The 57052-nt window shown below is 71.4% G+C and carries 47 protein-coding genes and 1 pseudogene (1 of these 48 running past the window's edge); 17 read left to right on the forward strand and 31 right to left on the reverse strand.

The window, feature by feature from the left end:
- Positions 1–550, reverse strand: a pseudogene (locus ABD366_RS09130) (succinate dehydrogenase); the annotation flags it as partial.
- A gap of 133 nt (positions 551–683) precedes the next feature.
- Here ABD366_RS09130 and ABD366_RS09135 point away from each other — a divergent pair.
- Positions 684–1574: a LysR family transcriptional regulator gene (locus ABD366_RS09135; RefSeq protein ID WP_324775061.1), complete on the forward strand. Its 891-nt coding sequence runs from the start codon at positions 684–686 to the stop codon at positions 1572–1574.
- A 376-nt stretch (positions 1575–1950) separates the two neighbouring features.
- Here ABD366_RS09135 and ABD366_RS09140 read toward each other — a convergent pair whose 3' ends face one another.
- From ABD366_RS09140 to ABD366_RS09150, 3 genes are all read right to left on the reverse strand, one after another.
- The gene (locus ABD366_RS09140) at positions 1951–4098 is read right to left on the reverse strand and encodes a putative bifunctional diguanylate cyclase/phosphodiesterase (RefSeq protein WP_324775063.1); all 2148 of its coding nucleotides are present in this window, start codon (positions 4096–4098) and stop codon (positions 1951–1953) included.
- Positions 4095–4910: an SAM-dependent methyltransferase gene (locus tag ABD366_RS09145; protein ID WP_324775065.1), complete on the reverse strand. Its 816-nt coding sequence runs from the start codon at positions 4908–4910 to the stop codon at positions 4095–4097. The genes ABD366_RS09140 and ABD366_RS09145 overlap by 4 nt, the downstream gene beginning before the upstream one ends.
- Positions 4911–5207: 297 nt before the next feature.
- Positions 5208–6167: an SCO0930 family lipoprotein gene (locus ABD366_RS09150; RefSeq protein WP_324775067.1), complete on the reverse strand. Its 960-nt coding sequence runs from the start codon at positions 6165–6167 to the stop codon at positions 5208–5210.
- An 838-nt stretch (positions 6168–7005) separates the two neighbouring features.
- Here ABD366_RS09150 and ABD366_RS09155 point away from each other — a divergent pair.
- Positions 7006–7767 carry a bestrophin-like domain gene (locus ABD366_RS09155; protein ID WP_324770218.1) on the forward strand — a complete coding sequence of 254 codons (762 nt, stop codon included), beginning with the start codon at positions 7006–7008 and terminating at the stop codon, positions 7765–7767.
- A gap of 145 nt (positions 7768–7912) precedes the next feature.
- The gene (locus ABD366_RS09160; protein WP_324770217.1) at positions 7913–8422 is read left to right on the forward strand and encodes a hypothetical protein; all 510 of its coding nucleotides are present in this window, start codon (positions 7913–7915) and stop codon (positions 8420–8422) included.
- Positions 8423–8432: 10 nt separating this feature from the next.
- On the opposite strand, the gene ABD366_RS09165 is transcribed toward ABD366_RS09160, so the two are convergent.
- Positions 8433–8924: a hypothetical protein gene (locus tag ABD366_RS09165; RefSeq protein ID WP_324770216.1), complete on the reverse strand. Its 492-nt coding sequence runs from the start codon at positions 8922–8924 to the stop codon at positions 8433–8435.
- Between the two features lie 346 nt (positions 8925–9270).
- Between ABD366_RS09165 and ABD366_RS09170 the strand changes: the two genes are divergently transcribed.
- From ABD366_RS09170 to ABD366_RS09180, 3 genes are all read left to right on the forward strand, one after another.
- Positions 9271–9930, forward strand: a complete 660-nt coding sequence (locus ABD366_RS09170) for a class F sortase (protein WP_324770215.1) — start codon at positions 9271–9273, stop codon at positions 9928–9930.
- 85 nt (positions 9931–10015) lie between these two features.
- A complete protein-coding gene (locus ABD366_RS09175) occupies positions 10016–10477 on the forward strand; it encodes a universal stress protein (protein WP_324770213.1) in 462 nt (153 codons plus the stop codon).
- 101 nt (positions 10478–10578) lie between these two features.
- Entirely contained in the window at positions 10579–12033 is a 1455-nt protein-coding gene (locus tag ABD366_RS09180; protein ID WP_324770211.1) for an amino acid permease, read from the forward strand.
- A gap of 16 nt (positions 12034–12049) precedes the next feature.
- Here ABD366_RS09180 and ABD366_RS09185 read toward each other — a convergent pair whose 3' ends face one another.
- Positions 12050–13201 (reverse strand): CapA family protein, encoded by a 1152-nt coding sequence (locus tag ABD366_RS09185; RefSeq protein ID WP_344441443.1) that lies wholly within the window; start codon positions 13199–13201, stop codon positions 12050–12052.
- Between the two features lie 247 nt (positions 13202–13448).
- Between ABD366_RS09185 and ABD366_RS09190 the strand changes: the two genes are divergently transcribed.
- Both ABD366_RS09190 and ABD366_RS09195 read left to right on the forward strand, forming a co-directional pair.
- A complete protein-coding gene (locus ABD366_RS09190; protein WP_324770224.1) occupies positions 13449–13985 on the forward strand; it encodes a sigma-70 family RNA polymerase sigma factor in 537 nt (178 codons plus the stop codon).
- Between the two features lie 146 nt (positions 13986–14131).
- On the forward strand, positions 14132–14641 hold the full coding sequence (locus ABD366_RS09195) for a hypothetical protein (RefSeq protein ID WP_324770225.1): 510 nt from the start codon (positions 14132–14134) through the stop codon (positions 14639–14641).
- 14 nt (positions 14642–14655) lie between these two features.
- Here ABD366_RS09195 and ABD366_RS09200 read toward each other — a convergent pair whose 3' ends face one another.
- From ABD366_RS09200 to ABD366_RS09215, 4 genes are all read right to left on the reverse strand, one after another.
- A complete protein-coding gene (locus ABD366_RS09200; protein ID WP_324770226.1) occupies positions 14656–15849 on the reverse strand; it encodes a sensor histidine kinase in 1194 nt (397 codons plus the stop codon).
- Positions 15846–17528 (reverse strand): sodium/solute symporter, encoded by a 1683-nt coding sequence (locus tag ABD366_RS09205; protein WP_324770227.1) that lies wholly within the window; start codon positions 17526–17528, stop codon positions 15846–15848. The genes ABD366_RS09200 and ABD366_RS09205 overlap by 4 nt, the downstream gene beginning before the upstream one ends.
- A complete protein-coding gene (locus ABD366_RS09210) occupies positions 17525–17869 on the reverse strand; it encodes a hypothetical protein (protein ID WP_324770230.1) in 345 nt (114 codons plus the stop codon). The genes ABD366_RS09205 and ABD366_RS09210 overlap by 4 nt, the downstream gene beginning before the upstream one ends.
- Positions 17870–17941: 72 nt before the next feature.
- Positions 17942–18691 (reverse strand): LytR/AlgR family response regulator transcription factor, encoded by a 750-nt coding sequence (locus ABD366_RS09215; protein WP_324770228.1) that lies wholly within the window; start codon positions 18689–18691, stop codon positions 17942–17944.
- 79 nt (positions 18692–18770) lie between these two features.
- On the opposite strand from ABD366_RS09215, the gene ABD366_RS09220 reads away from it, so the two are divergent.
- Positions 18771–19457, forward strand: coding sequence for a zf-HC2 domain-containing protein (locus ABD366_RS09220; protein ID WP_344441447.1), 687 nt, complete (start codon positions 18771–18773; stop codon positions 19455–19457).
- A gap of 47 nt (positions 19458–19504) precedes the next feature.
- On the opposite strand, the gene ABD366_RS09225 is transcribed toward ABD366_RS09220, so the two are convergent.
- Together ABD366_RS09225 and ABD366_RS09230 are read right to left on the reverse strand one after the other, a co-directional pair.
- Positions 19505–20368 (reverse strand): Fpg/Nei family DNA glycosylase, encoded by an 864-nt coding sequence (locus tag ABD366_RS09225; protein ID WP_324770352.1) that lies wholly within the window; start codon positions 20366–20368, stop codon positions 19505–19507.
- Positions 20369–20532: 164 nt separating this feature from the next.
- Positions 20533–21459: a PRC and DUF2382 domain-containing protein gene (locus tag ABD366_RS09230; protein ID WP_324770351.1), complete on the reverse strand. Its 927-nt coding sequence runs from the start codon at positions 21457–21459 to the stop codon at positions 20533–20535.
- A 274-nt stretch (positions 21460–21733) separates the two neighbouring features.
- On the opposite strand from ABD366_RS09230, the gene ABD366_RS09235 reads away from it, so the two are divergent.
- Positions 21734–21979, forward strand: coding sequence for a hypothetical protein (locus ABD366_RS09235; protein WP_324770350.1), 246 nt, complete (start codon positions 21734–21736; stop codon positions 21977–21979).
- A 56-nt stretch (positions 21980–22035) separates the two neighbouring features.
- Here ABD366_RS09235 and ABD366_RS09240 read toward each other — a convergent pair whose 3' ends face one another.
- Positions 22036–24150: a SpoIIE family protein phosphatase gene (locus ABD366_RS09240; RefSeq protein WP_324770348.1), complete on the reverse strand. Its 2115-nt coding sequence runs from the start codon at positions 24148–24150 to the stop codon at positions 22036–22038.
- A gap of 209 nt (positions 24151–24359) precedes the next feature.
- Here ABD366_RS09240 and ABD366_RS09245 point away from each other — a divergent pair, with 209 nt between their 5' ends.
- The gene (locus ABD366_RS09245; RefSeq protein WP_324766804.1) at positions 24360–25766 is read left to right on the forward strand and encodes a lipase maturation factor family protein; all 1407 of its coding nucleotides are present in this window, start codon (positions 24360–24362) and stop codon (positions 25764–25766) included.
- On the opposite strand, the gene ABD366_RS09250 is transcribed toward ABD366_RS09245, so the two are convergent.
- From ABD366_RS09250 to ABD366_RS09285, 8 genes are all read right to left on the reverse strand, one after another.
- On the reverse strand, positions 25727–26596 hold the full coding sequence (locus ABD366_RS09250) for an amidohydrolase family protein (protein ID WP_324766803.1): 870 nt from the start codon (positions 26594–26596) through the stop codon (positions 25727–25729). The two genes, ABD366_RS09245 and ABD366_RS09250, sit on opposite strands and share 40 nt — an antisense overlap.
- Positions 26593–26907, reverse strand: a complete 315-nt coding sequence (locus tag ABD366_RS09255; RefSeq protein WP_324766802.1) for an L-rhamnose mutarotase — start codon at positions 26905–26907, stop codon at positions 26593–26595. Before ABD366_RS09255 ends, ABD366_RS09250 begins: the two co-directional genes overlap by 4 nt.
- Positions 26904–27899, reverse strand: a complete 996-nt coding sequence (locus tag ABD366_RS09260; RefSeq protein ID WP_324766801.1) for an aldo/keto reductase — start codon at positions 27897–27899, stop codon at positions 26904–26906. The genes ABD366_RS09255 and ABD366_RS09260 overlap by 4 nt, the downstream gene beginning before the upstream one ends.
- Positions 27900–27904: 5 nt before the next feature.
- Complete coding sequence (locus ABD366_RS09265) at positions 27905–28675, reverse strand: SDR family NAD(P)-dependent oxidoreductase (protein ID WP_324766800.1); 771 nt, start codon at positions 28673–28675, stop codon at positions 27905–27907.
- Positions 28672–30027: an L-fuconate dehydratase gene (locus tag ABD366_RS09270; RefSeq protein WP_324766799.1), complete on the reverse strand. Its 1356-nt coding sequence runs from the start codon at positions 30025–30027 to the stop codon at positions 28672–28674. Before ABD366_RS09270 ends, ABD366_RS09265 begins: the two co-directional genes overlap by 4 nt.
- A 47-nt stretch (positions 30028–30074) precedes the next feature.
- Entirely contained in the window at positions 30075–31109 is a 1035-nt protein-coding gene (locus tag ABD366_RS09275; RefSeq protein ID WP_324766798.1) for an ABC transporter permease, read from the reverse strand.
- Between the two features lie 74 nt (positions 31110–31183).
- Positions 31184–32722 carry a sugar ABC transporter ATP-binding protein gene (locus ABD366_RS09280; protein ID WP_324766797.1) on the reverse strand — a complete coding sequence of 513 codons (1539 nt, stop codon included), beginning with the start codon at positions 32720–32722 and terminating at the stop codon, positions 31184–31186.
- Positions 32719–33798 (reverse strand): sugar ABC transporter substrate-binding protein, encoded by a 1080-nt coding sequence (locus ABD366_RS09285; protein ID WP_324766796.1) that lies wholly within the window; start codon positions 33796–33798, stop codon positions 32719–32721. The genes ABD366_RS09280 and ABD366_RS09285 overlap by 4 nt, the downstream gene beginning before the upstream one ends.
- Positions 33799–34042: 244 nt before the next feature.
- On the opposite strand from ABD366_RS09285, the gene ABD366_RS09290 reads away from it, so the two are divergent.
- Complete coding sequence (locus tag ABD366_RS09290) at positions 34043–34741, forward strand: FadR/GntR family transcriptional regulator (protein WP_324766795.1); 699 nt, start codon at positions 34043–34045, stop codon at positions 34739–34741.
- Positions 34742–35054: 313 nt separating this feature from the next.
- Here ABD366_RS09290 and ABD366_RS09295 read toward each other — a convergent pair whose 3' ends face one another.
- The 5 genes from ABD366_RS09295 to ABD366_RS09315 form a co-directional block, all read right to left on the reverse strand.
- Positions 35055–36005: a formylglycine-generating enzyme family protein gene (locus ABD366_RS09295; RefSeq protein ID WP_411293638.1), complete on the reverse strand. Its 951-nt coding sequence runs from the start codon at positions 36003–36005 to the stop codon at positions 35055–35057.
- Between the two features lie 98 nt (positions 36006–36103).
- On the reverse strand, positions 36104–37669 hold the full coding sequence (locus tag ABD366_RS09300; protein WP_324766794.1) for an alpha-L-fucosidase: 1566 nt from the start codon (positions 37667–37669) through the stop codon (positions 36104–36106).
- A 31-nt stretch (positions 37670–37700) separates the two neighbouring features.
- On the reverse strand, positions 37701–39602 hold the full coding sequence (locus ABD366_RS09305; protein ID WP_324766793.1) for a family 20 glycosylhydrolase: 1902 nt from the start codon (positions 39600–39602) through the stop codon (positions 37701–37703).
- A 186-nt stretch (positions 39603–39788) separates the two neighbouring features.
- The gene (locus ABD366_RS09310; RefSeq protein WP_324766792.1) at positions 39789–39962 is read right to left on the reverse strand and encodes a hypothetical protein; all 174 of its coding nucleotides are present in this window, start codon (positions 39960–39962) and stop codon (positions 39789–39791) included.
- A gap of 387 nt (positions 39963–40349) precedes the next feature.
- Positions 40350–41129, reverse strand: coding sequence for a DUF4142 domain-containing protein (locus tag ABD366_RS09315; protein WP_324766791.1), 780 nt, complete (start codon positions 41127–41129; stop codon positions 40350–40352).
- A gap of 215 nt (positions 41130–41344) precedes the next feature.
- Here ABD366_RS09315 and ABD366_RS09320 point away from each other — a divergent pair, with 215 nt between their 5' ends.
- A complete protein-coding gene (locus ABD366_RS09320) occupies positions 41345–41917 on the forward strand; it encodes an inositol oxygenase family protein (RefSeq protein WP_324766790.1) in 573 nt (190 codons plus the stop codon).
- A 52-nt stretch (positions 41918–41969) separates the two neighbouring features.
- On the opposite strand, the gene ABD366_RS09325 is transcribed toward ABD366_RS09320, so the two are convergent.
- From ABD366_RS09325 to ABD366_RS09345, 5 genes are all read right to left on the reverse strand, one after another.
- Complete coding sequence (locus ABD366_RS09325; RefSeq protein ID WP_324766789.1) at positions 41970–43475, reverse strand: SDR family NAD(P)-dependent oxidoreductase; 1506 nt, start codon at positions 43473–43475, stop codon at positions 41970–41972.
- A 113-nt stretch (positions 43476–43588) separates the two neighbouring features.
- Complete coding sequence (locus tag ABD366_RS09330; protein WP_324766788.1) at positions 43589–44956, reverse strand: wax ester/triacylglycerol synthase family O-acyltransferase; 1368 nt, start codon at positions 44954–44956, stop codon at positions 43589–43591.
- A gap of 156 nt (positions 44957–45112) precedes the next feature.
- Positions 45113–47377, reverse strand: coding sequence for a GH92 family glycosyl hydrolase (locus ABD366_RS09335; RefSeq protein WP_324766805.1), 2265 nt, complete (start codon positions 47375–47377; stop codon positions 45113–45115).
- Positions 47378–47544: 167 nt separating this feature from the next.
- On the reverse strand, positions 47545–49956 hold the full coding sequence (locus ABD366_RS09340; protein WP_344441456.1) for a beta-L-arabinofuranosidase domain-containing protein: 2412 nt from the start codon (positions 49954–49956) through the stop codon (positions 47545–47547).
- Positions 49957–50042: 86 nt separating this feature from the next.
- Positions 50043–52655 (reverse strand): PA14 domain-containing protein, encoded by a 2613-nt coding sequence (locus ABD366_RS09345; RefSeq protein WP_324766294.1) that lies wholly within the window; start codon positions 52653–52655, stop codon positions 50043–50045.
- Between the two features lie 195 nt (positions 52656–52850).
- On the opposite strand from ABD366_RS09345, the gene ABD366_RS09350 reads away from it, so the two are divergent.
- From ABD366_RS09350 to ABD366_RS09365, 4 genes are all read left to right on the forward strand, one after another.
- Entirely contained in the window at positions 52851–53864 is a 1014-nt protein-coding gene (locus ABD366_RS09350) for a LacI family DNA-binding transcriptional regulator (RefSeq protein ID WP_324766293.1), read from the forward strand.
- A 171-nt stretch (positions 53865–54035) separates the two neighbouring features.
- Entirely contained in the window at positions 54036–55136 is a 1101-nt protein-coding gene (locus tag ABD366_RS09355; RefSeq protein WP_324766292.1) for an ABC transporter substrate-binding protein, read from the forward strand.
- Position 55137: 1 nt separating this feature from the next.
- Positions 55138–56676, forward strand: coding sequence for a sugar ABC transporter ATP-binding protein (locus ABD366_RS09360; RefSeq protein WP_324766291.1), 1539 nt, complete (start codon positions 55138–55140; stop codon positions 56674–56676).
- Positions 56669–57052 carry the start of an ABC transporter permease gene (locus ABD366_RS09365; RefSeq protein ID WP_324766290.1) on the forward strand. The gene runs 579 nt beyond the window's last position, so the window shows 384 of its 963 coding nt (coding positions 1–384); it begins with the start codon at positions 56669–56671; the stop codon falls past the right edge of the window. Before ABD366_RS09360 ends, ABD366_RS09365 begins: the two co-directional genes overlap by 8 nt.

Consider the following 57052-nt stretch of genomic DNA (forward strand, 5'->3'; position numbering starts at 1 on the left):
GGGTCTGCGCGGCGCTCCAGAACCCGTGCTGGATGTGGAAGCCGAGGGCGAGCATCGCGACGATGTAGACGACGTTGCTGTACCAGGTCGAGAACGTGTCGATGATGTTCTGGTACGGGTGCAGGTGCTCGTAGCCGCCCGGGTGCACGGTGCCCGTGGTCAGGTCGAGGATGTGCCAGACGATGAACAGGCCGAGGATGATGCCGCCCCAGCGCATGGTGCGGGTGGCATAGCTCGCGCCCGGCTTCTTGTGCACGTACTTGCTGGGGCGCGCCTTGATGTCGCGGCGGCTGAGCTGGTACGCGGACGTCGCGTGGGCCACGACGGCGACGACGAGCACGATGCGCACCAGCCACAGCGCCCACTCGTAGTGGAGCACCGGCTCGCCCATGGTGCGCAGCCAGTGGGCGTAGTGGTTGATCTCGGCGGGACCGAAGAAGATCTTGAGATTCCCGATCATGTGCGCGACCAGGTAGAGCAGCATCACGATGCCGCTGACAGCCATCACGGTCTTCTTGCCGAGGGAGCTGTCCCAGATCGTGCGTGTCATGGACGGTCGTCGGTCCGTCCGCGTTGCCAGAGCCATGGAATGAGACGGTAGGGCCGAAGCACCCGATCGGTCCAAGACATGGAGCAGCTCATTTCCATAGGCATTGCCTATGCTGGGAACTATTCTGCTCTTCATGCAGTTCCAACAGCTCCAGTATTTCGTCGCGGTCGCGGAGACCCGGCACTTCACGCGCGCCGCCGAACTGGTGCACGTCGCCCAGCCCTCGCTGTCCCAGCAGATCCGCGCGCTGGAGCGGGAGCTGGGGGTGGACCTCTTCCAGCGGGCCCGCGGGAACATCACGCTCACCGACGCGGGCGAGGCGCTGCTGCCGCTGGCCCGCCGGATCCTCGCCGACGCGGACACCGCCCGGCACGAGGTGCAGGAGCTGGCGCAGCTCAGGCGCGGGCGGGTGCGGCTCGGGGCGACGCCCTCGCTCTGCACGGGCCTGCTGCCGGACGTGCTGCGCGCCTTCCACGACCGCTATCCCGGCATCCAGCTGCTCATCGAGGAGGGCGGCTCGCACGATCTCGTACGCGAACTTGCGCGCGGGGCACTGGATCTGGCGCTGGTCGTCCTCCCCCTGCCGGCGCCGGCGCCCGCGCTGACGACGGTGGAGCTGCTGCGGGAGGAGCTGGTCGTGGTCTCCTCACCGAGCGCGCCCCGGCCCGGGCGCGGGCGGCAGTCGGTACGGATCTCCGACCTGGAGGGCGAGCGGCTCGTGATGTTCCGGCACGGCTACGACCTGCGGGAACTCACCGTCGCGGCGTGCCGGGCCGAGGGGTTCGACCCGGACTTCGCGGTGGAGGGCGGGGAGATGGACGCGGTCCTCGGTTTCGTGCGGGCGGGGCTCGGGGTGGCCGTGGTGCCCCACATGGTCGCGCTGCGGGCGGGGGCGGATCTGCGCGTCACGCCGTTGGCCCGGCCGGGGCTGCACCGCACGATCGCGCTGGCCCACCGCAGCGACGTGGCTCCGCCGCGGGCTGCGCGCGAGCTTCAGCGGATGCTTGTGGAGCGGGATGAGTGAGTACTCGGGGTGCGGGGGTGCTTGTTCGCCGACCGCGCCCCAGCGGGGGTTGGCCGCGAAGTTCGCCGACCGCGCCCCGGTGGGGGTTGTCCGCGAAGTTCGCCGACCGCGCCCCGGTGGGGCTTCTCGCGCAGTTCCCCGCGCCCCTGAGGCGTGCGGCTTCGCCGCAGCCCCATGAGCGTATCCCGCCGCGCACCAAGCGCGCCCTCCGAGATGGCGCACGCAGTGCGCATCTCAGGGGCGCGGGGAACTGCGCGACCAGCCCCCACCGGGCCGCAGACACACAACCCCAGGGGCGCGGGGAACTGCGCGAGTGGCCACGGCGAGGCGCATCCGGCGACGACCACCCGGTTCCGCGGAGATCAAACCGCCCCGTTCACCCCGTCGCGTCGGCCAACGCCAACTCGTGCAACCGGTCCGGAGGACCCGGCCGCGCGTAGTACCAGCCCTGAGCCGTGTCACAGCCCAGCTCCCGCAACTGCTCGGCCTGAGCCCCCGTCTCCACGCCCTCGACCGTGACGGCCAGGTCCAGGCTGTGGGCCAGTGACACGATGCCCTCGACGATCTTCAGGTCGACCGGATCGGCGGGGAACTGCTGCATGCCCTGCGTGAAGGAACGGTCCAGCTTGAGTACGTTCACCGGCAGCCGCCGCAGATTCGCCAGGTTCGAGTACCCCGTACCGAAATCGTCGAGCGCTATGTCGACCCCCATCTCCGAGAGGCGCCGCAGCGGCTTCAGCAGATCGTCGTCGGCACCGATCAGCGCCGACTCCGTCACCTCCAGGCACAGCGCCCCCGGCGCGAGACCGCAGCGCTCCAGAATCTCGACCGTGTCGGAGACGAGGCCGGGGTGGGTGAGCTGCATCGGCGACAGGTTCACGTTGATGCGCAGCGGTCCGGCCTGCTCGTGGCGGTCCTGCCATTCGCGGGCCTGGCGCACCGACTCCTCCAGGACCCAGCGGCCGAGCGGCACGATGAGCCCCGTGTGCTCGGCGAGCGGGATGAAGCGGTCGGGCCCGAGGACCCCGTGCTGCGGATGGCGCCAGCGCACGAGCGCCTCGGCGCCGCGCACACTGCCGTCACCGAGGTGGACGAGCGGCTGGTACTCGATGAAGAACTCGTTCCGGTCCAGGGCCGCGGGCAGCGCCGTCGTCAGCCCGTGCCGGGTGATGGCGCGGGCGTCGGCCTCGGGGTCGGCCAGCTCGTAGCGGTTGCCGCCCGCGGACTTGGCCCGGTACATCGTGATGTCGGCGCTGCGCAGCACCTCGGCGGGGCTGCGGTCGCCGACGGGGCCCTCGACGATGCCGATGGAACCGCGCACCGTGAGTTCGCGGCCGTCGATCCGGATCGGGCTGGCAAGCGCTCCCATGATGCGTCCCGCGAGCTCGTCGACCTCCGCCTCGGTGTCCCGGCCGGTGGTCAGCGCCACGAACTCGTCGCCGCCGAGCCGGGCGACCATCTCGCCGGGCGCGGTCGCGCAGGCCTGCAGCCGGTCGGCGACCTCGACGAGGAGCCGGTCGCCCACCGCGTGGCCGAGGCTGTCGTTGATGGTCTTGAAGCCGTCGAGGTCGAGGTAGCAGAGCCCGAACCGCATGCCCTCGCCCGCGCCGAGCACCTTCTCCAGGCGCTCGAAGAACAGGGTGCGGTTGGGCAGCCCGGTCAGGGCGTCGTGCGTGGCCTCGTACCGGAGCCGCAGGTTCAGCAGGCGGCGCTCGGTCGTGTCCTCCATCAGTGCCAGCTGGTACTGCGGTACGCCGTCGGCGTCGCGCAGCAGCGAGACCGTCAGGTTCGTCCACAGCGCGGTGCCGTCGGGCCGGTGGAACGCCTTCTCGACGCGGTAGTGCTCGCGCTCGCCGCGCACCAGCTCGTGGTAGAGGTGCCACACCTGCGGGGCGTCGTCGGGGTGGGTCCACTCCGCGACGTTGCGCCCGCGCAGCAGCCCCTCGGCGCCGCCGAACATCCGCACGAGCGCGTCGTTGACCTCGAGGACAGTGCCGTCGAGGGAGGCGATGCTGATGCCGATCGCGGCTCCGTGGAACACCGCGCGGAACCGGGCCTCGCTCGCGTGCAGCGCCTCGGCGACCGCGCTGCGGGCGTTGAGCGCGGCCCGCGAGATGGCCTCCTGCTCGGCGAGCGTACGTTCGCGCAGCGCGGCCGCGAAGCCGGCGGCGACGGTGTGCTGGAGGCGGGCACAGCGGGCGCGCAGATCGTCCTCGCGCTCCGGGGTGCGCGCTTCCTCGCCGCAGTACAGGACGAGGTAGGCCTCGACCACGTCGAGGGTGCGGCTGAGCGCCTCGGGGTCGGTGCAGTGGACGTCGATCAGGGCGGCCCCGACGGCCTGTCCCTGTGCGGCGTCCAGGGCCCGGGCGGCCAGCGCGGAGCGCAGCCGGCGGGCGAGTGGCACGAGTTCCTGTTCGAACTCGGGCCGGGTCAGGGACGTCGCCGTCACCGGAAAGATCGCCCGGCTCCAGATCGTGGCGAACCTGCGCAGTCTGTCCTCCGGTCCGCCCGGCTCATCGCTCACGCCTTGCGCCCCACTCCCACATAGCCCGCGAAAGTGAACGGGTCCTCGTCCTCGGGCGCGGTCTGTGGCCGCCACACCGGCATCTGCACGATGCCCGGCTCGACCACCTCGTACCCCTGGAAGAACCGTCCGATCTCCTCGCGGCTCCGCATGATCAGCGGATTGCGGACATCGTTCCGGTAGACGTCGACCGCGCCGCCGGCCTGCTCGGTCGATATGGGCATGCCCTCGTACGTGGCGTGCGTCACGATCAACAGGCTGCCGGGCGCGAGCGCCTCGCTGAGTTCGGCCACCGCCCCGTAGGGGTCGTCGGCGTCCTCGATGAAGTGCAGTACGGCGACCAGGAGGAGCGCCACCGGCCGCTCCAGGTCCAGGAGTTCACCGATCTCGGGGCTGCGCAGCAGCTCCCTCGGCTTGCGCAGGTCGGCCGCCACGACCGCGGTGTCCGGGTTGCCCTCGAGGACGGCCCGGCTGTGCGCGACGGCGACCGGGTCGTGGTCGACGTAGACCACCCGGGCGCCGGGGCTCGCCTGCTGCGCCACCTCGTGGACGTTGCCGAAGGTCGGGATGCCCGAGCCGATGTCGAGGAACTGGGTCAGCCCCTCGTCGACGGCGTAGCGCACCGCCCGCCGCATGAACGCCCGGTTCGCTTGCATGATCTTGGGCAGGCCCGGCAGGAACTCCATGGCCTTGCGGGCGGCTTCCCTGTCGACCTCGAAGTTGTGCGAACCGCCCAGGTAATAGTCGTAGATCCGGGACACACTGGGCACCGAGATGTCGATGCCCTGCGGGGCCCAGGCAGGACGCTCCATCAATCTCTCCAAGGCGTAGGCGAGCCGGTGTTCGAGCAGAGGCTACTGATCAGCCGCCAAAGGAGCGAGTCAAAACGGAAATTGACCATCCGTTCTCGGTCACTGCCTGCGGCACCTGCCATTTGGCAAAGATCCGAAACCATCCCGAAACCGTCTCTGTCCCTACCGAAAAGAACCGGTCCGTTCCCGACGCATGACCATCACTCGGCCATACAGGGAACGGACCGGCCATTCGCCCAATCCTTCAACGACTCTACTGCCCGCCGCGTGCCGGGCACCCCGGCGTCACCGCGGTTGTTACTTGGGGGCGCCCACCGGTTTCCCCTCGGGCGAGGCCGCGTACCAAGTGCCGCCGACACCCTGCCCGTTGGTGTCGCCGGGCTTCTTGTCGCCGGAGAACGTATAGACCGGCCAGCAGTTCAGGGTCTGCTGCTTGGTCCCGTCGGGCCGGTCGAACGTCATGTATCCCTTCAGTGGAATGTTCTCGGTGTCGTTCTTGGCGACCGGCGCCACCGCGGGCCACTTCTGCGCACAGGCGCCGACACAGTTGGACTTGATGGGCCAGGCAGAATCCTTCAGGAAGCGGTAGACGGTCATCCCGTTCTTGTCGACGACGATCTCGCCGAGTTCGGGATCCTTGCGCGTGGAGAGTCCGGCGAGGTCGGCGGGCTGTTCGGCGGGTTCCTCGGCCGCCGCCGGGCTCGCCTTCTTGCCGTCGGGGGCCGCCGCGTACCACGTGCCGCCCACGCCCTGCCCCTTGGCGTCGCCGGGGTTGGTGTCCATGGCGTAGCGGTACATCGGCCAGCCGTCGATGGTCAGCTGTTTGGTGCCGTCGGCGGCGGTGACCTCGTCGATCAGCGACGGGTCGACGCCGGGCGCGACCTTTGCGCCGCTCGCGGGGACGGCCGGCCAGGCCTTCAGGCAGGCCGCGTCGCAGTTCGACTTGGGCGGCTGCGCCGTGTCCTTGTCGAACCGGTAGAGCGTGAACCCGGCGCTGTCCGTGACGACCTTGCCGAGCTTCTTGCTGTCCCACACGGCCAGCTGCCCCGCGGCCTTGGCCTTCGGCGCCGCGTCCGCCTTGTCCTGCGCGGACGAGCCGTAACCGTCGGATCCGTAACCGCCCTGCGCCGGGGCGGCATTGCCCACGTTCTGGCCGTTCGTGGACGTGCCGCCGTCTTCCTGACCGCACGCCGTCGTCAGCGCAAGCAGGGCCGCAGCTGTCGCTACGAGCGAGGCGCTCCGCCAGGAGGTCTTCATCGTCAACTCCCGCATAGTGCTTGGGTGTTGTGCGAAGCCGGTCGGGTCCGCACATGGCCCTAGGTACGGGTGGGGGCAGCGGGTGCGTTCAACGCGGTCCAAGATTTATTGACGCGGAGCGACCCTCCGAGCGACTCGCACGGGGGACGGGGCGGGTCCCAAACACGCGTACTAGCGATCCCCACCTTCGGGGTATTCCGCTCGATCGACGGCGTGCCCGGCCGCCGCAGCGCTCATGATCTCGGTCGTGCACCGAACCATGCGGGCCAGGTCGGCCCTGGTCACCCGAGTCGTCGCGGCGGTGGCCGTCGCCTGGCTGTGCGGTACGCCCGTCGCCGCCGCCGCGCCCCTCGCGCCGTCCGACAGCTGCGCCTACGCCTCGGTCGACGGGGGCCCGAGCGGCGGCGCCGTGGCGGTCGCCGGCGACGGCGGCATGTGCAGTGCGGGGCCGAGCACGCGCCCGCCGAAGCCGACGCCGCCGCCCAGACCGACTCCGCCCGAACCCGCCCCGCCGCCTCCCGCGCGCCCGCCCGCTCCGGCGCCCCCGTCGCCGGCACCGCCGGCGCCCCCTTCTCCCCCGTCTCCGTCACCGTCACCACCGGCGCCCTCGCCCCCACCGCCTCCGTCACCGCCACCGCCACCGAGCGCCGCCCCCGCCCGCCCGGGGCCCCCGAAACCGGCCCCCGCGGCCGTGCACTACCCCGTGTACCGCCCCACGGTGCATCGCGCACCGCCGCGCGGCGGACCGTCCCTCGTCACGCTCACCCTGCTCATCACCGCGCCCGCGGTGCTCGCGGTCGCCGCACTGCGCCCCCGCTGAACCTGTGTGGAGGTTCCGATGTCGGAATGGCTTGTTCTCGCCCTCGCGATGGTCGCCGTCTGTGCGGTCGTGCTCATCGTCCAGGTCCTGCAGCAACGGAGAATCGGTGAGGACGACGACCCGTCCGAGACCCCGGACGTCATCGAGTACATGACGATGATGATCGGGGTGGTCTACGCGATCGTCCTCGGCCTGGCCATCGCGGGCGCCTGGGAGGCACGCAGCGCCGCCCAGGACCACGTACGCAACGAGGCGCAGGCGCTGCACGAGATCCACGAGCGCGTCCGCGTCTACCCCGCCGACGTCCGTGCCACGATCCGGGCGGATGTCGACACCTATGTCAGCCATGTCGTGACCACGGAGTGGCACGCGATGCGCACGAAGGGCGAGCTGACGGACAGGGGTACACAACTGCTCGACAAAGTCCGCCACGACGTCACCGATTTTGAGCCGCGGGACGACTTCCAGGCCCAGGCCTATCAGCCACTCCTGGACCAGGTGGCGGCGGCCGACGACGCGCGCAACGCCCGCGCGGACTCGACCGGGGCCACGATGCCGGGCGTCGTCTGGTTCGGGCTGATCGTCGGCGGTCTGGTGACCATCGGCATGATCTTCGCGCTGCAGATCCGGCGTACGCGCCGCGAGCTGCTCCTGGCGGGCCTCTTCTCGTCGCTGATCGCCTTCCTGCTCTTCCTGATCTGGGACTTCGACGCGCCCTACAGCCGCGGCGTCGCGGCGAGCGCGGAGCCGTTCCTGATGCTCTTCCCGGGGGCCCAGTGACCCCGTCGGCCCAGCCGGGTGACCCGTTCGCACGACACGGATAGCGCCCATACGGGTCTTTATTTAGCGTTTCGGGCATCGAGGTGCTTGTCCCGAGCGTGCGGAACCGGTCCGCAGCTGCCCCTCGTGACCCGGAGGAACCCCCATGCACGCGATACGCGCCGCTTCCGCCGCCGTGCTGTCCCTCACCGCGCTCTCCCTCGCCGCGCCCTTCGCCGCGGCGGGGGACGAGCACGCGTTCGAGGCCGACGTCTCGCCCACCACGGTCGCCGCGGGCGGCCGGGTGATGCTGTCCCAGAGCGGCTGCAAGGGCAGGACCGAGGTGAGCGCCGGGATCTTCGATGCCGTGTCGCTCGGCAAGGACAACAGCTCCAAGTCCGTCACCGTCGACTGGGACGCCAAGCAGGGCGCGATGTACTCCGTGCAGTTCGCCTGCGAGGGCCACCGGACCCGGTCCGTCGACCTGACCATCGCGGGCGGCAGGCCGGACGACTCCGCTTCCCCGCCCGCCGACCACGGGGTCGACGCCGGTGTCGGCGGCAGCATCGGCGGCTTCGACCTGCACGAGATCGGCCTCGGCGCGGCACTGATCACGGGCGCGGTCGGCACCGCGTACTACTTCTCGCGGCGCCGCACCGGCGACGGCAAGGGCTGACGTCCCCGGGTCAGGCCTTGTTCTCCGCGCGGCGGCGCAGCCAGAACACGCCGCCGCCGATGAGCGAGGAGGCGACCAGCACCCCGCCGATCACCGTGTCGGTGCTGCTCGCCCTGGGTTCCCGTGTGCCGCCGAGGCCACCGCGTACCCCGCCGTGGACGACCGTGAACGCGGCCGGCCGGGTCACCGTCGCCCCCTGGCAGTGCACGCTGATGTCGTGCGCCCCCGGCCCCGCGGCGCCGTGCACCGTGGCGGTCGCCTTCGCTGCGCCACCTCCGGGGACCGCGCGGAAGTCGGCCGTGCCGAAGGCGTCGGACGTGGCGGTGCCGCCGGACCGGCACGTGGCGCCGTCGACGGTGACGGTGAGCTGTCCGCCGCGCGGGACGGCGCCCGGCCCGGCCGTGATGGTGGACGGTCCCGTCCACGCGGACGCGGCGGGGGCGGCCAGGCCGACAGCGGCGGCCACGACGGCGGACACCGTCAGGGCGCGGGTGGTACGCATGGGACTCCTCCGCGGAAGGCGCTCCCGGGAGTCGTCCCGGGAAGGTCGGCGTGAGCACCTCCCGGACGAACCCTCAGATGCCGTGGGCGCAGCCGCATTTCGGGGATCGGCCGTCCTGGTGAGCCGACACACCGAAGGATCTCCGCGCGGGCCGACATCGCCGCAGGTCACGGCCGGACGGACAGACGCGGGCGCCGTCGACCCGGATGGCGCACCGGCCGCCCGCACAGCCGCGGGCGCCGCCACCCGTTCGCCCCCGACCCGTCGCCGCCCGCACCGGCCCGCCTTAGCGTTTCCGTACGCGCCACGGTCGCGGTCCCGCCGCCGCGCCAGAGGGGATGAGCACATGTCCGACGCACGGCTCACCGACGAGGAGCAGCCGAGGAAGCGCGCCCCGTGGGGCGTCCTGGCGCTGGTGCTGCTGACCGGCCTCGCGCTGATCCGCAACGGCTCGGGAGAATTCGACCTGGGCCCGCCCCAGCCCGCGTCGGCCGCCGCCGCGGACGGCCGCTCCCCCACGTGGGCCGCGTCGAGGACGCCCGGGCCGCTGCCGTTCTCGACGGTGGAGCGCGTACGGATCCCGGCGATCCAGGTCGACGCACCGGTGACGCAGGTCGGTCTCGACGCGCAGGGCTGGGTGGACGCGCCCCCGCCCGAGGACCCGAACCTGGCGGGCTGGTTCACGGGGGCCGTCTCCCCCGGCGAGAAGGGCACGGCCGTCGTCGTCGGCCACGTGGACAACCTGCGGGGGCCGGCCGTCTTCTACGGTCTGGGCTCCCTGAAGAAGGGCCGGCACGTCGAGGTCCGCCGCGAGGACGGCAGGACGGCCGTCTTCGAGGTCTACGGGATCGAGGTCTTCGCGAAGTCGCACTTCCCCGGCACGAAGGTCTACGGCTCCACCGGCGTACCGGAGTTGCGCGTCATCACCTGCGGCGGCGGTTACTCCGCGAAGAGCGGCTACGACGGCAACGTGGTGGTCTTCGCCCGTCTGGTGTCCGTGCGCTGAGCGGTCCCCGCGACCGCCGCGGAACCGGAGAATCCGTTCTCCCCCCGCCCCTTCCCCCACCTGGGGGTTCCGCTAGCCTCTGCGCGTGACCGATCAGCAGCCACACCAGTTCGAACGCGGCACCGACGGGCCCAAGGTGATCGTGGTCGGAGTCGACGGCTCCGAATCCTCGTTCCGGGCCGCGGCCTACGCCGGGGGCCTGGCCCGGCGCCAGCACGCGCTGCTGGCCGTCGTCTATGTGCAGCCCGTGATGTCGGCCGGCGCCGCGCTCGGCGTACCCGTCGCGGAGACGACCGACGAGATCGCCGAGAGCCTCATCGCGGAGATCCGGGAGGCCACGGAGCGGGTGAAGGACATATACGCCGTGCGCTGGGAGTTCCACACGTTCCGCGGCGACCCGTTCAACGGGCTGGTCACCGCCGCCGACGACCTCAAGGCCGACGCCGTCGTGGTCGGTGCCTCCGAGCAGGCCGGGCACCGCATCGTCGGCTCGGTCGCCGTCCGCCTGGTGAAGGCCGGACGCTGGCCGGTCACGGTCGTGCCGTAACCGTCGAAGCCGGACCGCGAAGGCGCGTCGTCTTCCGCCGCCGCCGTCTCGGGTGCATCATGATCGGCCGTCAGCCGTCACGTCTGCGAAGAGGTGAGCTCATGGCCGTTCCCCCACGCCCGCGCCTGGGACAAGGCGTGCTGCGCCGCAAACCCATCGAACAGATCGAGGACACCGGGGGCGGGCCGGGCGGCGGCCCCTCGCAGCTCACCCGCTCGCTCGGCCTCTGGCAGCTCACCGCGATCGGCGTCGGCGGCATCATCGGCGCGGGCATCTTCACCCTCGCGGGCACGGTCGCCAACGGCACGGCGGGCCCCGCCGTCCTCATCTCCTTCCTCATCGCGGGCATCGCCAGCGCGGCGGCGGCCCTGTCCTACGCGGAGTTCGCCGGGCTCATCCCGAAGGCCGGGTCGGCGTACACGTACGGCTACGCGGTGCTCGGCGAGCTCGCCGGCTGGTTCATCGGCTGGGACCTGCTCCTGGAGTACACGGCGATCGTCGCGGTCGTGGCGATCGGCATCTCGGGGTACTTCAGTTTCCTGCTCGGCGAGATGGGCCTGGACCTGCCGAAGTGGATGCTGGGCGCGCCCGGCACGGGCAGCGGGCACAAGGTCGACCTGTTCGCCGCGGCGCTGTGCCTGCTCATCGCGTACCTGCTCACCCTCGGCATCAGGAATGCGGCCCGCTTCGAGACGGTCGTCGTCGTCCTCAAGGTGCTGGTGGTGCTGCTCGTCATCGGGGTGGGCTTCTTCCACATCAACACCGGCAACTACACGCCGTTCTTCCCGTTCGGGGTGAGCGGCGCGTTCACGGGCGCGGCGACCGTCTTCTTCGCCGTCTTCGGGTACGACGCCATGTCGACGGCGGCGGAGGAGTCGAAGGACGCGCAGCGCCACATGCCGAAGGCGATCCTCTACTCGCTCGCCATCTCGATGGTGTTGTACGTGCTCGCCTGCCTGGTGCTGACCGGTATGCAGAACTACAAGGACATCGACCCGGAGAGCGGGTTCTCGACCGCGTTCAAGGCGGCCGGTCTGAGCGGTCTCGCGGACGTGATCGCGGTGGGCGCCATCATCGGCATCATGACCGTCATGTTCACGTTCATGCTGGGCGTGACCCGGGTCTGGTTCAGCATGTCCCGCGACGGTCTGCTGCCGAAGTGGTTCGCGAAGACGCACCCGACGCGGCACGTGCCGACGCGCGTGACGTGGATCGTCGGCTTCGCGTCCGCCGCCATCGCCGGGTTCCTGCCGATCGGCGAGGCGGCCGAACTGACCAACATCGGCATCCTGTTGGCGTTCGTCGTGGTGTGCGTCGCGGTGATCGTGCTGCGCTACCGGCAGCCGGACCTGCCGCGCACGTTCCGCACACCCGGGATGCCCTTCGTGCCCGCGCTGGGGGTCGTCTTCTCGATCTGGCTGATCACGTTCCTGCAGTGGCAGACCTGGGTGCGGTTCGCCGTGTGGTTCCTGATCGGGCTCGTCGTCTACTTCGGATACTCGTACAGGAAGTCAGAACTGGCCCGGCCCGGCCGCACGGACGGCGACCGCGCCTAGGTCCTGTCTGGAGCGGCTACCTGCCCATGAGAAGGCCGTCCTCGGCGGCGCCCCTGCTGAGGACGGTCCGGCGGATGCGGTCACGGATGCCGGCGAGGCCGGCGCCCCGGGCGGCGGCCCGGTTCAGGTTCACCACACGGTCGGAGCGCGGGTCGAACCAGGCGGGGACGAACTCCGCCCTCGTCACCTGCCAGCGCTCGCCGGGGCGGGCGGGCCGGGTGAAGGTGAAGCGGCCGATCGTGCTCATGTTGCCGCGGGCGTCCCGGGCCCCCTCGTGGTTGAACATCTCGCCGGCGACCTGGTCGCCCATGCCGTAGATGATCCAGACCCCGTTGACCTTCTCGTACGCCTGCGGGATGTGTGCGTGGGTGCCGAGGATCAGGTCGATGTCGGGGCGGCTGTGTGTGCGGGACGCGGTGAGTTCCCTGCCGAGGCCGAGTTGCTGGGCGTCCGGCTCGTCCTGCCATTCGGTGCCCCAGTGCAGCGAGACGACGACCACGTCGGCGCCCGCCTTCCGGGCGGCGCGGGCATCGGCGACGATGCGCTGACGGTCCACCAGGTTGACGGCCCACGGGCGCCCTTGGGGCAGTGGATAGCCGTTCGTGGCATAGGTGTACGCGAGGTGTGCGACCTCGGCGCCGCCGGCGCGGAGCCGGCCCGGGCCGCGCCCCTCGGCGGCCGTGCGGCCCGACCCGGCGTGCGCGATCCCGGCCCGGTCGAGTGCGCCGAGCGTGCGGGCGATGCCGTCGGCTCCGTCGTCGAGGGTGTGGTTGGAGGCCGTGGAGCAGGAGTCGTAGCCGGTGGCCCGCAGGCCCGCGGCGACCTGCGGCGGGGACTTGAACGCCGGGTAGCCGCTGTAGTGGCCGTCCGCGCCGTACACGGTCTCCATATGGCAGAGGGCGAGGTCCGCCGGGGCCACGACCGCCCTGGCCCCGGCCAGCATGGGGCGGAAGTCGTAGCCGTGACCGCCCGCGTCCGCGTGCGCCCGGTCGATGATCGAGGTGTGCGGCAGGACGTCGCCGGACGCGACGAGCGTGAAGCCGCGGGGCGCCGCGGGGGCGGCGCCCGGAGTGCGGGGCGGTTGCGGGGGCGGGGCGGCGCAGCCCGCGCCGAGGCCGATCAGCACGGCGACGCAAGCTGCCGCCGTCCGGCGCGTACTCCGTGTCATCACTCAGGCTCCTTGAAGGGCGCGGTCCCGCTCGTGGGTGCGTTGCGGGGTTCTTCTTTGTCGTACGCATGCATGTACGAGGACAAGGCGGGTTCAAGCACACATACCGGATTCATCCCTGAATAGGTGTCACGCCGCTGCTCCGCCCGGCCCGTTCACCGCACCGTTCGTCGACGGCATCGACCGCCTGCCGCAGAGCCGCGCGTGCCCCCTGGGCCGACGCGGCGGCCTGCGTTGCCATACGCGCATGACGACGGCGCTCACGAGACCCACGACCCCGGAGGAGGACCTCGCCCAGGTCCAGCGGGAGCACGGCGCACCGCTGTTCTCGTTCCTGCTGCGCCTGTGCGACGGGGACCGCCAGCGCGCGGAGGACCTGGTCCAGGAGACGTACGTACGAGCCTGGCAGCATCCGGAGGCGCTCGACTCGCGGTACGAGTCGGTGCGGCCCTGGCTCTTCACGGTGGGGCGGCGGCTCGCCATCGACGCCCGCCGGGCGCGGCTCGCCCGGCCCGCGGAGGTGGGCGACGCGGTCCTGGAGAGCGCGCGGGTCTGCGGCGACCACGCCGAGCGGTCCGCCGCCGCGCTCGACGTGCGGGAAGCGGTGGCGACGCTCAGTCCTGAGCACCGGGCGGTGCTCCTCGAGGTCTACTTCAAGGGCGCCAGTGTGGCGGAAGCCGCAGGAGCACTCGGCATTCCCCCGGGTACCGTGAAGTCCCGCGCGTACTACGCGTTGCGGGCGTTGCGAAGGGTGCTTCCGGGCTACGCGCCTGACCTGCGCTGAAACGGTGGGTCGGGTCAAGCATCGGTAAAGCGCCTTGCTCGGCGTGCTGTTTCCTCGGTTGAGTAATCCGCTGTCCTCCCCGGTGAGTTGGACGGGTGGGGTCCGGGGGCCGGCGAAGCGCACGGACCGGAGGAAGGCAGGAAAGGATGTTGCACGAGAGCCAGGGCGGTGCCTCGGGCGCCGACGGCGGTGAACTCGTCGTTCCCATGGCGTGGTTGTACGCCGAGTACATCGCGGACGAACTGTTGCGTACCGGGGATCTGATGCCCCCCACGTCCTTCGAGTTCCGGGCCGGGCGCGACGCGCTCGCCCTGACGATCTTCCTGTCCGACTCGGACGACGAGCTGTCCGGGATCCGGGTGGTGTCGCAGCTGGACACGTGGTCGTCGCTGACGGCGTACGACCAGCCGTGGCAGGCCTGGGTGCGGGCGCGTTTCACGGAGCGGGAGGAGCGGGAGCGGGCCGCGTGCGGCGGACCTGGCTCGCCCGATCTGGAGCTGGCCGCCGCCGCCTGGAGATGGCTGGAGGAGACGGAGCTGCTCGCGCCGGATCTCGACGCCGTGCCCGTCCCGGACGAGGAGGACGGGCCGCAGGTGTGGACCCCGGCGTGGCAGCTGGGGTTACCGCTCGGGCATCTGGCCATCCATCTGTTCTGAGAACGGGTCGGCGTTCAGGGCGCGTACACGCCGGCCCGGTACTTCGGTATACGGATCGTGATCTTCGTGCCCGCGCCGATGCCCGTCTCGATCACGAGGCCGTACGCGTCGCCGAAGACCTGCCGCAGGCGCTCGTCGACGTTCGACAGGCCGATGCCGTGCGAGGCGCCGCCCTCGCCGCGCAGGACCGCCCGCAGCTCCGCGGGGTCCATGCCCACGCCGTCGTCCTCGATCACCACCTCGGCCTCGGCGCCCGCGTCCGTCGCCCCGATGGTGATACGGCTGCGGGTCACCGCGCCCTCCAGGCCGTGCTTGACCGCGTTCTCCACGAGGGGTTGCAGGCACAGGAACGGGAGCGTGACCGGCAGGACCTCCGGGGCGATCTGCAGGGTCACGGAGAGGCGGTCGCCGAAGCGGGCCCGGACCAGTGCCAGGTACTGGTCGATGGAGTGGAGTTCGTCGGCGAGGGTGGTGAACTCGCCGTGTTTGCGGAACGAGTAGCGGGTGAAGTCGGCGAACTCGAGGAGCAGCTCGCGGGCCCGCTCGGGATCCGTACGGACGAACGAGGCGATCGCGGCGAGGGAGTTGAAGATGAAGTGCGGTGAGATCTGGGCCCGCAGCGCCTTGATCTCGGCCTCGATGAGGCGGGTCCTGGAGCGGTCGAGCTCGGCGAGTTCGAGCTGGACCGAGACCCAGCGGGCCACCTCGTCCGTGGCCCGCGCCAGGACCGCGGACTCGTGGGGCGCGTAGGCGACCAGCGAGCCGAGGACGCGCCCGTCGGCGACGACCGGGGCCGCCACCGCCCAGCGCAGCGGGCAGTCGACGTCGGCGCAGCCGCAGTCGAACGCCACGGAGCGGCCCCCGGCCAGGACCGGGACGACCTGGCCCAGGACGTGGGCGGCGTGCTGCTGTTCGGCGGCGCCGTCCCAGGCGAGGACCGCCGAGCGGTTGGTCACGGCCAGGGCGTCCGTGCCCAGCAGCGTGCGCAGGCGGCGGGCGGACTTGCGGGCCGTGTCCTCGGTGAGGCCCGCGCGCAGGGCCGGGGCGGCCAGGGAGGCGGTGTGCAGGGTTTCAAAGGTGGCCCGCTCGACCGGGGTGCCCACGTCGCTGCGGCCCGCGGGGTGGGCGGTGCGTCTGCCGACGAGGAAGCCGGCCGCCAGCAGGACCGGGCAGAGGGCGAGGAGGGTCGCTGTGACGGTGCCGGTCACTGGGCGTGGCCTTCCGTCGTGGGGTGCGGGGGCGTGATGGGGGCGCGAGTTGGCGGTGGTTGCTCGCGCCGTTCCCCGCGCCCCTTCAGGGCGCCACCCGCCGCGGGGGCGGAGGGCGTCCTGCGAGTGCCGGTTGCCGGTGGTTGCTCGCGCCGTTCCCCGCGCCCCTGAGGGGCGCCCGACCACAGTGTCTCCGGGAGGTGGAGGCGGGTCATGGTTGCTGTCGTGTGGGGTGGGATCGTGTGCGGGGTGGCCAAGGACACCAGGATCATCGTCAGGAAGCCGACCGGGACCGACCAGAGCGCGGGCCAGGCGAGCAAGGTGTGGAGCCAGCCCTCCGTGGCCGCGCCCGCCACCGTCGACGTCACCGCCACGAACGCCGAGCCGCCGCCCAGGAAGAGACCGGCCAACGCCCCCGGAGGGGTGAGGCGGCGCCACCAGATGCCCAGGATGAGGAGCGGGCAGAAGGAGGACGCGGAGACCGCGAAGGCCATGCCGACCGCGTCCGCCACCGGGACACCGTCCACCAGGAGCGCCAGGGCCAGGGGCACCGCCATCGACAGCGCGACGGCCAGCCGGAAGTGCCGTACGCCACGTGACGGCAGGACGTCCTGGCTGACAACCCCGGCCACCGCCATCGTCAGGCCGGACGCCGTCGACAGGAACGCGGCGAACGCGCCGCCCGCCACCAGGGCGCCGAGCAGATCGCCCGCCACGCCGCCCACGACGAGACCGGGCAGCAGCAGGACCGTGGCGTCCGCGTCGTGGGTGGCGGTCAGGCCGGGCGCGTACAGCCGGCCCAGCCAGCCGTAGAGCGGGGGCAGCAGGTAGAACGTGCCGATCAGGGCCAGGACCACCACCGTCGTGCGGCGGGCCGCGCGGCCGTTCGGGCTCGTGTAGAAGCGGACGACGACATGCGGCAGGCCCATCGTCCCGAGGAACGTGGCGACGATCAGCCCGTACGTGGCGTAGAGCGGGTGGTCGGCGCGGCTGGTGGCCAGCGGCTGGCCCGCGCCGACGCCCGCCGAGGGCAGATCGGCCGGCGGCAGGTCACCCGGCGGGCTGCCGCTCCCCCGCCAGGCCAGGAGCAGGAAGAACGCCGGGACCAGCAGGGCCGTCAGCTTCAGCCAGTACTGGAAGGCCTGGACGAAGGTGATCGAGCGCATGCCGCCGGCCGCCACGGCGAGCACGACCACCGCCGCGACCAGCGCGCCGCCGAACCAGCGCGGCGCCCCGGTGAGGATCTGCAGGGTCAGGCCCGCGCCCTGGAGCTGCGGCACCAGGTACAGCCAGCCCGCGCCGACGACGAACATGCTGACCACGCGGCGGACCTGGAGCGACTCCAGGCGGCCCTCGGCGAAGTCCGGCAGGGTGTAGGCGCCCGAGCGGCGCAGCGGCGCCGCGACGAAGACGAGCAGGACGAGGTAGCCGGCCGTGTAGCCGACCGGGTACCAGAGCATGTCGGGGCCGTGGACGAGGAGCAGGCCCGCGATGCCGAGGAAGGACGCCGCGGAGAGGTACTCGCCGCTGATCGCCGCCGCGTTGAGGCGGGGGCCGACGGTGCGCGAGGCGACGTAGAAGTCGGAGGTCGTGCGGGAGATGCGCAGCCCGAAGCCGCCGATGAGGACGGTGGCGAGGACGACGACGGCCACCGCGGGGATCGCGTACGCCTCGTTCACGGCGCTCCGGTGTCACGGCCGCGGACCAGATCGGCGAAGTCGCGTTCGTTGCGCTCGGCGCGGCGCACGTACCACCAGGCGATGAGGACGAGGAACGGGTAGCAGCCGACGCCGAGGACGAGCCATTCGACGGCCGGGTTGCGCAGGGCGCCGAAGAAGAGCGGCAGCACGGCGACGGGCAGCGCCAGGACGGCGAACGCGGCTGCCGCCGCCCGGAGTTGGCCGCGCATGAGGGACCGTACGTAGGCGGCGCCGAGCGGGGTCTGTTCGTCGATCTCGCCCTGGGTGCGCAGGCCGGGCAGACCGGGCGCGCCGTGCACGGTGCGCGGCTCGCCGGTCACCACCTGCCGCCGTGGTTCGGACACGGGCGGAGTGTAGGCAGGCCGGGGCGGCCGAAGGAAGGGGCGGCCTCGTCAGCCGGTGGCCCGCCGCATCAGCAGTTCCCGTACGCGGCTCGCGTGCCGGCGGCTCACGGCGATCTCGGCGGCGCCGACCCGGACGGTCATGCCGCCGCCGTCCAGGCGGAGTTCGTCGATGCGGTGCAGGGAGACGAGGTGGCTGCGGTGGACGCGGACGAAGCCGAGCGCCTGCCAGCGCTCCTCCAGCGTGGTCAGCGGGATGCGGACGAGGTGGCTGGCGCCGTCCGCCGTGTGCAGCCGGGCGTAGTCGCCCTGCGCCTCGGCGTACGTGATGTCGGCGACGGCCACGAGGCGGGTCACGCCGCCGAGCTCGACGGGGATGCGGTCGGCGACGGTGGCCGGGGGCGGGGCGCTGGCCGCGCGTTCGGCGACCCGGCGGACGGCTTCGGCGAGCCGCTCCCTGCGGACCGGCTTGAGCACGTAGTCGACGGCCTTCAGGTCGAAGGCCTGCACGGCGAAGTCCTCGTGGGCGGTGACGAAGACGACCAGGGGTGGGCGGGCGAACCCGGCGAGCAGGCGGGCCACGTCGAGTCCGGTCAGGCCCGCCATCTGGACGTCGAGGAAGAGCACGTCGATCGAGCCGTCGCCGCCGGGGCCGTCCTCGAGGGCACGCCCGATGCGGCGCAGCGCCTCGGTGGCGTCGGTGGCGCCGTCCGCGCTGCGGATGCGCGGGTCCGCGCGCAGGAGGTAGAGGAGTTCGGCGAGGGCGGGTTCCTCGTCGTCGACGGCCAGTACGCGCAGCATGCGGCGGAGTGTAATCGGGTGGTCGCTTGAGTGAATCGGGCGCCGGGTGCGTACCGGTGGGCGAGAGCGGGAGGAACGCATGAGGTCCCTGGAACGGCATCGCGACGCCGGCGCCTACGCGCTGGGGGTCCTGGACGCGGCGGAGCGGTTCCGCTTCGAGGACCATCTCGTGGAGTGCGCGGTGTGTGCAGCGCGGTTGCACGAACTCGGCCCGGCGGCGGGCGCGTTGGGGGTGTACGCGCGGGCGACGCCGCGGTGCGTGGAGCTGTTCGCGCGGCCCGCGCCGACGCTGGTGGAGCGGGCCGTCGACCGGCTCGGCGCGCTGCATCGCGCGGCGCGGCGACGGCTGTGGGGCGCGGCCGTCGCGGCGGTGCTGCTGCTCGGGGCGGCCGGGCAGGGCGCCGCGCTGCTCGCGCCGGGCACGGGCGAGGATCCGGCGGCGCTGACGCTGCGCGGCCGGGATCCGGCGACCGGGGTGGCCGCGACGCTCACCGCGGACGAGCGGGGGTGGGGCACGCAGGTGGGCCTGGAGGTGCGTGATCCGGGCGGGCCGCGGGTCTGCGAGCTGGTCGCGGTGGGCCGGGACGGCGGCGAGCAGACGGTGGCGAGCTGGTCGGTGCGGGGCGAACGGGACCGGGTCACGGTGGAGGGCGGGGCCGCGGACCGGCCCGGCGAGATCCGCCGCTTCGAGGTGCGGGCGACCGACGGCGACCGGCTGCTGGCCCTTCCGGTCCCGGGTGACCGGGGCGTGGGCGGTCCCGGGTGATCAGCACAGGGCGGTCCGGGGGCCAACACGGGGCCGATCGCGGGTGGTTACTTCAGCAGTCGTGACATCCGCCGGTCCGCGAGCGGTTTGCCGCCTGTCTGGCACGTCGGGCAGTACTGCAGCGAGCTGTCGCTGAAGCTGACCTCGCGGACCGTGTCGCCGCAGACGGGGCAGGGTTCTCCGGCCCGCCCGTGGACCCGCAGTCCGCTCTTCTTCTCGGCTTTGAGGCGGCCTGCGGCGACCCCGCGGGAACGCTCCACGGCGTCGGTGAGTGTGTCGCGCAGCGCCTCGTAGAGCGTGTGGACGTCGTCGGGGGTCAGTGTCGTCGTCGGTTTGAACGGGGACATGCGGGCGACGTGCAGAATCTCGTCGCTGTAGGCGTTCCCGACGCCCGCGATCAGCGACTGGTCGCGCAGCGCGCCCTTGATCTGGCGCCGCTCGCCGGAGAGCAGCTTCGCGAACGCGGCCTCGTCGAAGTCGGCGGCGAGCGGGTCGGGGCCGAGGCGGGCGACGCCCGGTACGTCGCCGGGGTCGCGGACGACGTACACGGCCAGCTTCTTCTTCGTGCCGGCCTCCGTGAGCTCGAAGCCCTCGCCGGTCTCCAGCGCGACGCGCAGCGCCAGTGGCCCCTTACCGGGCTTCGGGGGCCCGTCGGGGAGGCGGTCCTTCCATTGCAGCCAGCCCGCGCGGGCCAGGTGCGTGACGAGATGGGGGCCGTCGGCGGTGCCGATGTCGAGGAACTTGCCGTGCCGCGTCACGGACGTCACCGGTTGCCCTTCGAGGGCGGTGAGCGGCGGGTCGTACGTCTTCAGGACACTGATCGCGACCGGCAGGACCCGGGTGATCTCGTGCCCCACCAGATGCTCGGTGAGGAAGTCCTTCAGCGCTTCGACCTCGGGCAGTTCAGGCATACGTCCAGGGTGCCACCGAAGAGGCCGGGCGGCCGCTCCGACGGGTCCGGTGCGCGTACGGCACCCAGGCCGGTGCGTACAGCACACAGGCCGGTGCGTACAGCACACAGGCCGGCGGGCCCGGCTTCACAGCCGGGCCCGCCGAACCTTCCGGGGAGGAGGCGTCAGTGACGCGGCCCGTGGCCCGGACCCGACTTGCCGTCACGGGGCATGCCCTTGCCCTCGCGGGGCATGCCCTTGCGGTCGGCCTCGGGGGTGTCGTACTCGATCTTCTCCTTGCGGACCGTGCCGGAGACCTCGTCCGTCTCGGTGACCTTCTCGGTCTCGAGGCGGACGCGCTCCACCGGGATGGTCTCCTTGCTGACGACCGCGCGCTCCGCGTGCAGCGTCACCTCGGTCTCGGCTTCGCCGATGTTCGCGCCCTTGGCGTCGCCCTCGCGGATCGGCTCACGTACGACGCGAACCTCCTCGTGGGAGATGGGGACGGAGGTCGTGACGTTCTCCGTCTCGACGACCTTGCGCAGGTGGGCCTGGCCGACCTCCTGCTCCTCGGTGCCGACGCGCAGGCGCTCCTCGGAGCGGATCATCTCGTCCTTGCCGTCGGTTCCGGCACCGGAGCGCATAGCGGGCTCACGCGCACCGGCACCGGCGTGCCGCCCGTGCTGCGTCTCGCCGCTCATGCCCATGCCCATACCGGCCGCCGTACCGGCACCCGCGGCGCCGCGGGTGCCCATGCGCCCGGTGTCCCCGGTAGGGGTCGCCGCCGGACCCTGGAGGCCGTAGTGCGCGTAGAGCTCCTGCTTCTCGGCCTGGTCCAGGTGCTGGTCGGCATCGACGCGGGGCGCGTCCTTGACGGCCTCCTTGGTGTAGGCCACCTTCAGTGAGTCGTCACCGCCGCGGCTGGCGCCGGCCAGGGGGACGAAGCTCTCCTTCATGCCGAAGAGGCCCGTCTTCACCGTCACCCAGTCCGCTCGGCCCGTCGCGTCGTCGAGATAGACCCGCTCGATGCTGCCGATCTTCTCTCCGGTGCGGTCGTACGCCGTGAGTCCCACGAGGGCATCGGGGGTGTTGAAGGTTTCGCCCTGCGTCATGCTCGATCACTCCCTCCGGAACATGGGGGCGAACGGGGATCGCCGCATCGACCATGTGCCTCGTATCCCATGGCGCGGCCTGACCGGCATCGATGCAACACGGGGCTTCACTGCGTGTAGTCGGCAGGCCGGGCAGGACGCCCGCTCCTGGTGCGGCAGAGCCGGTGTACCCGTCATCGGGGCCGTATTCCCGAATGGGCCGTACGGGTGAACGGTTGCGGTTTACTACTCTCATGATCCAGCGCCTTTCCCGTCGCCGGGCGATGCTGTGGACGTGACCACCCCGCCCGGCAGATATCACCTGAGCCTCACCATCGACGGCGCTCACGTCCTCGACGGGTGGTGGGACGACCCGGACACCGCCGAATTCAAGTTCGGGGACATGCGGAAGGAGCACGAGGCGAACGCGGGTGCGCGCCTGCTGCTCACCGAGTGGGACGACGGCCGTGAGTGGCCGCTGCGCGAATGGCCGGCGCCGCCCGGCCGAGAGCCCGCCTTCGAGGCTCTGGGTCACGGGTGACGCGGCTCTGGGTCACCGGTGAGGCGGCCCTGTGTCAGCGGTGACGCGGCCCTGTGTCACGGGTGGCGCGCGGGGACCACGAACTCGCACCACACGCACTTGCCGCCGCCGCGCGCCTCCACGCCCCACACGTCGGCGAGCCGGTCGACGAGGAGCAGGCCGCGCCCGGAGACACCGGCGTCCCCGGCCTCACGGCGGCGCGGCAGGGCGCTGGAGCTGTCCTCCACGTCGACCCTGAGCCGGCGCTCGGCCCCGGTCAGCACCCGCAGGGTGACGACGGCCGGCCCGTCCGTGTGCATGAGGGCGTTGGTGACGAGTTCGTCGGCGACGAGTTCGACCTCGTCGGCGCTGTCGCCGGCGCCCCAGGCGCGGACGGCGGCCCTGATCATGTGCCGGGCGGCGCTCAGCGCCTCGGGGTCGCCGGGCGGCACGTGCTCGGTCAGCCGGCCGCCGCTCTGCGGGGCGCCCGCGTCCCGGCGGCGCAGGAGCAGCAGCGCCACGTCGTCCTCGCCGCCGCGCTCGTCGACGGACTCGCACAGCCGGTCGGCGAGCTGGTCGACGTCGGCGGGGCCGGTGCCGATCAGCGCGGTGAGGGCCCGCAGACCGTCGTCGAGGTCGGCGCCGGGCTGCTCGACGAGGCCGTCCGTGCAGAGCAACAGCGTCTGCCCCGGGTCGAGTTCGGCGGTGGTCACCGGGTAGGCGAGCCGACCGAACTCGGCGGACAGGCCGAGCGGCAGGCCCCCGTCGGCGGGCAGCCTGCGGCAGGTGCCGTCGGTCAGGCGGAGCAGCGGGTCCAGGTGCCCCGCGCGCACGATCTGGACGACACCGGTCGACAGGTCCGCCTCCGCGTACAGGCAGGTCGCGAAGCGGTCGGTGTCGAGTTCGTGGAGGAAGACGGAGGCGCGGGCCATGACGGTCGCGGGGGTGTGCCCCTCGGCGGCGTACGCGCGCAGCACGATGCGCAGCTGGCCCATGACGGCGGCGGCGTGCGTGTCGTGCCCCTGGACGTCGCCGATGACGGCGCCGACGCGGCCGCCGGGCAGCGGGATCACGTCGTACCAGTCGCCGCCGATGTCACGCCCGAGGGACTGGCCGGACGCGGCACGGTAGCGCACGGCGATGTCGGCGCCCGGCACGGCCGGAATGGTGCGCGGCAGCATCGCCTGTTGCAGTCCCTGGGCGAGGTCCTTCTCCTGCTCGTAGAACATGGCGCGCTGCAGGCTCTGGGCGATGCTGCTGCCGAGGGCCACGAGCACGTTGCGCTCGGACTGGGTGAAGCCCTTGCGGTCGTGGTAGAGCAGGCCGACGGCGCCGATGGGCCGGGCCTGCGCGATGAGCGGCAGGTAGGCGGCCGAGCGGATGCCGAGGTGGGTGATGTGCGGCCACAGCACCGGGTAGGACTCGGCGAAGTCCTCGGGCGACTCGATGAAGCGGGGCTTGAGGGTGCTGACGACCTCGCCCATGGGGTACGGGTCGTCGATGCGGGTGACGTGGGTGCCGGGCACGAAGCTGCCGGAGGGGCCTTCGGCGACCAGGTGGATGCGGCCGGCGCGGACCAGGCCCATGACGAAGCTGGTCGCGCCGAGGTGCTCGATGCCGTGCGTCTCGCGCAGGACGTCGATGACCTCCTTGACGGTCCGGGCGTGGGCGAGGGCGGCGGTGGTGCTCTGTACGACGCTGGTCTCGCGGCGCCGGACGGCCTCGCGGGCGGCGCGTTCGTGCTGCACGGTGGCGTCGTTGAGCTCGTCGGTGGCGTCGCGCACGATGCCGACGATGCGGCGCGGGTGGCCGGCCCGGTCGCGGCGGATGTAGCCGCGGGTGTGGGTCCAGCGCAGCTCGCCCTCGCGGGTGCGGATGCGGAAGTACGCGCCGTAGTTCTCCTCGCCGCTCTTGAGCGCCTGGGACACGAGGGCGTCGAGCCGGCTGCCCTCGCCCGGCGGGACGCGCAGTGCGAGGGTCTCGGGGCGGTCGTCGTACTCCTCGGGGCCGATGTCGAACACCTGGTGGGCGTTGGCGTCCATGTGCATCAGGCCGGTGTCGAGGTCCCATTCGAAGCCGCCCATGCGCAGACCGCGGCCGTACGTCTCAAGGAATCCGCGCGCGGAGTCGTCCGGGCCCTCCCCACCGGGGGAATGGCCGGGCTCCTCGCCGCCCCCGCTACCCGCGTCCATGGGGCCCACGCTAGGCGCAGCTTCAGGGGGCCGCATTCGGGACGAGGGCCGCGCGCAGCCGCTCGAGGAGGGCTCGCGCGGCGGGGCTCGACGGGCCGGCGCCGCGCCGGGCGCGGGCCGGCCGGGCGCGGGCCCGGGGCTCCGGCAGGGGCGGGGCGCGCCGCTGCGGCTTCGTGACCTCGGCGGGCGGGTCGGCGCAGACTGAGGGCGTGAACTGGTTCGGTGCCACCGACTACTGGCTGAGCCGCCTGGTGTTCCAGCGCGGCCTGGCCGCCGTGTATCTCGCCGCGTTCGTCGGGGCCGCGCTCCAGTTCCGGGCGCTGATCGGGGAGCGCGGGATGCTGCCGGTGCCGCGGTTCCTGGCACGGGTGCCGTGGCGGCGGGCGCCGACGCTGTTCCGGCTGCACTACTCCGACCGGTTCTTCGCCGGGTGCGCGTGGGCCGGGGCCGTGCTCGCGGCGGCGCTGCTCGCGGGCGCGGACGGGCTGCTGCCGCTGTGGGGCGCGATGCTGCTGTGGCTGGCGCCGTGGGTGCTGTATCTGTCGATCGTGAACGTCGGCCAGCTCTGGTACGGCTTCGGCTGGGAGTCGCTGCTCCTGGAGGTCGGCTTCCTCGCGGTGTTCCTCGGCAACGACGAGGTGGCGCCGCCGGTCCTCGTCCTGTTCCTGCTGCGGTGGCTGCTGTTCCGCGTGGAGTTCGGCGCGGGCCTGATCAAGCTGCGCGGCGACGCGTGCTGGCGGAACCTGACGTGCCTGTACTTCCACCACGAGACGCAGCCGATGCCGGGCCCGCTGAGCTGGTTCTTCCACCGGCTGCCGCGCCCGCTGCACCGGGTGGAGGCGGCGGCGAACCATGTGACGCAACTCGCGGTGCCCTTCCTCCTGTTCACGCCCCAGCCGGTCGCCACCGCGGCGGCCACGCTGATGATCGTCACCCAGCTGTGGCTGATCCTGTCGGGCAACTTCGCGTGGCTGAACTGGCTGACCGTCGTGATCGCCGTCGCCGCCCTCGACCTGAGTCCGCTGCACGCCCGCCGCGACCTGCCCGCGGCTCCGCTCTGGTACGAGATCGTCGTGCTGGCCGTGACGGTGCTGGTGGCGGTGCTGAGCCGGCGGCCCACCCGCAATCTGCTGTCCCGCCGCCAGTCCATGAACCGGTCGTACGACTCCCTGCACCTCGTCAACACGTACGGGGCCTTCGGCACGGTCGGCCGGGTCCGCCAGGAGATCGTGATCGAGGGCACCGCCGACACGACTCCTCGGCCCGAATCCGATTGGCTGGCCTACGAGTTCAAGGGCAAGCCCGGTGATCCGCGCCGGCTTCCGCGGCAGTTCGCGCCGTACCATCTGCGGCTCGACTGGATGATGTGGTTCGCCGCGCTGTCGCCGGCGTACGCCCGCCCGTGGTTCGACGGGCTGGTCGAGCGGCTTCTGGAGGGCGACCGGGACACGCTGCGGCTGCTGCGGCACTGCCCCTTCCCCGACGCGCCGCCCGCCCACATCCGGGCCCGCGTCTACCGCTACCGGTACACGACGTGGAGCGAGCTGCGCGCGACGGGGGCGTGGTGGGAGCGGACCTACGTGCGGGAGCTTCTGGCACCGACCCGGCTGAGGTAGACGCGCCGGGCCGTCCCGGCGAACACGTCCTCGTCCGAACCGCCCACCAACTCCCGAGCCACATCGATGACTTGCTCGTACGTCACCGCGAGTGTGCAGACCGGCCAGTCGGAGCCGAACATCACGCGGCCCGGACCGAACGCGTCGAGGACCGTCTCGGAGTAGGGCCGTAGCGCGTCGACGGTCCAGGTCGCCCGGTCGGCCTCGGTGACCAGGCCGGAGAGTTTGCAGACCGTGTTGGGCAGGTGCGCGAGCGCCCGCACCTGGGAGCGCCAGGGTTCCAGTTCGCCGGAGGCGATCGGCGGCTTGCCCAAGTGGTCGAGTACGAAGGTCAGTTCCGGGTGCTCGGCCGCGGCTTTGACACAGGCGGGCAGCTGGTGCGGGAGTACGACGAGGTCGTACACGAGCCCGGCGTCGGCCACCGCGGCCAGGCCCCGGCTCACGTCGGGGCGCAGCAGCCACTCGGGGTCGGGCTCCCCCTGCACCTGGTGCCGGAGGCCCACGAGGTGCTGCCCGCCCGGGAGTTGGCGCAACGAGGCGAGCGCATGGGCCACGTCGGGACGGGTCAGGTCGGTCCAGCCGACGACCGCCGTGACCAGGTCACTGCGGTCGGCGAGGGCGAGGAATTCGGGCGTCTCCTCGGCGACCGTGACGGTCTGCACGAGGACGGTGGCCCGGACGCCCGCCGCCCGCGCCTCCGGGGCGAGGTCGTCGAGGGTGAAATCCCTGCGGATGGGCGCGAGTTCGGGACCGGTGATCCAGTCCTGGCCGCGGACCGACAGGTCCCAGACGTGGTGGTGGGCGTCGATGAGGTCCGGGGCCGTCGTCATGGCAGCTCCCAGGCGACGGGCAGGCCCGCCTCCGCGCCGTCGGACGAGTAGTCGTGGGCGACGTCGAGCAGCTCGTCCATCCGGGCCTGCCAGGCGATGTTCACCGGGAGTCTCTCCAGCTCGGCGAGCATCCGGGCGTAGTCCGCGCACTCCAGGACGTGGAACAGGTCGGTGCCGCTGCGCCAGATCGTCCACCGGGTGGCGCCGGCCGCGCGGATGGCGGCGACCAGCTCGGCGGGGACCTCGCGGTGGGCGGCCTCGTACTCCTCGACACGGTCGGCGCGGACTTTGGTGTGCAGGGCGACTCTCACGCGCGGTCCTTCTGTTCGGGGGTGGGGACGTCGGCCGCGAGCAGGTTGCGGTCGCGGGCGTCGGACCAGAACTCGGCGGGCACGGGCGCCTCGAACTGCTCGGCCGTATCCAGGACTTCGTCCACCGAGCGAGTGCCGACGAGGACGCCCGTGACGGCCGGGTGGCCGAAGGGGAAGGCGAGCGCGGCGGCGCGCAAGGTGGTGCCGTGGTGCTCGGCCAGCTCCTTGAACTTCAGGGCCCGCTCCACCACTTCGGGTGCGGCGAGGGCGTAGTCGAAGGTGCCGCCCTGTTTCGGGTCGGCGAGCAGCCCGGAGTTGTAGACGCCGCCGATGACGACGGAGACGTCCCGGGCGGCAGCCGCGGGCAGCAGGCGGGGCAGGGCCCGCTGGTCGAGCAGGCTGTAGCGGCCCGCGCACAGCACCACGTCGACGTCGGTGTCCCGGACGAACCGGGTCAGCATCTTCGCCTGGTTCATGCCCGCGCCGATGGCGTCGACGAGCCCCTCGCCGCGCAGCCGCTCCAGCTCCGGATACGCCTCGCCGAAGACCTGCTCGGCGTGGTCGTCGGGGTCGTGCAGATAGACGACGTCGATTCTGTCGACGCCGAGCCGGCCGAGACTCTCCTCGATGGAGCGGCGCACCCCGGCGGCGCTGAAGTCCCAGACGCGGCGGTGCGTGGCGGGCACGGCGAACCCACTGGCCAGGTCGGTGCCCCCACCGTCGTGGGGCTCCAGGAGCCGGCCGACTTTCGTGGAGAGGGTGTACGAGCCCGTGGGCCGGCTGCGCAGGTACTCACCGAGGCGCCGCTCGGACAGCCCGATGCCGTAGTGCGGTGCGGTGTCGAAGTACCGGATCCCGGCATCCCAGGCGGCGTCGACGGCCGCGTACGCCTCGTCGTCGCGGACCGGGGTGAACAGGTTGCCGATCCCCGCCGCGCCGAAACCGAGCTCCGTGATCAGGACGCCTCCCCGGCCCAGAGTGCGGGTCCGCATCGCCGTCACTGTCCCGCGGGCCGCAGGCGCAGGCCCTGCATGCCGCCGTCGACGGCGAGGGAGGTACCGGTGGTCGCACCGGACAGCGGACTCGCCAAGTAGGCGACCGCGCCCGCCACTTCGTCGGCGGAGACGAGCCGGCCGGTGGGCTGGCGGGCTTCGAGGGCGGCACGCTCGGCGGCCGGGTCGTCGGCCTTGTCGAGGAGCCTGCCGACCCACGGGGTGTCCGCGGTGCCGGGGTTGACGCAGTTCACGCGGACGCCCTCGCGGAGGTGGTCGGCGGCCATGGCGAGGGTGAGGGAGTACACGGCGCCCTTGGACGCGGAGTACAGGGCGCGCTGCGGCAGCCCGGCGGTGGCGGCGATGGAGCAGGTGTTGACGATCGCCGCATGACCGGAGTTCCGCAGCGCGGGCAGGGCGGCGCGGGCCACGCGCACCATGCCGACGACGTTCACGTCCAGGACGCGGTGCCATTCGGCGTCGTCGTTGTCGGCGACCGTGCCTTGCGCGCCGATGCCCGCGTTGTTGACCACGATGTCGAGCCCGCCGAGGTCGGCGACGGCAGCGGCCACGGCGGCCCGCACGGTCGCGTCGTCGCTGACATCGGCGACGTAACCGCGCAGCGGCTTCTCCACCGCGGAGATGTCTAGGTCGAGAACGGCTACGTCGGCGCCACGCGCGACGAGCAGGTCGGCGGTGGCGCGGCCGATGCCGGAGGCGCCGCCGGTGACGAGGGCCTTGAGCCCGGCGAGGTCTTGCGGGGTGGGGCTGGTCATGCTGCGGCTCCGTTCGTGTGCGGCGGTTCGTGCGCGGCCAGGTCCTGCACCCAGAACTCCCCGTCCGGGTAGGTGAATTCGGCGATGGACTCCGGTCGCATGGTGGCGGAGAAGCCGGGCGCGGCCGGCGCCCTGTAGTGACCCTCCTGCATGACGACGGGGTCGAGGAAGTGGTCGTGCAGATGGTCGACGTATTCGATGACGCGGTCGTCGGTGGTGCCCGTCAGGGCGACGTAGTCGAACATGGACAGGTGCTGGACGAGTTCGCACAGGCCGACGCCGCCCGCGTGCGGGCAGACGGGCACGTCGAACTTGGCGGCCAGCAGCAGGATCGCGAGGTTCTCGTTGACGCCGCCGACGCGGGCCGCGTCGATCTGCAGGATGTCGATGGCGCCGGCCTGCAACAGCTGCTTGAAGACGATGCGGTTCTGTACGTGCTCGCCGGTGGCGACCTTGACGGGGCCGACCGCCTTGCGGATCGCGGCGTGGCCGAGGATGTCGTCGGGGCTGGTGGGCTCCTCGACCCAGTACGGGTCGAACTCGGCGAGGGCGCCCGTCCACCGGATCGCCTCGTCGACGTTCCAGCGCTGGTTGGCGTCGATGGCCATGCGGATGCCGGGGCCGATCACCTCGCGGGCGGTGCGGCAGCGCCGGATGTCGTCGGCGAGATCCGCGCCGACCTTCAGCTTGATCTGGGTGAAGCCGTCGGCGACGGCCTGCCGGGCGAGGCGGGTGAGCTTCTCGTCGGAGTAGCCGAGCCAGCCGGGCGAGGTGGTGTAGCCCGGGTAGCCGCGCCCCAGGAGGCGAGCGGTGCGCTCGGCGGCGCCCTCGCGTCCCGCCCGCAGGAGTTCCAGGGCTTCTTCGGGGGTGAGTGCGTCCGCGATGTAGCGGAAGTCGATCTGCCGTACGAGCCACTCGGGTTCCGCGTCGGCGAGCAGTCGCCACAGGGGCTTGGCGGCCCGCTTGGCGGCGAGGTCCCAGGCCGCGTTGACGACGGCGCCGATCGCCATGTGCATCACGCCCTTCTCCGGCCCCAGCCATCGGAGTTGGCTGTCGCCGACCAGGTCGCGGCTGAGGCTGCCCGGGTCGGCGCACAACTCGTCGAGGGAGCGGCCGATGACGTGGTGGCGCAGCGACCGGATCGCGGCGACCTGTACGTCGTTGCCGCGGCCGATGGTGAACGTGAAGCCGTGCCCCTCGTGTCCGTCGGCGGCGTCCGTGCGCAGCACGACGTACGCGGCCGAGTAGTCGGGGTCGGGGTTCATCGCGTCGGAGCCGTCCAGTTCCCGCGAGGTCGGGAACCGGATGTCGTAGGTGTCGACCGCGGTGACGCGCGGGGTGGTTGCGGGCACGGGTGGTTGCCTTTCGGGCAGGGGTGAGGGCTGCGTGCGGGCTGCGGTCAGTCCTGGGCGCGGCCGGTGGTGACGCGGGCGATCATGAGGGCGAGGAGGATGATTCCGCCGTAGATGGCCTGGATCCAGAAGGACGGCACCTGGGCGAGGGTGAGCAGGTTCTGTACGACACCGAGCAGCAGCACACCGGTCAGCGCGCCGAACATGGTGCCCTTGCCGCCGTCGAGGCTGATGCCGCCGATGACCGCCGCGGCGAACACCGTGAAGATCATGTTGTTGCCCTGGTTGGCGCTGATGGCGCCGACGTAGCCGGTCTGCATGATGCCGCCGACCGAGGCGAGGACGCCCGCCACGATGAACACGCCGAGCATGACGCGCTCGACGCGGATGCCGGCGGCGCGCGCGGCGTCGGCGTTGCCGCCGATGGCATACAGGGCGCGGCCCACGCGGTGGTACTTCAGGACCAGCCCGGCGACGCCGAAGCAGACGGCGGCGAGCCACACCGACATGGGAATGCGCAGGAACGTGGTCGTCGCCAGCGAGAAGAACGAGTCGGGCATGCCGAACAGGGTCTTGCCCTTGGTGGCGCCGACGAGCAGGCCGCGCAGCACGATCAGCATCGCCAGCGTGACGATGAACGCGTTGAGCTTGAACTTCACGACGAGGATCCCGTTGAAGGCGCCGATGGCGCCGCCGACCACGAGGATCGCGAGCATCGCGAGCACGGCCGGGAACTCCGCGCCCCAGCCCGACTGGGCCACCGGCAGCACCAGCAGGGCTCCCACGGCCGGTGCGATGCCGACGACCGATTCGAGGGACAGGTCGAATTTGCCGGTGATCAGGACGAGGGACTCGGCCAGGACGACCATCGCGAGGGCGGCGGACGCGCCCAGGATGGAGACCAGGTTGCGCTCGGTGAGGAAGGAGTCGTTGACGATCGCGCCGAGCACGAGGAGCAGCAACAGGGCGGGTACGAGGGCGAGTTCGCGGGCGCGGCGGAGCAGCACCGCTTTCGCGGTGCCGGGCCCCGGCGGCGCGGACGTCTTGGTGGCGGGGGCCACCGGGGCCCGGGTGTCAGCCATGGTGGGCTCCTTTTCTTCCAGCCACTCCGGCGTTTGAGGAGCGGGGTTCCGGGGCGGAGCCCCGCGGCTTGAGGTCAGTCACGGGCCACCCCCTCGATGGACGCAATGAGATGGTGGTCCGACCAACCCGCCGCATGCTCCGCGACGACCCGGCCGTGGAACAGCACCAGCACCCGGTCGCAGCGGCGCAGATCGTCGAGCTCGTCGGAGACGACGAGGACCGCGGTGCCGTCGTCGCGGGCGCTGTCGACGCGGCGCAGCAGCGACTCCTTGGACTTCACGTCGACGCCGGCCGTGGGGTTGATGAGGACGAGGAGGTGCGGGTCGGAGGCGAGCGCACGGGCCATCACGACCTTCTGCGCGTTGCCTCCGGACAGGTCGGAGACCGGCTGTTCGGGGCCTTCGGCGTGGATGTCGAGGCGGTCGATGAGGTCGCGGGCGAAGGACCGCTTGCGGGCCGTGCCGACGAAACCGTGGCGGCCCAGGCGACCCAGTACGGACATGGTGGCGTTGTCTCCGATGGACATGCCGGTGACGAGTCCCTGGTCGTGACGGTCGCGCGGCACGCAGCCCACTCCGGCGGCGAGCGCCGCCGACACGTCACCGAACGGCAGGTGCTTGCCGTCCAGTCGGGCCGAGCCGGAGGACGGCGTGTGGAGGCCGGCCAGCGACTCGGCGAGTGCGATCTTTCCGCTGCCGCTGGACCCGGCGAGGCCGACGACCTCACCGCGCCGCACGGTCAGGTCGATGTCCCGGTAGGTGTCCGAGGTCAGCCCCTCGACGGAGAGGACCACCGGCGCGTCCACACCGTCCTGTTCGACAACGGCCTCGGCCGCGGCCGCCGCCTGCTCGGCGATCACCTCACCGGCCATCGCCTCCACCAGTGCGGGGCGCGGCAGTTCGGCGACCGGCGCCGTGGTGATCCAGCGGGCGTCGCGCAGCACGGTGACCGTCTGGCAGACCTCGTAGACCTCCTGGAGGTGGTGGGAGATGAAGAGGAAGGTGACGCCGGAGTCCTGGAGGGCGCGCATGCGGGCGAAGAGGCGCTCGATCTCCCGGTTGTCGAGCTGCGCGGTCGGCTCGTCGAGGACGATGAACCGGGCGCCGCCGCTCAACGCCCGGGCGATCTCGACCATTTGACGGTCCTCGACCTTGAGGTCGGCGGTACGCGCTCCGGGGTCGACGTGGATGTCCCAGGTGCCGAGCAGTTCGGCCGCTTCCGTGTGCAACTTCTTCCAGCTGAAGAAGCCGCGGCGGGATCCGGGCTGCCGGTTGATGAACAGGTTCTCGGCGACCGTCAGCTCCGGTACGACGGTCGGCTTCTGGTAGACGCAGGCGACCTTGGCGCGCCAGGCCTCGCGGTCGCCGAGCGGCGGTGCGGGTTCGCCGTCGAAGAGCAGCGTGCCCGCGTCCGGCGCCTGGAGCCCGGTGAGGACGGTGACGAGGGTGGACTTGCCCGCGCCGTTGCGGCCGACCAGCGCGTGCGATTCACCCGCGCGGACGGTGAGGCGGCCGTCGGCGAGGGCGATCGTGGGTCCGTACCGCTTGGCGATGGAGCGTGCTTCCACCAAGGGAACCGGTGCGGCGGCCGTGGGGGGTTCGGGGGGCGTCATCCGACCGTGTTTCCCCACAGCTTGGGGTCGTCGACGTTGTCCTTCGTGACCAGCGGGGCGGGCAGCTGGTCCTCGAGGATGCCGCTGGGCAGTTTGACGATCTCCGAGTCGTGGTCGGTGGGGCCCGGCTCGAACGTCTTCCCCCGCATCGCCGCCTTGATGTAGTACATGCCGTACTTGGCGTACGCGTCGGCGGGCTGGGAGACGGTCGCGTCGATCTGGCCCTTGCGGATGGCGTCGAATTCCTGCGGGATGCCGTCGTTGGAGACGATCGCGATGTGCCCGGCCTTGCCCGCCGTCTTGAGCATGCCCTTGGACTTCAGGGTCTGCAGGGTCGGTGCGAGATAGACGCCGCCCGCCTGCATGTAGATGCCCTTGAGGTCGGGGTTGGCGTTGAGGAGGGTGTCCAGCTTGGAGGCGGCGGTGTCCGACTCCCACTTCGCCGGGATCTCCAGGACCTTCAGCTTCGGATACTTGGACTTCACACAGTCACGGAACGCCTTGGAGCGCTCGCGCCCGTTGACGGACGCCAGGTCGCCCATGATCTGCACGACCTTGCCGGACTTCACCTGGCCGCCCAGGTATGCGCAGGCCTTCTCGCCGTACGCGACGTTGTCGGCGCGTACGACCATGGCGACCTTGCCCTTCTCGGGCGCCACGTCCACGGCGACGACGGGGACGCCCTTGCGTTCGGCCTGGTCGAGGCCGGCGGCGATGGCGGCGCTGTCGAGCGGCGCGACGACGAGCCCCTTGACACCCTGGTTGAGCTGGTTGTTGATGTCCGTGATCTGCTGCGAGGGGTCGCTGTTGGAGTTGACCGTCTTCAGCGCGTCCACGCTCTCGGACTTCGCCATCTTCGGCACGTAGTCGTTGTACGACTGCCAGAAGGGCGAGGTCAGCAGGGGCAGGATCACACCCACCTTGCCCTTCCCGTCGCCGCCCCCGCCCGCGGCCCCCGCCGTGTCGTCCTTGGTGCTGCCGCACGCGGTGAGGGCGAGGGCGGCGCACCCCAGGAGGGCCGCCGTCCGCAGCGCTGCCGCTCTCGGACTCTTCGCGCGCTTCGTGGTGCCATTCATCGGACCGCTCCTCGGCTCCGGACGTCATGGACTCGCGACCGGGTCCGCCGTCCCCGTACCAGGCCGCGCCGGAATATTTATCAGACCACTTCGCTCCGCCAACACCCTCCGGGCCCATTTTTCTTCGGGTTTGACGGGCCCAAGACCCGGAAAAGGTCCGACCACATCGATAGTGGTCGGACCACTCCCCTGGTTAGACTGCACCGCATTCGGCAGCGGGACCCGTATTCGGGAGGACGTCATCGTGGAGCAGACCGCCCCCCGGAAGGGCACCGTCACGGCGCGGGCGATCGAGCAGATCAAGGCGATGATCGGCGGTGGCAGCCTGGAGCCGGGGCAACGCCTGCCCACGGAGCGGGACCTGGCGGCGCAGCTGGGCATCTCCCGCAGTTCGATGCGGGAGGCGATCCGTGCGCTGACCGTCCTCGGGGTGCTCGAGGCGCGGCACGGCTCCGGCATCTACGTCACGCAGTTGGAGGCCGGGGATCTCCTGGAGACCTTCGGGGTCGTCGCGGATCTGTCGCGCGGGCCCCGGCTCGTGGAGCTCCTGGAAGTCCGCCGCATCCTGGAGTCGACGGCTACGGCGTTGGCCGCGGCGCGCATCACCCGGGCTCAACTCGCCGAGGTGGAAGAGCACTTGGCGGCGATGGAGACCACCGACGATCCGGAGGAGATCCTCTCCCACGACCTCGCCTTCCACCGGGCGATCGTGGCCGCCGCCGGGAACGAGACGATGGCGGCGATCCTGGAGGGGCTGTCGTCGCGAACGTTCCGGGCGCGGGTCTGGCGCGGCTACCAGGAGGAGGGCGCGTTCGAACGGACCCGGCGTGAGCACTCCCGCATCCACCGGGCGCTAGTGGCCCGCGATCCGGAGGCCGCGCGGGTCGCTGCCGCGGCGCATGTGGGCGAGGTCGAGGACTGGATGCGGTCCCAATTGGATTGACCTCGGCCGGCCGCCGCGCTGTCGGTTGCTCCTCGGCTGCCCCGGATACCTTCCCGTCGCCCCTGCGGGGCGTTCACCCGACCGCCGTGGGTTCTCAAGACGTCTCCCGGCCACCGCGCCGTCGTGGCTGGTCGCGCAGTTCCCCGCGCCCCTGGGGGCTGCGCCTTCGCCGCGCCCCTGGGGAGGCGGGCGGCGCATCCCGCGCCCCTGAGATGGCGCACGCAGTGCGCATCTCAGGGGCGCGGGGAACTGCGCGACCAGCCCCCACCGACGGCAACTCGGCGACGAAACCCCGGCCGCCCGATGAGACGGGTCAAGCCGCGCAGCGAAACCCGCAATTGCCGCTGCTGGAGTCCGGGGTGTTGGAGGTGCGGGCGGCGACCCGGTAGCGGTTGCAGTACGAGTCGTGGCACATGTACGAGCCGCCGCGCATCACCCGGTTCTCGCCCCGCTCGGGGCCGCGCGGATCGGTGGCCGGCGCGGCCGTGTGCGTCGCCGTGAAGCGGTCGGAGACCCACTCCCACACGTTTCCGACTGTGTTGTGGAGGCCGTAGGCGTTGGGCCGGTACGCGTCGACCGGGGCGGTGCCCACATGGCCGTCCTCGCCCGTGTCGACCCTCGGGAACTCGCCCTGCCAGATGTTGCAGCGCCAGCGGCCGCGCGGGGTCAGCTCGTCGCCCCACGGATAGCGGGCCTGTTCGAGGCCGCCGCGGGCCGCGTACTCCCACTCGGCCTCGGTCGGCAGCCGCTTGCCCGCCCAGGAAGCGTAGGCGTGCGCGTCGTCCCAGCTGACGTGGATGACGGGGTGCCTGGCCCGGTCCCCGATGCCGGAGCCGGGTCCCTCGGGGGCCCGCCAGGTCGCGCCCTCGACCCCGCGCCACCAGGGGGTGCCGGCCGGAGCCGGGGTGGCCCGCACCCGCTCGGGGGCGAGGAAGCCGGCGAAGACGTACGACCAGCCGTACTGCTCGGCGGCCGTCACATACCCCGTTTCCTTCACAAAGGTGGCGAACTGGGCGTTGGTGACGGCGTGTTCGTCGATGCGGAACGCGGAGACGGTGACCTCCCGGACCGGTCCCTCGCCGTCGCCCGCGTTGGCCTGCTCGTCCTCGTTGCCCATCAGGAACGTGCCGCCGGGCAGCGTGACCATGCCCTTGCCCACCGGCCTGCCGCGCCGCGGCTCGGGCGGGAGGACCGCCGGCTTCGCCGGGGCGGCTCCGCGCGGCGCGGCGCAGCACGCGGACACGGTGGGCTCCTGCTCGGTCATACGGGTCTCCTCCCCGGGCGGTCCGGCTCGCGCCGATCTTCGCACGGGGTGCCGGGCGGGGTCGCGGCCGACCCCGCCCGGTCCCTCGCGCCCGCGCCCTACACCTGCGACTTGTACAGAGCGAACTCCTTGATGTGGACGGCCGACCTCGCCTGCGTGATCCGCAGCCGCCAGTGCCGGGCCGTGATCGGCGCGGTCAGCGGGAGGATGCGGCACGCGCCGATGGTGCCGAGTTCGGCGGCGGTGGCCCACGCGCCGTCGACAAGGGCCTCGACGACGAAGTGCTCGGCCTGCTGACCGTGCCGGATGTCCTCGGCGATCCTGATCCGGTCGACCGCCGTGGGCCGGCCGAGATCGACGGTACGGGTGCCCGCGCGGTCCTGCCGGACGCGGGCGCCGCGGGTCAGGTCCTTCGGCAGCTCGCGGTCGGTGCGCTCGCGGAACTCCTTCAGCCGGGTCACGTCGGCGGCGGGCAGCCGGCCGTCCGTGTCCGGCGGGATGTTGAGCAGGAGGACGGCTCCGCGGCCCACCGACCGGTACCAGATGTCCGTCAACTGCTCGACGGACTTGGGGCTTTCGTCGGCGTGGTAGAACCAGCCCGGCCGGATCGACACATCGCATTCGGCCGGCCACCACTGGAGGGCAGCGGCGTCCGGCTGGGCCTTGAGCAGAGCGTCCCGGCTGCCCTCGTCGGCGGCGTCGTAGGGCAGGACGCGGTCGTACTTGCCGTTGCCGCTGTCCTTGACGGCGATGACGCTCCACTCGTTCTCGCGCGCCATCCCGTCCTCGTTGCCGACCCAGCGGACGTCCGGCCCGGACACGGCGATCGACGCGTCCGGGGCGAGGGCGCGCACGAGCGCGTACCAGCTGTCCCAGTCGTACGTCTCGACCTTGTCCGGCGGGATACGGCCCTGGGCGCCGTCGAACCACACCTCGTCGACCGGACCGTACTCCGTGAGGACCTCGTAGAGCTGGTTGAGCATGTGGGCGCCGTAGTCGGTGGCGTCGAGTTCGTACGTGGCCAGGTCCCGGCCGGCGCGGTCGTCGCCGTCGACGAGGGTGGGGATCGTACGGGCGGTGCGGGCGCTGCCGTTGGCGTAGACGCCGTCGAGGTACTGGTTCTCGTCGGCGGGCGAGATGTAGACACCGACCTTGATGCCGTACTTGCGCATCGAGTCGGCGAAGGAGCGCAGGACGTCGCCCTTGCCGTCGCGCCAACTGCTGCTGACCACACTGTGCTTGGTGTAGCGGGACCGGTAGAGGACGAAGCCGTCGTGGTGTTTGGCGGTGAGGATGGCGAGCTTGAAGCCGCCGTCGCGCAGGGCGCGCGCCCACTGGTCGGTGTCGAGCCCGGTGGGCTGGAAGACGTTCGGGTCCTCGTCGCCGATGCCCCATTCCAGGCCGGTGAAGGTGTTGACGCCGAAGTGCAGGAAGGCGGTCTTCTCCAGGCTCTGCCAGGCGAGTTGGCGTTCGGTGGGACGGACGCGGGCGGCCTTCGCGATGAGGCGTGCGGGGCTGTCGTCGGAGCTGACGGGGATGCGGAAGTACGGCTCGGCGGGGGCGGCCGGTGCCGCGGCGGCGGGCAGGCCGGTGGTGGCGACGGCCACGGCGGCGGTCGCGGTGGCCGTCGCGGCGGCCAGGAAGGTGCGTCGGGTCAGGGGCATGGGCGAGGGATCCCTTCTGCTCGAACGGAACTCAGGCGCGGGTGAGGGTCCAGGTCGTGGGGGCCTTCTGGTCCGGCGGGTACTGCACGAGCGCGCCGTCGGAGGTCGCGTCCAGCGTCATGCGCGTGATCGCGCTGGTGATCCGGTGGCCGCCCTTGTCACCGCCCCTGTCCGGCGTGAGCTGCCAGCGCTGGAGCGTGTTCTTGGCGTCGCAGGTCTCCCAGGTGACGGCGGATCCGGGCTCCAGCGGCACGTTGAGGGTGAGCTTCCCGCTGCGCGTCTCCAGGCAGGCGCCGGCCGCGTTCGTCAGCGTGGCGTAGCCGTCGGCGGTACGGGTGAGCCGCACCTGGGCCGGGGTGGTGCGGTGGCCGCGGTCGGCAAGCGTGTACGTGCCGTCGGCGAGCGGTACCCGCGTGAGGTCCCGCACCCCGGGGGCGTGGCCCACGGCGTCGGCGCGGGCGGCGAATCCGGCGTAGTCGGCGTCCGGGTGAGGCGTTCCCCAGGTGGCCTGCGCGATGTGGTTGAGCGGCATGAACGCGGCCTCGGCGACCTCGTTCTCGGTCTCGCCGCGTCCGTTGTCGGGCCACAGGCTGATCTTGGCGCCGGTGATGCCGGAGCGGGAGGTGAGCTTCTCGCCCTCGAAGCTGCGCGGGTCCCACTGCTCGTCGTACAGCTTCCCGGTGTCGGAGTGGAAGCCGCCGCGGATCACGTAGAGCGAGTAGGCGGCGTTCATGACCGGGTAGCCCTGCGCGATGAGCTGCGAGGGCTTCACGTTCACGTTCAGCCAGTGTTCGACGGTGGTGCCGGGCTTCACGGGCACGGTGTTGGCGCCGGTCAGTCCGTCGTTCCAGATGCGCAGCTTCTTGCCCTTGCCCGCGGCGTACGCCTCGACCTGGTTCACGAAGTCGATGAAGGCGTCCTGCGGGGTGGCGTCCGCGCCGTAGCGGGCACGCGCGTACTCCAGGACGTGCGGGTACTTGGCGAAGTCGGAGCCGAGCATGTACTCGTCGGCGCCCATGTGCCACCACTTGGCGGGGAACACCTCGCCGTACTCGTCGATGAGGCTCTTGTAGTAGGTGAGTGCCTCGGGCTTGGTGATGTCCAGGCGCGACGGCTGGGCGTTGCCGTCGACGTCGACGAGCTGGAGGTCGGGCCGGTCCTGGATCCAGGGGTCCATGTGGCCCGGGGAGTTGATCTCCGGGACGATGGTGACGTGGTACTTCTCGCCGAGGGCGACGAGGCGGCGGATCTCGCTCTTGGTGTAGTAGCCCCAGGAGTTGGCCTCGGGATGGGCGTCGCTCTTCACCTTGAGTTCGAGGAGCAGCTGGTTGAGCTTGTGGTACGCCATGTCGCGGACCAGGTTCTCCAGCCAGTCGGTGGAGATGTGCACATAGCAGGCGCAGACGCCGACGCCGCGCTCCTCGTACTGGGGGACGTCGACGGTCCGGCCCGCGGGTATCCGCGGGCTCTGCGCGAGGAGTTGCAGGAGGGTGCGGGTGCCGTAGAAGGCTCCGGTCTCGGCGGCGCCGGTGATTTCCAGACGTCCGCCGACGTTCAGCTCGTACCCTTCGGCGCCCAGCCTCTTGTCGTGGGCGTCGATGTCGACAACGATGTCGCCGGTGCGGGACGGGCCGCTCGTGACGGGGACGCTCCCCTCGCCCGCGGCGCGCAGGTCGTCGGCGAGGGTGCGGGCGACGCGGCGGGACACGGCGTCCCGGGCGACGAGCCGGGTACGAGCGCCGAACTCATAACTCCCCTTCCCGGCCTGCCAGTCGGAGAGCGCGGGCACCGTGCGGGGCGGCGCGGCCGGGGCCCGGTCGGCCGCGTGGGCGGCGGAGACCGGCGCGGCGGTCAGGAACAGGGCGAGCACGGCGCCGACGAGGCGTGATCCGCGTCTCCCGGTGGGCGGTTTCGTACGGAACTCGGTCAACATGACATCCGATGATTGGGCACCGGACGGAAACAGTCCATGGATAAACCCGGTGGATGCTTGGACATCCGCCGGGTACAGATCCGATGACCGCGCCTGCTACCCCTTCGTCGCCACGCTCGGACACACGTGTGCCCGCACCCCTCGGCTCAGGGATGCGGGCGAACGGCCGGGTCGGAGCCTCGGGGCTCAGTCGACGCTGGGGAGGATGTGCGGTTCGGCGAGATCGTCCTCGTACCCGGCGAGGCGGATCGGGGCCGACCGGGCCCAGACGTCCAGACTGCCGAGCTTCTCCGGCCTGCGGCCGACCCGCTCGGTACGTTCCTTCGGGCGCTGTTCGCTGTTCGTCTTCTCTGGTGTCACCGCGCACTCCTTGTGTGTCGGGTAACCCGCTCCGGCGTGACCGGCTCAGCGTCCCTCAGGACACCGGACGCTCGATCGGGCTTGAGTAGAGGCCAGTTCGGGCGCGGTGGCGCCGGTTGTCGCTGGTGGGATCGGCCGTGGTGACCGGCCTCTCCCCGAACGGTTCCATGGGTACGGGTGGGACCCACTTGCGGTAACCGTCCGGCTACAGAGTAACCAAATGAGCGCGGGTCCGCTCGATGGGGCTGAAACCCGTAGGCCCTGTAGGGGTCGCCGAGAGTTCATTCAGCCACGCCGACTCGGCGGACGCGACCTCTTTTCACGACTTCCTGGCGTACTCCGTCGGGTTCGTCCGGTCCGCGCGGGGTTCGGGTCCGTCGGGCTTCCCTACGAGGTCGGCGCCGGCCGGTCGGTGTTGATGCTGCGGCCCGGCCCGTCGGTCTGCTCCGCCGAGGGGCGTGACGTGGCGTCCGGCGAACCCGTGGGCTGGGCCGGGGCGGGGTCGGGCGGGGCCTGCCCGTTCGGGGCGGGCGGGCCCGACGGGCTGGCGCTCGCGGTGCCCGCCGCCTCGTTGGCGATGCCGTCGAAGTCCACGTCACCGGTGTTCTCCAGCATGGTGATGTGGTCGAGCACCGTCTGGTTGGCGTCCGTGGCCAGCTCGCGCACCAGGGAGTTACGGGTGGTGTGCCGGACCTGGGCGATGAGCGCGAACACCTTGCCGTGCGAGTCCCGCAGCAGATTGGCGAACTTTCGTTCGTAGTCCTTGCCGCTCGCCGCGGACATCTCGTTCAGCCAGCCCTGTTGTTGCGCGCTCGGCTGGTTCGGCAGCTCCACCCCGAGCTTCGCCGCCACCGACCGCACCCGCTGGTCGAGGTCGGTGTGGCCGATGACGAGATGGTCCCCCGCGTTCCTGACCGCCTCGGTCGGGGCACGCTCCATGGCCTGCTGGCCCGCCGGTATCTCCCAGAGTCCGGCGAGCCTGACCTTGACGAGGAAGTCCCGGTCCGTCGCCGACAGCGGTCCCCACTGGGTGGCCACGGTGCTCGCGTTCAGGTTGGCCTGGCCGGTTCCCGAGCGGTCGGCGTAGGACCAGATCGGAAATGCCAGGGCACCGAGGGTGGCGACCAGAGCGGCGAGGATGAGGGTGGTGCCGTTGACGCGACGCAAGCGGTCCTCCCGGTGACCGACGTCAACCCGCCCGGGCGGCGGGTCGGTTGCTGGTACGGGAAGATACGGGCGGGGCGGCCGTGATGTTCAGCCCTCACCCGAATCGGGCCGGGGAACAAGCGTTAACGTGCCGTTGACCGGTCCGTCAGCTGCCTGCCCGGTCCCCATGGTCTCCTTCCGGACAGGCAGGGCGGGAGCTTCGGGAGGAGTCGTCCATGGAACGCGTCGAGCTGCGCACGGTCGAGGAGCTGATGGCGGCGCTGCGGGCCTGCCGGGGCGTGTGGGACACCCCCGACCGCAGCGGCGACCCGGTCGATCTGCACGATCACGCGCTGCAGACCGCGGCACTGCTCAGACGCGGCCACCCCAGCGACAAGGAGTTGCAGGTCGCGGGGCTCGTGCACGATCTCGGGCTGCTGCTGTGCCCGGGGGACGACGCGGGGCACGCGGACCGGGCCGCCGACGCGGTGCGGGGGCTGCTCGGGGAGCGGGTGGCGCGTCTGGTGCGGCTGCATGTTCCGGCCAAGCGCTATCTCAGCGCGGTCGAACCCGGCCGGGGCCTGTCGGCGCAGAGCGCGCTGACGCTGGGCGCGCAGGGCGGCCCGATGGAGCCGCACGAGGTCGCCGCGTTCGAGGCCGACCCGCATGCGGAGGACGCCGTGACGCTGCGGCAGGCCGACGACGCGGGCAAGGTCGTCGGCCTGGACGCCGGGATCCTGGAGGACTGGCGCCCGGTCCTCGAACTCGTGGCGGCGGGCATTCGCTCAACTGCCGCGTACAGCAGCTGAGTTCGACCGCCGCCTCACCTGCCGCACAGGGCGCCGTCCAGCAACGGCTTCGCTACCACTTGCCGGGTTCGTAGTCCTTCAGGAAGACGCCGTACACGTCCTCGCCGGCCTCGCCGCGGACCACCGGGTCGTAGACGCGGGCGGCGCCGTCGATCAGGTCGAGCGGGGCGTGGAAGCCCTCCTCGGCGAGGCGCAGCTTGTCGTAGTGCGGGCGCTCGTCGGTGATCCAGCCCGTGTCGACCGAGGTCATGAGGATGCCGTCGGCCTGGAACATCTCCTGGGCGCTGGTGCGCGTCACCATGTTCATCGCGGCCTTGGCGGCGTTCGTGTTCGGGTGGCCCGCGCCCTTGTAGCCGCGGCCGAAGACGCCTTCCATCGCCGAGACGTTGACGACGTAGGAGCGGCCGCTCGACGCCTTCTTCGCGGCGTCGGCCATGGCCGGGCGCAACGCGCTGATCAGGATGAACGGCGACGTGTAGTTGCACAGCTGGGTCTCGAGCAGCTCCACCGGGGAGATCTGGTCGATGGTCTGCACCCAGGTGTTGGAGTCGACGACGTCGGGGACGAGACCGCCCGCGTCGATGGCGGTGCCGTCCAGGTGCCGGGCGACGCTGGCGTTGCCCGCGACGAGCGCGAGGTCGGCGACCTTCTGCGCGTCGAGGCCGCTGGTGCCGACGGGCAGCGCGGCGATGCCGTCGACCGCGCCGGAGTTGAAGGCGCCGATGACGGAGTGGGCGGGCAGCTCCCCGGCGGGCAGCGGCGCGCTCTCGCCGTCGACCAGGGCGGCGTAGGCGGAGGGCAGCCGGCGCACGGTCTGCGTCGCGTTGTTGATGAGGATGTCGAGCGGGCCCTGCGCGGAGAGCCGCTCGGCGAGTTCGACGGACTGGGCCGGGTCGCGCAGGTCGATACCGACGACCTCCAGGCGGTGGATCCACTCCGCCGAGTCCTCCATCGCCTTGAAGCGGCGGATGGCGTCCTTGGGGAAGCGCGTCGTGATCGTGGTGTGCGCGCCGTCACGCAGCAGCCGCAGCGCGATGTACATGCCGATCTTGGCGCGGCCGCCGGTGAGCAGGGCGCGCTTGCCGGTCAGGTCGGCGCGGGCGTCGCGCTTTGACCGGTTCAGGCGGGCGCAGTCCGGGCAGAGCTGGTGGTAGAAGTAGTCGACCTCGACGTACCGCGCCTTGCAGGTGTAGCAGGAGCGCGGCCGCTGGAGTATCCCGGCGAGCCGGCCCTCCTCGGTCCCCGACGACGGCAGCAGGCCCTCGGTCTCGTCGTCGATGCGCTGGGCGGACCCGGTCGCGGTCGCCTCGGTGACGGCCTTGTCGTGGGCGGTCTTGGCGGCGCGGCGCTCCTGGCGGCGGCGCTGCTTCACGGTCCGGTAGATGCCGGCGGTGGCGCGCCGGACCGCGATCGCGTCGGGGTGGTCCACGTCGAGCTTGTCGAGCTCGTCCAGCACGCTGAGGCAGACGGCGAGCCGGTCCGGGTCGATACCAGGACCGTGGAGCACCCCGGAGAGGTCAGGGGCCCCCGGGGCCTGGTTGTCGTCTGTCACCGTCATCGCCGCTGCCGTTCCTGGGGTCTCGCGCGTCGCGCGCGGTCCGCGCTCGCTGTCGAAGCATTCGAAAGCGGAATTTTACGGAGCCCCTGCCCCAGTCTCCAAACCCGTTCCGGTCAGAGCATGCAGGCGGCGCTCAGCGACCCCAGTTCCTCGATCACGGCGCGGGCCAGTACTTCGAGGTCCGGGACGGCTTCGGCGTCGGCCACCAGGCCGTAGTGCACGCGCCCGCGGTAGGTGGAGACGGCCACGGCGAGGGACTGTCCCTGGGCGAGCGGGGCGAGCGGGAAGACCTCGGTGAGGGGGCAGCCGCCGAGCCGCAGGCCGAGGCTGGGCAGCGGCACGCTGGTGACGAGCAGATCGAACAGCAGCCGCGCGTTCTGCCCGACGAGGGAGCCGCCGAGCCGGTGGCCGAGGGCCGGCACGTGATCGGCGAGCAGCGCGACGGCGCCCGCTCCCCGGCTTGGGCCGTGGTCCTTGCGCCGGTCCATGGCGGCCCGCACGACACGCAGCCGCTCGACGGGGTCGGCCTCGGCGACGGGCAGCCGCACCAGGTAGCCGGAGAGCCGGTTGCCCTGCGGGTGGGCAGTGCGCGGACGGCGCCGCGAGACGGGGATCAGGGCGCGCGGCTCGACGCCCTCGCTGCCGTCGCCGCGCTCGTCGAGCCAGCGCCGCACGGCTCCGGCGACGATCGCGATGAGTACGTCGTTGACGGTGCCGCCCGCGCTCTTGCGGACGCGGTGCACCTCGTCCAGGTCGAGGACGACGCCCGCGGTGCGGCGTGCGCCAGTGGCCCGGGAGGTCAGCGCGGGCGAGGTGCGGACGCCCCAGGTGGCGCGCGCCACGGAGGCGCCGATCGCGACGGCCTGTGTGGTGCTGTTCACCACGGAGCGCACATGGCCGGGGTAGCGCCGCGGGTCGAGGTCCCCGAAGGTGATCTCCCGCAGCCCCGGGAACGGGAGCCGCAGCCCGGAGCGGGGCGCGGGCTCCTGCCTCGGCGCCCGCAGGACCGGCAGGTCCATGGGGTCCATGACGGCGACGGCAAGCCTCAGCGCGTGGAGTCCGTCGGCGAGGGCGTGGTGGAACTTGAAGAGCACGGCGAACGACGTGCCGTCGGCCGAGGGCAGCACGTGCGCCTCCCACGGCGGCCGTGTCCGGTCGAGCGGTCGCTCCATGAGCGCTCCGGCGGCGGCGTGGAAGTCCGCGACCGGTTCGGCGAGCCATACGTGGTCGAGCGGGTCGAACTCGGTGACGGGCACCCGGGCGGCGCCGCCGACGGGCACGAACACCCCGGCTATCCGCATCCGCAGGCCCGGCACCGCCGCGGCGCGGGCGGCCAGCAGCTCGTACGCGTGCCGGGCGGCGCCGGCGCCTTCGGCCTCGAAGACCCCCAGTGCGCCCAGGTGCATGGGGTGTTCGGCGGTCTCGATGTTCCAGAAGGCAAGGTCGAGTGGTGCGAGCAGGTCCGAGCTCGTGGAGGTCATGGAGTGCTCTCGCGTCGACGACGGGGACGTCGCAGTCAAGCGCCATCGGTCGATTACGGTCAAGTACGATCTCGGCACGCTCGGTTAACAACTGATGAAGACCCGCCTCTCCGGGAGAGGCGGGTCTCATGTGACGCGGGTGACGTGTTCAGTACGTCACTTCAGGACGGGCGGCGCCGCACCGGCCCCGGTCCCCCACTGCGAGGGCTCGCCGCCCACGGTGAAGGACAGGTTCCGCAGGCCCCGCAGGTCCTCGGTGGTCAGATACGTCTTGCCGTACGCGGCGCCGTCCGCACGGGCCGACTGGATGTACCGGTCGGTGTCGGAGGTGCCCGGCGCCTTCACCGTCAGCTTCCCCTCCGGGTAGTACCGGCGGTCCAGCGTGAGGTCGACCCGCTCGAAGACGGGCGTCGACAGGCCCCACGTGTCGGTGCCGGGCTGCACCGGGAAGATGCCGATGGACGACAGGACGTTCCAGGCGGACATGGTGCCCAGGTCGTCGTTGCCGGTCATGCCGGTCGGGGCGTCGGTGAACAGGGTCAGCGCGGCGTGCACCACATCGGTGGTCTTCCACGGCTGCCCGGTCGACAGGTACGTGTACGGGGCGATCAGGTCGGGCTCGTTCTGCGGGTTGTACTTGTCCGCGTTGTAGTAGTCGTACGGCCCGTTGACCCACACCTCGCGGGCGGTCTTCGCGGGGTCGGCGACCAGCTGGTCGTAGGCGAAGAAGGAGTCGAGGCGCTTGTTCGCCGCGTCCGTGCCGCCGATCAGCTCGACCATGCCGGACAGGTCCTGCGGCACGAGCCACTGGTACTGCCAGGACGTGCCCTCGTGGAACCCTTCGCTCTGCGCGGGGTCGGCGGGCCCGGTGAAGTTCCCGGCGGCGTCGCGCGCACGGAAGAACCCGGTCGAGGAGTCGAAGATCTTCCGGTAGTTCTGCGCCCGCTCGGCGTACCGCTTCGCGTCGGCCTTGTAGCCGAGTTCCTTGGCCATCTGGCCGAGCATGGCGTCGGAGAGGGCGTACTCCAGGGTGGCCGAGGCACCGTGGTCGTAGTCGGAGTCACCGGGCTTCACGTGCGCCCGGTCCTTGATGTAGGGCGCGAACCCGTCGGCCAGGTACTCCTTGTTGGCCTCGCGGCCCACCGGCGCGGAGTCGGCCGGCGGCACGCCGTCGGCGTTCTTCTTCAGCGCGCGGTACGCGTCCTCCTCGTGCCCCTTCAGCAGCCCCTGCTGGTAGGCGTTGGTGAGGAACGGGGTGACGGGGTCGCCGGTCATGATGTTGGTCTCGACCGTGCCGTAGCCCCACTTGGGCAGCCAGCCGCTGTCCTTGTCGATCTGGATGACCGACAGGGCCATGTCCCGCGACTCGCTCGGCGCGAGCAGTGACAAGAGCTGCGCCTGGGTGCGGTAGGTGTCCCAGAGGGACCAGTTCTGGTAGTACGTGAAGCCCTTGGCGCGGTGGGTCTTCTGGTCCCAGCCGGTGTACCGGCCGTCGACGTCGCTGCCGACGTTCGGCGCGAGGAACGAGCGGTACAGCGAGGAGTAGAAGGTGCGGCGCAGGGTGGAGCTGCCGCCCTGGGCGCGTACGTCGCCGAGGCGGTCCTCCCACGCGGCGGTGGCGGCGCGGTGCACCTTGTCGAAGGAACGGCCGCCCTCCGCACGGAGGTTGAGGGCCGCGCCCTTGGCGTCGACGTAGGAGATGGCGGTGGTCGCCTCGACGGTGCGGTCCTTGCCGGTGTCGAAGCGGAGGTAGGCGCCGTTGCGTTCGGCGTCGGCCTCCGAGGTCTTCGAGCCGGCGGTGACCGTGTCGCCCTTCCAGGTGCCGGACGTGGTGAACGGGCGGTCGAACTTCGTGACCGTGTAGAGCGTGTACGCCTTGGTGTCCTGGCAGAAACCGCTGCCGGTGATGGCGGTGCGCACGGTGCGGCTGTCGAGGATCTCGACCTTGGTGTGCAGGGTCTTGTGCAGCGACTGGCCCGCGTTGATCAGGACGTTGGCCTTGTCGGTGGCCGGGAAGGTGTAGCGCTGGACGCCGGTGCGCTTCGTGGCGCTCAGTTCGGCGTCGATGCCCGTCTTCAGGCCGACCTTGTAGTAGCCGGGCGAGGCCGTCTCGTCGTCGTGGCTGAACTCGGCGGCGTACTTCCCGTAGTCGGTGCTGGTGACGTCGCCGGTCGTCGGCAGCACCGGCAGGTCCCCGCCGAGGCCGCAGCCGACGCCGGAGATGTGGACGGTGGAGAAGCCGCGGATGTGGTTCTCGGAGTAGTCGTAGCCCGTGTTGTGACCGGTGTCGGGCGAGAACTGCACCATGCCGAACGGGACGGCGGCGCCGGGGTAGGTGTTGCCCTCGTTCTCGGTGCCGATGAACGGGTTGACCAGGTCGGTGAGCCGGCCCTGCGCGGGGGACGACGCGGCCTGCGCCATCGGCGCCCCGAGTCCCGTGCCGAGCAGAACGGCGGCTCCGAGCACGCCCAGCGCCCGGCGGGCGCGTCCGCCCGTCGTCAGCCTTCTCGTCGTACGCCTTGTCATCGTGCGCCTTTCGACAACGTTGTCAGTAAGCGCGCTCATTCTTCGTGCGTCTCGGGGGTCCGTCAAGATGTCAGACGCCACAGGTGGTCCTCCGTCCCGTTGTCACTGAACTGCACCACTTGGGCACTGTTCGCCGTGGACATCCCGTCCACGCCGAGCACCTTGCCGCTGTGCTCGTTGCGCAGCAGGAACCAGCCGTCCTCCTTCTCGACCCGGGTCCACAGCAGATCCGGGCGCCCGTCGTCCGCGTACTGGACCACCCAGGCGCTGTCGGCGGTCGCACTACCGCGTACAGCCAGGTACTTGCCGCTCTGCCCGTTGCGGATACGCAGCCTGCCGCCGCCCGCGTCGACGAGCTGCCAGGCGTGGTCACCGGTGCCGGAGTCGTCGAACTGCACGACCCGCGCGTCGTTGTCCGTGGACATGGAGTCGACGGCGAGGACCTTGCCGCTGTGCTTGTTCTGGATGCGCCGGTAAGGGGGCTCCGGCGTCCAGGGATGTCCGTCCGGGCTCGCCGTGGGGAACGACGTGATGCGCAGGCGGGCCGCGCCCATGGGCACCAGCGTGACGGTTTCGACGCTCGCACGGCTGCGGGCGGGGCTGGGCTGCAGCGGCGCCACGACGTGTTCGTCGTCCGCGATCCACTCGGGGATGCGGCGGGCCCGCGCGGCGAGCGTGACCGGCGTGCCGTCGAGGGTGAACGGGTTGGCGGGCAGCGGCCCGGACCTGCGCCGCAGCGTGGGCGAACTCCCGGGCACGAGGCCGTAGTTCCAGGTCGAGGCGGCGTGCACGTCGTACTCGGGGAAGGTGTCGTCGCCCCCGGTGCGCACGTACTTCTCGGTGATCTTCAGGGAGTAGGTGAGCGGGCCGTGGTCGACGCTGACGCTGTCGTGGTTGCGGCTCCAGGTGCGCAGGGTGGTGCGCTGGGGCAGCCGCAGGGTGACACGGTCGCCGTCGCGCCAGGTGCGCCGGATCTCGGCGAACGCCGGCCCCGGATTCGCGTGCGCCGTAAGGCCGTTGACGGCGAGGCGCGGTCGGTCGCACCAGCCGGGCACCCGCAGCCGCAGCGGGAAGTCGACGGGCCGGTCCGCGCGCACGGTCAGCGTGATCGTCTCGTCGAACGGGTAGTCCGTCTCCTCGGTGATGGTCACGGGGACGGAGCCCGCGCCCACCTCGGCCCGCACCTCGCAGGCGGAGTACAGGGCGGCGGCGAGCCCGCCGTCCGGGGTGGCCAGCCACAGTCCCTCGGTGAAGTAGGGCCATCCCATGCCGTAGTTGTGCGGGCAGCAGCGGTACTGGTCGACGCCCGGCTGGAAGGACTGCATGGCGAAGCCGTTCTGGAACTGCCCGTCCGTCTTGCGCGCGTTGTCGAGGTCGACGCCGTTGGCGCTGGTGACGTAGTGGATGCCCTTGCCCTGCGGGTCGAGCGACGCGGGCAGCATGTTGAAGGCGAGGTCCTCGACGCGGTCAGCCCACACGGGGTCGCCGGTGAGGCGGGTGAGCAGCTCGTGGCTGGCCATGAACTCGACGATGCCGCAGGTCTCGAAGCCCTGGCGCGGGTCGCCGAAGCCGGGCCGGCAGTTCTCGTCGCCGGCGATCCCGCCGCCCGCGAACTGCCCGTACTCGGCGAGGACTTGGTCGTACGTGCGGTACGTGGCCCGGACCAGGTCGTCGGCGCCGTCGGCCACCCACTGCGCGTACTGGGCGGGTTCGCGGAAGCCCTGGGCGATGTTCACGTTGTGCGGGGTGGGCAGCGCGCCGGTCCAGTCGGCGCCGTAGCGGTGCATCTTGTCCACGAGGCTCGCGAGGAAGGCTTCCCCGGTGCGGTCGTGCAGCCAGCGTGCGGTGTCGATGCCGTCGCCCCAGCGCACGGAGACCCAGCTGCTGTCGAAGGCGCCCTTGCCCTGGGTTTCCATGTACCGCAGGAAGCGGGTAAGGAACGGCACGATGCGGGCGTCGTGCGTGTACTCCTCGTAGGTGCGCAAGGCCATGAGGAGGGGCAGAAACGGCCAGAAGTCGGGGCCGCCGTTCAGTGAGGTGCGCAGGGCGCGCGGGCCGAAGAACCCGTCGGACTCCTGCGTGGCCAGGATTGCGTCGATCCAGCGCTTGCCGGTGGCGAGCGCCTCCGCGTCCCGGGTGGCGATCGCGAGCGGAACGAAACCCCTTAGCCAGTACGGGAGTTCCTCCCAGCCGCCGAGTTCGGGGTGGACCCAGCCGCTGGTGTCCATGTTCAGGAAGTGGGACTTCTGCTCGTAGCGGCCGCAGAGCCCCGCGAGCTGGAGTCTCAGCTGTCCGGCGAGCCAGCCGCGGGCGGTGATGCTGCCGACAGGGAGGCGGGTGAAGGCGTCGGGGGCGACGCCGGCCCGCGCGGCGGCCGCGGCCGGGGCCGCGTTCGCGAGGCCGGGTGCGCCGCCGAGCACCGCGGCGGCGGCCACGGTGCCGGTCTGGAGCACGCCACGTCGTGTCACGGTCATCTACTTGCTCCTCACGGGGGTGGTTGGAGCCAAGGGGATGGGGCGGGCCCGGCAGCCGCCGGACCCGCCCCGGGGGACGTCAGGGATCAGACGCAGTTCTGCACGGTCGCCTGCGAGGCGTCCTTGATCAGCTTCTGCTGCGCGTCGTGCACCCGCTTCACGTCCGGCTTGACGACGCTGCGGTCGTAGGTGATGAGGCCGTTCAGCTCACCCTCCACGTCGGAGATCTGCGTGTAGACGGCGCCGTTGCCGCCCTTGCAGGCCAGCGCGTGGACCTCGTCGAGCTTGGTGAGGTAGTCGTCCGTGTACGTCGCCGGGTCGACGTCGACGTAGGACTGCTGGACCGACCAGGCGTGGCCGGGCACGGCGAGGCCGAGGCCGCCGTACTCGCCCGCGACCAGGGCCCGCTTGCCGTCCGGGTGCGGAGGCAGCGCCGGGCTCGGGTAGCCGTGTTCGTCGAGGATGTCGCCGGTGCCGCCGTCACGGCCCAGGTTGATGCCCGACATCGAGTTGATCAGCCGGGTCGGGTCCCAGGCCTTGGCCTGGTCGGCGAGGCGCGCCTCGTCGTACTGACCCCAGCCCTCGTTCAGGGTGACCCACATGATGACCGACGGGTGGTTGGAGTGCTGGTCGATCATGATCTTCATCTCGCGCTCGAACTCGGCGCGGGCGGCGGTCGACGGGTTGACGCCGGCCGTCATGGCGGGCATGTCCTGCCAGACCAGCAGACCGAGCTTGTCGGCCCAGTAGAACCAGCGGTCGGGTTCGACCTTGATGTGCTTGCGGACGGAGTTGAAGCCCATCTGCTTGTGCATCTTCAGGTCGTACGCGAGCGCCTCGTCGCTGGGCGCGGTGTGCAGGCCGTCCGGCCAGAAGCCCTGGTCGAGCGTGGCCATCATGAAGGTGGGCTTGCCGTTGAGGACGGTGCGCGGGGTGCCGTTCACGTTCTCGACGGCGATGGAGCGCATCCCGAAGTAGCTGCCGACACGGTCCTTGCCGACGCTCACCTTGAGGTCGTAGAGGAACGGGTCGTCCGGGGTCCACAGGTGCGGCTTGCTGATCTTGAGGGTGAGCGGCTTGCCGGAGACACCGGTGACGGTGGCGACCTTGCGCTTGCCCGCGTACGCCGTGGCCTTGACCGGGAGGCCGGCCTTCACGCCCGTGGTCTCGACCGCCACGCTGCCGGTCTTGACGTCCGGCGTGAGCTTGAGGTCGGTGACGCTGTCCTTGGCGACCGGCTCCATCCACACCGTCTGCCAGATACCCGACGACGGGGTGTACCAGATGCCGCTCGGGTCCAGGCGCTGCTTGCCGATCGGCGGGTTCTCACCGTCGGCGGCGTCGGTCGGGTCGTAGACGCCGACGATCAGCTCCTGGGTACGGCCCGGCTTCAGCGCGTCGGTGATGTCGGCGCTGAACTTGTCGTAGCCGCCCTTGTGGTCCGCGACCTTCTTGCCGTTGACGTAGACCTCGGACTTCCAGTCGACGGCGCCGAAGTTCATCTGGAGGTCCTGGCCCTTGCCGACCTTCCAGTCCTTGGGGACCGTGAAGGTGCGGCGGTACCACATGCGGTCCTCGTGGCGCTCGATCCCGGAGAGCTGGGACTCGACCGGGTAGGGCACGAGGATCTTCTCGGCGAGCTTCTTGCCGGTCGGGACGGGATCGCCGTCCTTGGCTGCGGCAAATTCCCAACTGCCGTTCAGGTTCTGCCAGTCCGAGCGGGTCAGCTGGGGGCGCGGGTACTCGCGGTGGGCGTTCTTGGGCGTGACCTCGTCACCCCACATGGTGGACAGCTGATGCGTGGAGTGGTTCGGCCCGCTGGACCAGAACGATCCGACGGCCTTGCCGTCGCTGCCGGTCAGACCACCCTTGCCGTCGTAGTTCACATCGGCGAGGCCCGGCGCGTCGCCGTCCTTGTTGCCGACGACGGGCTCCGTCAGGTTCACGAGCAGGGCCCGCGGGTCCTTCGGGTCGGTCTTGACGCTCTTCAGCGGCCACTTGGCGCCGCCGATCACCGCGGTGAGGTGGTCGTTGACCTCTCCCGGCACGGCGCCGAGCTTCTGCGCGAAGTCGAGCTTGAGGGTGCGGCCGTCGCCGAGCACGGTGGTGCCGATCGCGCCGTCGTACGCCCAGTCGTCGGGGATACGGAACGCGGAGGAGGGGATCGCCTCCTTCTTCTCGCCCGGCTCGGTCCAGCGCACGTGCAGGTTGGACCCGCCGTAGTGCTCGAAGTACTCGACCTTGAAGTTCACCGCCTGCCCGGCGGTCAACTGGACTGCCTGGGACGTCTGTTCCTTGTCCCAGTCGTCGACCCAGTGGTCGATCACGAGCTTGTCGTCGACCCAGAGGCGGAAGCCGTTGTCGCCGGAGATGGAAAACGTTGTCAGGCCGGTCTTCTCCGGGACCAGCTTTCCGGTCCAGCGGACGTTCGCGTCGTCGCCGCTGCCGGTCGCCGACTGGAGCCGGGAGTCCAGGCTGCCGAAGTCGAGCTTGGGGTCGAAACCGGTGGCCTTCAACTCGTCGAAGTCAAAGGCTCCCGGTGCGGATTGGGTGTAGTACTCGCCCTTGAGCCCATGCGGCACGACCGGCTCGTCCGCGGCCGTGGCGGAGGGCGCCACGGTGAGTGCGGTGAGACCGAGTGCCGCGGTGAGCAGCGGGGCCAGATGTCGGCCATGACGTCTGAGGGTTCTGGTGCGCACGGATCCTCCAGTGCTGGACGCGTCCGGTGGAACACGTCGAGGAAGGGTGGCGGCTCGCCGCTCTAGTCGGTACAACTCGTCTGTACAACGTTGGAAGGAACGGCAGTTGGCATGACAGCACGCAATCCCGCGTGCTGTCCAGGGGCATGACATGCGCGCCCGAACGAGCGGGCGCGACAAGCGATGGGAGAATCCGTGCGGGTGAGCCTCAAGGATGTCGCGGAGCGCGCGGGCGTCTCGATCAAGACCGTCTCGAATGTCGTGAACAACTACCAGCACGTCACGCCCGCGATGCGCGCCCGCGTCCAGCTCGCCATCGACGAACTCGGCTACCGGCCCAACCTGACCGCCCGCAACCTGCGCAAAGGGCGTACGGGGATCATCGCCCTTGCCGTGCCCGAGCTGGGCAACCCGTACTTCGCGGAGCTCGCGGGCGCCGTGATCGACGCGGCCGCCGAGCACGACGTCACGGTGCTGCTCGATCACACGCGGGGCGACCGTGAGCAGGAGGTTCTGGTCAGTCAGGGGTTCCGGGCCCGGGTGATCGACGGGCTGATCCTGAGCCCGCTGGAGCTGGAGGCGGAGGATCTGCGCGGCCGGGACGACGATGTGCCGCTGGTGCTGCTCGGCGAACGGGAGTACGACCTGCCCTACGACCACATCGCGATCGACAACGTCTCGGCGGCCCGCACGGCCGTGCGGCATCTGCTCGGGCGGGGCCGCACCCGGATCGCGTACCTGGGCGAGCGCACCGATTCGGCGAATCAGCCGGCGCATCTGCGACTGGCGGGCTGGCGGGCCGAGTTGACGGAGGCGGGGCTTCCGGCGCCGGAGTCGCAGGTGGGGGCGACGGGCGGCTGGGACCGGGGCGACGGGGCCGAGGCGATGGCGCGGATGCTGGACTCGGGGGTGCGGCCGGATGCCGTCTTCGCCTACAACGACCTGGTCGCCATCGGTGCGATGCGGGTACTGCACGAGCGGGGCCTGCGGGTTCCGTGGGACGTGGCGGTGGTCGGATTCGACGACATCGCGGAGGGCAGGTTCGGGGCGGTCACGCTGACCACGATCTCGCCGGACAAGCAGGCGATCGCCCGGCTCGCGGTGCAGTCGCTGCTGAACCGTCTGGAGCATCCTGAGGAGCACTCGGGGCGTGAACTCGCCGCCGCATACCGGCTGATCGAGCGCGAAAGCACCCTCGGCCGCCGCTGACATTCCGGGCTGCCGCGGCGGGGTGCGCGGCCACGAGTAGCTGCACAGGGTCTGGACAGCATCCTTCCAACGATGTAAAAACCTCCCCTGTACCGCTGTTTCGACTGGTCGAACACATCCACCCCGTCAGCGCGTTGACGCGCCGGGCCGTGCCGTTTTGGGGACCACCACATGACGCAGACCGCACGATTTCGCCGTACTTCCTCCCAGGCCCTGCTCGCCGCCGGCCTCGTCGCGAGCCTCGCGCTCGCCACCGGATGCGCCAAGTCCGAGGACGACAACTCCGATTCGGACAAGGGGAGTTCCAGCGCGCAGAACGAGAACGCCGGGCAGGAGGTGGCCTCCCCCGGCACCGGCGAGACCTGCGACATCTCCACGTACGGCGGCAAGAAGCTCGACCTGAAGGGCGCCACCGTCGGGTTCTCGCAGTCCGAGAAGGAGGCCAACCCGTTCCGTATCGCCGAGACGGCCTCCATCAAGGCGGAAGCCGAGAAGCGCGGTATCAAGCTGCTGACGGCCAACGCGCAGTCGCAGTTCTCCAAGCAGATCAGCGACGTCCAGGACCTCATCGCCAAGGGTGCGGACCTGCTGGTCATCGCGCCGCTGAACTCCGACGGCTGGGAGCCCGTGCTGCGCGCGGCCGGCGCCAAGCACATCCCGATCGTCACCGTCGACCGCAAGATCAACGCGGCGGCCTGCAAGGACTACGTGTCCTTCATCGGCTCGGACTTCGTGGAGCAGGGCAAGCGCGCCGCGGACCAGATGATCGAGGCGACCGGCGGCAAGGGCACCATCGCGATCCTGCTCGGCGCGGCGGGCAACAACGTGACCACCGAGCGCACCAAGGGCTTCGAGGACCAGATCAAGGCGAAGGCGCCCGGTCTGAAGGTCGTCTTCAAGCAGACCGGCGAGTTCGCCCGCGAGAAGGGCCAGCAGGTCACCGAGCAGCTCATCCAGTCCAAGCCCGACATCAGCGGTATCTACGCCGAGAACGACGAGATGGGCCTGGGCGCCGTCAACGCGCTCAAGAGCGCGGGCAAGAAGGCCGGTGCCGTCAAGATCGTCACGGTCGACGGCACGCGCAACGCGGTGCAGGGCATCGTCGACGGCTGGATCTCCGGCGTCATCGAGTCCAACCCGCGCTTCGGTCCGCTCGCCTTCCAGACCCTGGACTCCTTCACCAAGGGCGACAAGGTCGGCCAGGACATCGTTATCAAGGACAGCGCGTACACCGGGGACAACGCCAAGACGGATCTGAACAAGGCGTTCTGACATGTTGTCCGCAAAGAACCTCAGCAAGACGTTCCCCGGCGTGCGCGCTCTCGACGGTGTCGACTTCACCGCGCGCGCCGGGGAGGTGCACGCCCTCATCGGGGAGAACGGGGCGGGCAAGTCCACGCTCATCAAGGTCCTCACCGGCGTGTACCAGCCCGACCCGGCCGCCGACAGCGACGGCGGGACGCTCACCTACGACGGCCGCGAGGTCAGTTTCTCCACCCCTCTCGAAGCACAGCACGCGGGGATCTCCACCATCTACCAGGAGGTCAACCTCGTCCCCCTGATGAGCGTGGCCCGCAACCTGTTCATGGGCCGCGAGCCGCGCGGAAAGCTCGGCCTGATCGACTTCCGGCGCATGCACCGGGAGGCGGACGCGGCCCTGCGCGACCTGGGTGTGCGCGTGGACGTGCAGCGCCCCTTGCGCGAACTCGGCATCGGCGCCCAGCAGATGGTGGCCCTGGCCCGCGCGGTCTCGGTCGACGCGAAGGTCGTCATCATGGACGAGCCGACGTCGTCGCTGGAACCGCGCGAGGTGCAGACGCTCTTCGGAGTCATCCGCATGCTGCGCGAGCGCGGCATCGCCGTCGTCTACGTCAGCCACCGCCTCGACGAGCTGTACGAGGTCTGCGACGCGGTCACCGTGCTCCGGGACGGCAAGCTCGTGCACACGGGCAAGCTGGCCGACCTGGACCGGCTGCGCTTGGTCTCGCTCATGCTGGGCCGCGACATCGGCGACGTACAGGACGAGGGCCTCACCAAGTTCTCCGGCGAACACGACGCGGCGGCCGAACCCATCCTGCGTGCACAGGAGTTGACGGTTCAGCACCAGCTGCACGGCGTCTCGCTGGAGGTCCGTCCCGGGGAGGTCGTCGGCCTCGGCGGTCTCCTCGGCTCCGGACGCAGCGAGACGGCGAAGGCCATCGCGGGCGCGCTGCCCACGGACAGCGGCCGGGTCACGGTGGCGGGCGCCCAGGTGCGTACCGGCTCCACGCCCGCCGCGATCCGGGCCGGTATCAGCCTGCTTCCCGAGGACCGCAAGGCCGAGGGGATCGTGCCGGGTCTGTCGGTGCGCGAGAACATCGCGCTCGCCGCGCTGCCGGGCCTGTCCCGGTTCGGCCTCGTCGACGAGGCCCGGATCGACCGCATCGTCGACACGTTCGTCAAGCGCCTGCGCATCAAGTCGGCCGGACCGCACCAGAAGGTGGGCGAACTGTCCGGCGGCAACCAGCAGAAGGTGCTGCTCGCGCGCTGGCTCGCGATGAACCCGAAGGTGCTGCTCCTCGACGAGCCGACCCGTGGCATCGATGTCGGCGCCAAGGCCGAGGTGCAGAGACTCATCGACGAGCTGGCGGACGACGGGCTCGCCGTCCTGCTGATCTCCTCCGACACGGAGGAGCTGATCGAGGGCTCGGACCGGGTCGTCGTCCTCAAGGACGGCGCGGTGGTCGCGGAGCTGACCGGTGACGCGGTCACGGAGGACCGACTGATGCGTGCCATCGCCGCAACCCCCGCTGGAGGGCCGACCGTTGACTGACCTGTCGCTCGGCAGGGCGGGCGTCGACCGCGCCCGGCTCCTTCGCCTGCTCCAGGAGTACGGCGTCTACGCCGGCGTCGCCGTCCTGCTCCTGGCCAACATCGCCTTCACCCCGCACTTCCTGTCGGCGGAGAACTTCCGCACCCAGGCCGTGCAGGTCGCGCCGGTCCTCATCGTGGCGCTCGGCATGGCGCTCGCCATCGGCACCGAGGGCGTCGACCTGTCGGTCGGCTCCGTGATGGCGCTCGCCACCTCGCTGATCTCCCTCTACCTCGGCTACGGGGTGTGGATCGCGCTGATCGCCGCGCTCATCGGCGGCGCCGTGATCGGCGTCGCGAACGGCGCGCTCATCGCGTTCATCGGGGTCCAGCCCATC

It is taken from the genome of Streptomyces kunmingensis, assembly GCF_039533535.1.
GTDB lineage: Bacteria > Actinomycetota > Actinomycetes > Streptomycetales > Streptomycetaceae > Streptomyces > Streptomyces kunmingensis.

Excerpts from the sequence above, each read along its gene's own strand:
- ABD366_RS09195 (WP_324770225.1), top strand. The coding sequence starts at position 14,132 with ATGTTGCACGAGAGCCAGGGCGGTGCCTCGGGCGCCGACGGCGGTGAA.
- ABD366_RS09155 (WP_324770218.1), top strand. The coding sequence starts at position 7,006 with ATGTCGGAATGGCTTGTTCTCGCCCTCGCGATGGTCGCCGTCTGTGCG.
- ABD366_RS09250 (WP_324766803.1), bottom strand. The coding sequence starts at position 26,596 with ATGACGACGGCCCCGGACCTCATCGACGCCCACCACCACGTCTGGGAC.
- ABD366_RS09265 (WP_324766800.1), bottom strand. The coding sequence starts at position 28,675 with ATGACCAGCCCCACCCCGCAAGACCTCGCCGGGCTCAAGGCCCTCGTC.
- ABD366_RS09295 (WP_411293638.1), bottom strand. The coding sequence starts at position 36,005 with ATGACCGAGCAGGAGCCCACCGTGTCCGCGTGCTGCGCCGCGCCGCGC.
- ABD366_RS09335 (WP_324766805.1), bottom strand. The coding sequence starts at position 47,377 with ATGGCGCAGGCCGCGTCGTCCCCCGCGCAGGGCCGGCTCACCGACCTG.
- ABD366_RS09220 (WP_344441447.1), top strand. The coding sequence starts at position 18,771 with ATGAGGTCCCTGGAACGGCATCGCGACGCCGGCGCCTACGCGCTGGGG.
- ABD366_RS09325 (WP_324766789.1), bottom strand. The coding sequence starts at position 43,475 with ATGACGGTGACAGACGACAACCAGGCCCCGGGGGCCCCTGACCTCTCC.
- ABD366_RS09150 (WP_324775067.1), bottom strand. The coding sequence starts at position 6,167 with ATGAAGACCTCCTGGCGGAGCGCCTCGCTCGTAGCGACAGCTGCGGCC.
- ABD366_RS09170 (WP_324770215.1), top strand. The coding sequence starts at position 9,271 with ATGTCCGACGCACGGCTCACCGACGAGGAGCAGCCGAGGAAGCGCGCC.
- ABD366_RS09320 (WP_324766790.1), top strand. The coding sequence starts at position 41,345 with ATGGAACGCGTCGAGCTGCGCACGGTCGAGGAGCTGATGGCGGCGCTG.
- ABD366_RS09330 (WP_324766788.1), bottom strand. The coding sequence starts at position 44,956 with ATGACCTCCACGAGCTCGGACCTGCTCGCACCACTCGACCTTGCCTTC.
- ABD366_RS09225 (WP_324770352.1), bottom strand. The coding sequence starts at position 20,368 with ATGCCTGAACTGCCCGAGGTCGAAGCGCTGAAGGACTTCCTCACCGAG.
- ABD366_RS09300 (WP_324766794.1), bottom strand. The coding sequence starts at position 37,669 with ATGCCCCTGACCCGACGCACCTTCCTGGCCGCCGCGACGGCCACCGCG.
- ABD366_RS09260 (WP_324766801.1), bottom strand. The coding sequence starts at position 27,899 with ATGCGGACCCGCACTCTGGGCCGGGGAGGCGTCCTGATCACGGAGCTC.
- ABD366_RS09360 (WP_324766291.1), top strand. The coding sequence starts at position 55,138 with ATGTTGTCCGCAAAGAACCTCAGCAAGACGTTCCCCGGCGTGCGCGCT.
- ABD366_RS09215 (WP_324770228.1), bottom strand. The coding sequence starts at position 18,691 with ATGCTGCGCGTACTGGCCGTCGACGACGAGGAACCCGCCCTCGCCGAA.
- ABD366_RS09160 (WP_324770217.1), top strand. The coding sequence starts at position 7,913 with ATGCACGCGATACGCGCCGCTTCCGCCGCCGTGCTGTCCCTCACCGCG.
- ABD366_RS09190 (WP_324770224.1), top strand. The coding sequence starts at position 13,449 with ATGACGACGGCGCTCACGAGACCCACGACCCCGGAGGAGGACCTCGCC.
- ABD366_RS09275 (WP_324766798.1), bottom strand. The coding sequence starts at position 31,109 with ATGGCTGACACCCGGGCCCCGGTGGCCCCCGCCACCAAGACGTCCGCG.
- ABD366_RS09165 (WP_324770216.1), bottom strand. The coding sequence starts at position 8,924 with ATGCGTACCACCCGCGCCCTGACGGTGTCCGCCGTCGTGGCCGCCGCT.
- ABD366_RS09285 (WP_324766796.1), bottom strand. The coding sequence starts at position 33,798 with ATGAATGGCACCACGAAGCGCGCGAAGAGTCCGAGAGCGGCAGCGCTG.
- ABD366_RS09230 (WP_324770351.1), bottom strand. The coding sequence starts at position 21,459 with ATGACGCAGGGCGAAACCTTCAACACCCCCGATGCCCTCGTGGGACTC.
- ABD366_RS09305 (WP_324766793.1), bottom strand. The coding sequence starts at position 39,602 with ATGTTGACCGAGTTCCGTACGAAACCGCCCACCGGGAGACGCGGATCA.
- ABD366_RS09280 (WP_324766797.1), bottom strand. The coding sequence starts at position 32,722 with ATGACGCCCCCCGAACCCCCCACGGCCGCCGCACCGGTTCCCTTGGTG.
- ABD366_RS09355 (WP_324766292.1), top strand. The coding sequence starts at position 54,036 with ATGACGCAGACCGCACGATTTCGCCGTACTTCCTCCCAGGCCCTGCTC.
- ABD366_RS09180 (WP_324770211.1), top strand. The coding sequence starts at position 10,579 with ATGGCCGTTCCCCCACGCCCGCGCCTGGGACAAGGCGTGCTGCGCCGC.
- ABD366_RS09340 (WP_344441456.1), bottom strand. The coding sequence starts at position 49,956 with ATGACCGTGACACGACGTGGCGTGCTCCAGACCGGCACCGTGGCCGCC.
- ABD366_RS09145 (WP_324775065.1), bottom strand. The coding sequence starts at position 4,910 with ATGGAGCGTCCTGCCTGGGCCCCGCAGGGCATCGACATCTCGGTGCCC.
- ABD366_RS09240 (WP_324770348.1), bottom strand. The coding sequence starts at position 24,150 with ATGGACGCGGGTAGCGGGGGCGGCGAGGAGCCCGGCCATTCCCCCGGT.
- ABD366_RS09135 (WP_324775061.1), top strand. The coding sequence starts at position 684 with ATGCAGTTCCAACAGCTCCAGTATTTCGTCGCGGTCGCGGAGACCCGG.
- ABD366_RS09185 (WP_344441443.1), bottom strand. The coding sequence starts at position 13,201 with ATGACACGGAGTACGCGCCGGACGGCGGCAGCTTGCGTCGCCGTGCTG.